This is a genomic window from Micromonospora sp. NPDC050980 (genome assembly GCF_040653835.1).
Classification (GTDB): Bacteria; Actinomycetota; Actinomycetes; order Mycobacteriales; family Micromonosporaceae; genus Micromonospora.
In genome coordinates this window covers 1-56,713 of the sequence record NZ_JBFAGS010000019.1, presented here as the reverse complement: position 1 = coordinate 56,713, position 56,713 = coordinate 1, and the positions used below count along the sequence as shown (strand labels likewise).

The 56,713-nt window shown below is 74.1% G+C and carries 50 protein-coding genes and 1 pseudogene (1 of these 51 cut by a window edge); 24 read left to right on the top strand and 27 right to left on the bottom strand.

Annotated elements, in window-relative coordinates; genetic code table 11:
* Positions 1–847 carry the 3' portion of an ROK family transcriptional regulator gene (locus AB0H28_RS24095; protein WP_358044267.1) on the top strand. It extends 395 nt beyond the left edge of the window, so the window shows 847 of its 1,242 coding nt (coding positions 396–1,242); the start codon falls outside the window, past its left edge; its stop codon occupies positions 845–847.
* A 183-nt stretch (positions 848–1,030) separates the two neighbouring features.
* Here the strand turns inward: AB0H28_RS24095 and AB0H28_RS24090 are convergent, their stop codons facing one another.
* From AB0H28_RS24090 to AB0H28_RS24050, 9 genes are all read right to left on the bottom strand, one after another.
* Positions 1,031–2,440: a GH1 family beta-glucosidase gene (locus AB0H28_RS24090; protein ID WP_358044264.1), complete on the bottom strand. Its 1,410-nt coding sequence runs from the start codon at positions 2,438–2,440 to the stop codon at positions 1,031–1,033.
* 34 nt (positions 2,441–2,474) lie between these two features.
* Positions 2,475–3,482, bottom strand: a complete 1,008-nt coding sequence (locus AB0H28_RS24085; RefSeq protein WP_358044261.1) for an ABC transporter ATP-binding protein — start codon at positions 3,480–3,482, stop codon at positions 2,475–2,477.
* Positions 3,479–4,513: an ABC transporter permease gene (locus AB0H28_RS24080; protein WP_358044258.1), complete on the bottom strand. Its 1,035-nt coding sequence runs from the start codon at positions 4,511–4,513 to the stop codon at positions 3,479–3,481. The genes AB0H28_RS24085 and AB0H28_RS24080 overlap by 4 nt, the downstream gene beginning before the upstream one ends.
* A 3-nt stretch (positions 4,514–4,516) precedes the next feature.
* Complete coding sequence (locus AB0H28_RS24075; protein ID WP_358044256.1) at positions 4,517–5,494, bottom strand: ABC transporter permease; 978 nt, start codon at positions 5,492–5,494, stop codon at positions 4,517–4,519.
* Complete coding sequence (locus tag AB0H28_RS24070; protein WP_358044253.1) at positions 5,491–6,618, bottom strand: ABC transporter ATP-binding protein; 1,128 nt, start codon at positions 6,616–6,618, stop codon at positions 5,491–5,493. Before AB0H28_RS24070 ends, AB0H28_RS24075 begins: the two co-directional genes overlap by 4 nt.
* Positions 6,619–6,705: 87 nt before the next feature.
* A complete protein-coding gene (locus AB0H28_RS24065) occupies positions 6,706–8,385 on the bottom strand; it encodes an ABC transporter substrate-binding protein (protein ID WP_358044250.1) in 1,680 nt (559 codons plus the stop codon).
* Positions 8,386–8,506: 121 nt separating this feature from the next.
* Positions 8,507–9,508 carry a LacI family DNA-binding transcriptional regulator gene (locus tag AB0H28_RS24060; RefSeq protein WP_358044247.1) on the bottom strand — a complete coding sequence of 334 codons (1,002 nt, stop codon included), beginning with the start codon at positions 9,506–9,508 and terminating at the stop codon, positions 8,507–8,509.
* A 222-nt stretch (positions 9,509–9,730) separates the two neighbouring features.
* A complete protein-coding gene (locus tag AB0H28_RS24055) occupies positions 9,731–10,504 on the bottom strand; it encodes an FkbM family methyltransferase (protein WP_358044244.1) in 774 nt (257 codons plus the stop codon).
* A gap of 221 nt (positions 10,505–10,725) precedes the next feature.
* The gene (locus tag AB0H28_RS24050) at positions 10,726–11,106 is read right to left on the bottom strand and encodes a YccF domain-containing protein (protein WP_358044242.1); all 381 of its coding nucleotides are present in this window, start codon (positions 11,104–11,106) and stop codon (positions 10,726–10,728) included.
* A 104-nt stretch (positions 11,107–11,210) separates the two neighbouring features.
* Here AB0H28_RS24050 and AB0H28_RS24045 point away from each other — a divergent pair, with 104 nt between their 5' ends.
* Positions 11,211–11,543, top strand: coding sequence for a cupin domain-containing protein (locus tag AB0H28_RS24045; RefSeq protein ID WP_358044240.1), 333 nt, complete (start codon positions 11,211–11,213; stop codon positions 11,541–11,543).
* On the opposite strand, the gene AB0H28_RS24040 is transcribed toward AB0H28_RS24045, so the two are convergent.
* Genes AB0H28_RS24040 through AB0H28_RS24020 form a run of 5 tightly spaced genes read right to left on the bottom strand, consistent with a single transcriptional unit; the run spans position 11,530 to position 18,701 of the window.
* On the bottom strand, positions 11,530–14,358 hold the full coding sequence (locus AB0H28_RS24040; RefSeq protein ID WP_358044236.1) for a hypothetical protein: 2,829 nt from the start codon (positions 14,356–14,358) through the stop codon (positions 11,530–11,532). The two genes, AB0H28_RS24045 and AB0H28_RS24040, sit on opposite strands and share 14 nt — an antisense overlap.
* Positions 14,355–15,467 (bottom strand): AAA family ATPase, encoded by a 1,113-nt coding sequence (locus AB0H28_RS24035; RefSeq protein WP_358044233.1) that lies wholly within the window; start codon positions 15,465–15,467, stop codon positions 14,355–14,357. The genes AB0H28_RS24040 and AB0H28_RS24035 overlap by 4 nt, the downstream gene beginning before the upstream one ends.
* A 14-nt stretch (positions 15,468–15,481) precedes the next feature.
* Positions 15,482–16,807, bottom strand: coding sequence for a VWA domain-containing protein (locus tag AB0H28_RS24030; protein WP_358044230.1), 1,326 nt, complete (start codon positions 16,805–16,807; stop codon positions 15,482–15,484).
* On the bottom strand, positions 16,804–18,231 hold the full coding sequence (locus tag AB0H28_RS24025; protein WP_358044227.1) for a hypothetical protein: 1,428 nt from the start codon (positions 18,229–18,231) through the stop codon (positions 16,804–16,806). The genes AB0H28_RS24030 and AB0H28_RS24025 overlap by 4 nt, the downstream gene beginning before the upstream one ends.
* The gene (locus tag AB0H28_RS24020) at positions 18,231–18,701 is read right to left on the bottom strand and encodes a hypothetical protein (protein ID WP_358044401.1); all 471 of its coding nucleotides are present in this window, start codon (positions 18,699–18,701) and stop codon (positions 18,231–18,233) included. Before AB0H28_RS24020 ends, AB0H28_RS24025 begins: the two co-directional genes overlap by 1 nt.
* Positions 18,702–18,951: 250 nt before the next feature.
* Between AB0H28_RS24020 and AB0H28_RS24015 the strand changes: the two genes are divergently transcribed.
* From AB0H28_RS24015 to AB0H28_RS24005, 3 genes are read left to right on the top strand one after another with little or no spacing between them, the layout of a single operon-like run.
* Entirely contained in the window at positions 18,952–20,094 is a 1,143-nt protein-coding gene (locus AB0H28_RS24015; RefSeq protein WP_358044225.1) for an acyl-CoA dehydrogenase family protein, read from the top strand.
* A gap of 9 nt (positions 20,095–20,103) precedes the next feature.
* On the top strand, positions 20,104–20,319 hold the full coding sequence (locus AB0H28_RS24010; RefSeq protein WP_358044222.1) for a DUF433 domain-containing protein: 216 nt from the start codon (positions 20,104–20,106) through the stop codon (positions 20,317–20,319).
* 59 nt (positions 20,320–20,378) lie between these two features.
* Positions 20,379–20,885, top strand: coding sequence for an Lrp/AsnC family transcriptional regulator (locus AB0H28_RS24005; RefSeq protein ID WP_358044219.1), 507 nt, complete (start codon positions 20,379–20,381; stop codon positions 20,883–20,885).
* On the opposite strand, the gene AB0H28_RS24000 is transcribed toward AB0H28_RS24005, so the two are convergent.
* Positions 20,815–21,426 (bottom strand): histidine phosphatase family protein, encoded by a 612-nt coding sequence (locus AB0H28_RS24000; RefSeq protein ID WP_358044212.1) that lies wholly within the window; start codon positions 21,424–21,426, stop codon positions 20,815–20,817. The two genes, AB0H28_RS24005 and AB0H28_RS24000, sit on opposite strands and share 71 nt — an antisense overlap.
* 169 nt (positions 21,427–21,595) lie before the next feature.
* Here AB0H28_RS24000 and AB0H28_RS23995 point away from each other — a divergent pair, with 169 nt between their 5' ends.
* The gene (locus AB0H28_RS23995) at positions 21,596–21,790 is read left to right on the top strand and encodes a CsbD family protein (RefSeq protein WP_358044209.1); all 195 of its coding nucleotides are present in this window, start codon (positions 21,596–21,598) and stop codon (positions 21,788–21,790) included.
* Between the two features lie 123 nt (positions 21,791–21,913).
* Here the strand turns inward: AB0H28_RS23995 and AB0H28_RS23990 are convergent, their stop codons facing one another.
* Positions 21,914–23,320, bottom strand: coding sequence for a lysine 2,3-aminomutase (locus AB0H28_RS23990; RefSeq protein WP_358044206.1), 1,407 nt, complete (start codon positions 23,318–23,320; stop codon positions 21,914–21,916).
* 154 nt (positions 23,321–23,474) lie between these two features.
* On the opposite strand from AB0H28_RS23990, the gene AB0H28_RS23985 reads away from it, so the two are divergent.
* The 9 genes from AB0H28_RS23985 to AB0H28_RS23945 all read left to right on the top strand — a co-directional run bounded on the left by AB0H28_RS23985 (position 23,475) and on the right by AB0H28_RS23945 (position 33,877).
* Positions 23,475–24,524 (top strand): zinc-binding alcohol dehydrogenase, encoded by a 1,050-nt coding sequence (locus tag AB0H28_RS23985; protein ID WP_358044398.1) that lies wholly within the window; start codon positions 23,475–23,477, stop codon positions 24,522–24,524.
* A 4-nt stretch (positions 24,525–24,528) separates the two neighbouring features.
* Entirely contained in the window at positions 24,529–26,109 is a 1,581-nt protein-coding gene (locus tag AB0H28_RS23980; RefSeq protein WP_358044203.1) for an amidohydrolase family protein, read from the top strand.
* A complete protein-coding gene (locus tag AB0H28_RS23975; RefSeq protein WP_358044200.1) occupies positions 26,106–27,668 on the top strand; it encodes a lysine 5,6-aminomutase subunit alpha in 1,563 nt (520 codons plus the stop codon). Before AB0H28_RS23980 ends, AB0H28_RS23975 begins: the two co-directional genes overlap by 4 nt.
* Entirely contained in the window at positions 27,665–28,423 is a 759-nt protein-coding gene (locus AB0H28_RS23970) for an OAM dimerization domain-containing protein (RefSeq protein ID WP_358044197.1), read from the top strand. Before AB0H28_RS23975 ends, AB0H28_RS23970 begins: the two co-directional genes overlap by 4 nt.
* A complete protein-coding gene (locus AB0H28_RS23965) occupies positions 28,420–28,818 on the top strand; it encodes a hotdog domain-containing protein (protein ID WP_358044193.1) in 399 nt (132 codons plus the stop codon). The genes AB0H28_RS23970 and AB0H28_RS23965 overlap by 4 nt, the downstream gene beginning before the upstream one ends.
* A 178-nt stretch (positions 28,819–28,996) precedes the next feature.
* Entirely contained in the window at positions 28,997–30,331 is a 1,335-nt protein-coding gene (locus AB0H28_RS23960; RefSeq protein ID WP_358044190.1) for a glutamate mutase L, read from the top strand.
* 632 nt (positions 30,332–30,963) lie between these two features.
* Entirely contained in the window at positions 30,964–32,499 is a 1,536-nt protein-coding gene (gene lnt, locus AB0H28_RS23955) for an apolipoprotein N-acyltransferase (RefSeq protein WP_358044396.1), read from the top strand.
* 24 nt (positions 32,500–32,523) lie between these two features.
* A complete protein-coding gene (locus AB0H28_RS23950) occupies positions 32,524–33,303 on the top strand; it encodes a polyprenol monophosphomannose synthase (protein WP_358044187.1) in 780 nt (259 codons plus the stop codon).
* A 55-nt stretch (positions 33,304–33,358) separates the two neighbouring features.
* Positions 33,359–33,877 carry an FxsA family protein gene (locus tag AB0H28_RS23945; protein WP_358044184.1) on the top strand — a complete coding sequence of 173 codons (519 nt, stop codon included), beginning with the start codon at positions 33,359–33,361 and terminating at the stop codon, positions 33,875–33,877.
* 76 nt (positions 33,878–33,953) lie between these two features.
* Here AB0H28_RS23945 and AB0H28_RS23940 read toward each other — a convergent pair whose 3' ends face one another.
* On the bottom strand, positions 33,954–34,295 hold the full coding sequence (locus AB0H28_RS23940) for an RNA polymerase-binding protein RbpA (protein ID WP_046564157.1): 342 nt from the start codon (positions 34,293–34,295) through the stop codon (positions 33,954–33,956).
* A 197-nt stretch (positions 34,296–34,492) separates the two neighbouring features.
* Here AB0H28_RS23940 and AB0H28_RS23935 point away from each other — a divergent pair, with 197 nt between their 5' ends.
* On the top strand, positions 34,493–35,974 hold the full coding sequence (locus AB0H28_RS23935) for a peptide MFS transporter (protein WP_358044181.1): 1,482 nt from the start codon (positions 34,493–34,495) through the stop codon (positions 35,972–35,974).
* A 7-nt stretch (positions 35,975–35,981) separates the two neighbouring features.
* On the opposite strand, the gene AB0H28_RS23930 is transcribed toward AB0H28_RS23935, so the two are convergent.
* The 3 genes from AB0H28_RS23930 to AB0H28_RS23920 form a co-directional block, all read right to left on the bottom strand.
* Positions 35,982–36,569, bottom strand: a complete 588-nt coding sequence (locus AB0H28_RS23930) for a pyridoxamine 5'-phosphate oxidase family protein (protein WP_358044178.1) — start codon at positions 36,567–36,569, stop codon at positions 35,982–35,984.
* Positions 36,570–36,706: 137 nt separating this feature from the next.
* Positions 36,707–37,846, bottom strand: a complete 1,140-nt coding sequence (locus AB0H28_RS23925) for a hypothetical protein (protein ID WP_358044175.1) — start codon at positions 37,844–37,846, stop codon at positions 36,707–36,709.
* Between the two features lie 12 nt (positions 37,847–37,858).
* Positions 37,859–39,202: an MFS transporter gene (locus AB0H28_RS23920; protein ID WP_358044172.1), complete on the bottom strand. Its 1,344-nt coding sequence runs from the start codon at positions 39,200–39,202 to the stop codon at positions 37,859–37,861.
* A gap of 72 nt (positions 39,203–39,274) precedes the next feature.
* Between AB0H28_RS23920 and AB0H28_RS23915 the strand changes: the two genes are divergently transcribed.
* The 3 genes from AB0H28_RS23915 to AB0H28_RS23905 are packed head-to-tail and all read left to right on the top strand — an operon-like array spanning position 39,275 to position 42,112.
* Positions 39,275–39,925 carry a TetR/AcrR family transcriptional regulator gene (locus AB0H28_RS23915; RefSeq protein WP_358044169.1) on the top strand — a complete coding sequence of 217 codons (651 nt, stop codon included), beginning with the start codon at positions 39,275–39,277 and terminating at the stop codon, positions 39,923–39,925.
* 55 nt (positions 39,926–39,980) lie between these two features.
* Positions 39,981–41,291, top strand: a complete 1,311-nt coding sequence (locus tag AB0H28_RS23910; RefSeq protein ID WP_358044166.1) for an NAD(P)-binding domain-containing protein — start codon at positions 39,981–39,983, stop codon at positions 41,289–41,291.
* Positions 41,288–42,112 carry an SDR family oxidoreductase gene (locus tag AB0H28_RS23905; RefSeq protein ID WP_358044163.1) on the top strand — a complete coding sequence of 275 codons (825 nt, stop codon included), beginning with the start codon at positions 41,288–41,290 and terminating at the stop codon, positions 42,110–42,112. The genes AB0H28_RS23910 and AB0H28_RS23905 overlap by 4 nt, the downstream gene beginning before the upstream one ends.
* 13 nt (positions 42,113–42,125) lie before the next feature.
* On the opposite strand, the gene AB0H28_RS23900 is transcribed toward AB0H28_RS23905, so the two are convergent.
* The 5 genes from AB0H28_RS23900 to AB0H28_RS23880 form a co-directional block, all read right to left on the bottom strand.
* The gene (locus AB0H28_RS23900) at positions 42,126–44,306 is read right to left on the bottom strand and encodes a glycoside hydrolase family 95 protein (RefSeq protein WP_358044160.1); all 2,181 of its coding nucleotides are present in this window, start codon (positions 44,304–44,306) and stop codon (positions 42,126–42,128) included.
* Positions 44,303–45,328 carry a LacI family DNA-binding transcriptional regulator gene (locus AB0H28_RS23895; protein ID WP_358044158.1) on the bottom strand — a complete coding sequence of 342 codons (1,026 nt, stop codon included), beginning with the start codon at positions 45,326–45,328 and terminating at the stop codon, positions 44,303–44,305. Before AB0H28_RS23895 ends, AB0H28_RS23900 begins: the two co-directional genes overlap by 4 nt.
* Positions 45,325–47,694 carry a glycoside hydrolase family 3 C-terminal domain-containing protein gene (locus tag AB0H28_RS23890; protein WP_358044155.1) on the bottom strand — a complete coding sequence of 790 codons (2,370 nt, stop codon included), beginning with the start codon at positions 47,692–47,694 and terminating at the stop codon, positions 45,325–45,327. Before AB0H28_RS23890 ends, AB0H28_RS23895 begins: the two co-directional genes overlap by 4 nt.
* Before the next feature lie 285 nt (positions 47,695–47,979).
* Positions 47,980–49,218: an ROK family transcriptional regulator gene (locus tag AB0H28_RS23885; RefSeq protein WP_358044152.1), complete on the bottom strand. Its 1,239-nt coding sequence runs from the start codon at positions 49,216–49,218 to the stop codon at positions 47,980–47,982.
* Between the two features lie 45 nt (positions 49,219–49,263).
* Entirely contained in the window at positions 49,264–51,633 is a 2,370-nt protein-coding gene (locus tag AB0H28_RS23880; RefSeq protein WP_358044150.1) for a TIM-barrel domain-containing protein, read from the bottom strand.
* 117 nt (positions 51,634–51,750) lie between these two features.
* On the opposite strand from AB0H28_RS23880, the gene AB0H28_RS23875 reads away from it, so the two are divergent.
* Positions 51,751–53,742: a beta-galactosidase gene (locus AB0H28_RS23875; protein ID WP_358044147.1), complete on the top strand. Its 1,992-nt coding sequence runs from the start codon at positions 51,751–51,753 to the stop codon at positions 53,740–53,742.
* A gap of 13 nt (positions 53,743–53,755) precedes the next feature.
* Here AB0H28_RS23875 and AB0H28_RS23870 read toward each other — a convergent pair whose 3' ends face one another.
* The gene (locus AB0H28_RS23870) at positions 53,756–54,406 is read right to left on the bottom strand and encodes a LysE family translocator (protein WP_269691872.1); all 651 of its coding nucleotides are present in this window, start codon (positions 54,404–54,406) and stop codon (positions 53,756–53,758) included.
* 93 nt (positions 54,407–54,499) lie between these two features.
* Between AB0H28_RS23870 and AB0H28_RS23865 the strand changes: the two genes are divergently transcribed.
* Positions 54,500–55,048, top strand: coding sequence for a GNAT family N-acetyltransferase (locus AB0H28_RS23865; RefSeq protein WP_358044144.1), 549 nt, complete (start codon positions 54,500–54,502; stop codon positions 55,046–55,048).
* A gap of 4 nt (positions 55,049–55,052) precedes the next feature.
* On the opposite strand, the gene AB0H28_RS23860 is transcribed toward AB0H28_RS23865, so the two are convergent.
* Complete coding sequence (locus tag AB0H28_RS23860; protein WP_358044141.1) at positions 55,053–55,442, bottom strand: DUF1232 domain-containing protein; 390 nt, start codon at positions 55,440–55,442, stop codon at positions 55,053–55,055.
* Positions 55,443–55,543: 101 nt separating this feature from the next.
* Here AB0H28_RS23860 and AB0H28_RS23855 point away from each other — a divergent pair, with 101 nt between their 5' ends.
* The 3 genes and pseudogenes from AB0H28_RS23855 to AB0H28_RS23845 all read left to right on the top strand — a co-directional run.
* Positions 55,544–56,020 (top strand): DUF1992 domain-containing protein, encoded by a 477-nt coding sequence (locus tag AB0H28_RS23855; protein ID WP_358044138.1) that lies wholly within the window; start codon positions 55,544–55,546, stop codon positions 56,018–56,020.
* 36 nt (positions 56,021–56,056) lie between these two features.
* Entirely contained in the window at positions 56,057–56,413 is a 357-nt protein-coding gene (locus AB0H28_RS23850; protein WP_358044135.1) for a hypothetical protein, read from the top strand.
* Positions 56,413–56,613 (top strand): annotated as a pseudogene (locus tag AB0H28_RS23845) (nucleotidyl transferase AbiEii/AbiGii toxin family protein); the annotation flags it as partial. The gene AB0H28_RS23850 and the pseudogene AB0H28_RS23845, both read left to right, overlap by 1 nt.
* Positions 56,614–56,713: the final 100 nt, after the last annotated feature.

Sequence of the window (56,713 nt, the reverse complement as noted above, 5' to 3'; positions counted from 1 at the left end):
CGCGGTGACCGAGCAGGCCGGCGTCGACCCGGCCGCGGTGCTCGGCTTCGGCGTCGCCGTCTCCGGCACGGTCGAGCACACCGCCGACGCGGTGGTGCACGCCCAGACCCTCGGCTGGGACGGCGTGCCGCTCGGCGCGATGCTGCGCGCCGGCACCGACGTCCCGGTGCACGTCGACAACGGCGCCAAGACGCTCGGGCAGGCCGAGATGTGGTTCGGCGCGGGTCGCGGCGTGCGGCACGCGGTGGTCGCCCTGGTCGGCTCCGGCGTGGGCGCCTGCGTGGTCGCCGGCGGCGTCGGCTACCGCGGCGCGCACAGCAGCGCCGGCGAGTGGGGCCACACCACGATCGTGTACGGCGGCCGGCGCTGCCGTTGCGGCAACCTCGGCTGCCTGGAGGCGTACGTCGGGGCGGAGGGGGTGCTGGACCGGTTCCGGCAGGCCAACCGGGGCCGCCCGGCGGCGGGTAGGGACGAGGAGACCGCGTTCGGCGAGCTGCTGCGCGCGACCGGCCGCACCGCCGCGAAGGTGATCGACGAGACGGTCGGCTACCTGGGCGCCGGGGTGGCGAACCTGGTGAACCTGTTCAACCCGGAGCGGGTGGTGCTCGGCGGCTGGGCCGGGCTGGCCCTGGGCGAGCGGCACCTGCCGGCGATCCGTGAGGCCACCGCGCGGCACGCGCTGCGCCAGCCGTACGCGCAGACCTCGATCGAGCTGTGCCGGCTCGGCCCGGACGCGGTCGCGATGGGCGCGGCCACCCTGCCGATGACCCGGCTGCTGCGCGACGGCGGCGTGCCCCGAGAACCGGCGGTCCGTCCCGCGCCCGCGCGCCGGCCGCGTGGTCGTTGACCAAGGGAACCGGCGGTCCGTCCCGCGCCCGCGCGTCGGCCGCGTGGTCGTTGACCAAGGGAACCGGCGGTCGTCCGCGCCCGCCGACGCGGATGAGCGGGATGTTTTTCCGCTCTTGTGTCAAGACCTGAAAAAACAGGGTGGCCGCCCGGGACGAGTCCCGCGCGGCCAACCCCGGTCGGCTCAGCGCTGCCCGCGTACCCGACGCACCGTGTCGCGATACCACAACGCGCTGCGCTTCGGGGTGCGGCGCTGCGAGTCGTAGTCCACCCGGACGATGCCGAACCGCTTGTCGTAGCCGTACGCCCACTCGAAGTTGTCCAGCAGCGACCACGCGAAGTAGCCGCGCACGTCCGCGCCGGCCGCCCGGGCCCGGGCCACCGCCCGCAGGTGCTCGGTCAGGTAGGCCACCCGGTCGTCGTCGGCCACGAACCCGTCGGCGTCCGGCCGGTCGTCGAACGCCGCGCCGTTCTCGGTGATCACCATGGGCACGCCCGGGTAGTCGCGGTGCAGCCGCACCAGCAGGTCGGTGAAGGACTCCGGCACGATCTCCCAGTCCATCGCGGTGCGCGGCAGGTCCCGGCGGACCACCCGGCGCACCGGCCGGCCGTCGTCGTCGCGCTCGCGGCCCTGCTCGTCCACCCCGGAGTGCACCTGCCCGAAGTAGTAGTTCACCCCGAGCACGTCGATCGGGGTGGCGATCACCTCCAGGTCACCGTCCTCGACCGGGATCCGCACCCCCTCGGCGGCCAGGTCCGCCACCACGTCCTGCGGGTACGCGCCGCGCAGCACCGGGTCCAGGTAGAGCCGGTTGCCCAGCCCGTCCGCGGCCCGCGCCGCGTCCCGGTCCGCCGCGCTGTCCGTGGCCGGGTCGGCGGTGGACAGGTTCACGGTCAGGCCCAGCTCGATCGGCGACCGCGCCGCCGCCCGCAGTCGCTGGGTGGCCAGGCCGTGTCCGAGCAGCAGGTGGTGCGCGGCGGCAATGCCGTCGCCTAGGTCGCGCCGGCCCGGGGCGTGGTCGCCGTAGGCGTAGCCGAGCATCGCCGAGCACCACGGCTCGTTGAGCGTGGTCCAGGTGCGCACCCGGTCGCCGAGCGCGGCGAAGACCAGCTCCGCGTAGTCGGCGAAGCGGTACGCGGTGTCCCGGTTCGGCCAGCCGCCCGCGTCCTCCAGCTCCTGCGGCAGGTCCCAGTGGTAGAGCGTCACCCACGGGTCGACGCCGCGGCCCAGCAGCTCGTCCACCAGCCGGTCGTAGAAGGCCAGCCCGGCGGCGTTGGCCGGACCGCGCCCGCCCGGCTGCACCCGCGGCCACGCCACCGAGAACCGGTAGGTGTCCAACCCCAGGTCGGCGATGAGCGCCACGTCCTGCGGCATCCGGTGGTAGTGGTCGCAGGCCACGTCGCCGTGGTCGCCGTTCGCCACCGCCCCCGGGACCCGGCAGAAGGTGTCCCAGATGGACGGGGTGCGGCCGTCGGCAGCCACCGCGCCCTCGATCTGGTACGACGACGTCGCCACCCCCCACCGGAAGCTCGGCGGCAGCGTGTCGATCGGGTCGGCCTGATCGACGCCGGGGCGGTTGAGGTCGGTGTCCATGGTTCTCCTCGCGGTAGCGGTGGGCTCGGACTTCTCAGCGGGGCAGGGGCGTGACGGCCGGGTGCAGCCAGCACGCCACGGCCCGCGTCGGATCGTCGACGCCGGGCGGACCCAGCACCGGCACCCGCTCGTCGCACGGCTCGAACGCCTTCGGGCAGCGCGGGTGGAACGCGCAGCCGGCCGGCATGGCGCGCAGGTCCGGCGGCGAGCCGGGAATACCGGCCAGCTCGCGGCGCGGCCCGTGCAGCGCCGGGAACGAGTGCAGCAACCCCTCGGTGTACGGGTGCAGCGGCTCGGCGTACAGCCGGGCGGCGGGGGCCTCCTCGACGATCCGGCCGCCGTACATGATGGCGATCCGGTCGGAGAACTCCACCAGCAGCGACAGGTCGTGAGTGATGAACAGCACCGCGAAGCCCAGCCGTTCGCGCAGCTCGGCGAGCTGGCCGAGGAACTGCCGCTGCATCACCACGTCGAGTGCGGTGGTCGGCTCGTCCATGATGACCACCTGCGGCTCCAGCGCCAGCGCCATGGCGATCATGACCCGTTGCCGCATGCCGCCGGAGAGCTGGTGCGGATAGCTGTCCAACCGGTCGGCGGCGATGCCGACCAGCCGCAGCAGGTCCTTCGCGCGTGCCAGCCGGCCGGCCGCCGTGCTGCTCGGCTCGTGCGCTCGGATCACGTCGAGGAGCTGGGTGGACACCTTGTGCACCGGGTTGAGCGAGTTCATCGCCCCCTGGAACACGATCGACGTCTGCGCCCAGCGGAACTCGCGCAGCCGGGCCGGGCTGAGCGTCAGCACGTCCACCGGCGGGCCGTCGGCCGGGTGGTAGATCACCTGGCCGCCGCTGACCACGCCCGGCGGCGGCAGCAGCCGGGTCAGCCCGTACGCCAGGGTGGACTTGCCGCTGCCGCTCTCCCCGGCCAGTCCGAGCACCTCGCCGCGGTGCAGCGTCAGGTCGACGTCGCGGACCGCGCGCACCGCGTCCGCGCCGATGCCGTAGTCGACGCACAGCCCACGGACCTCCAGCACCTTGCCGTTCATGGGGTGACGTCCTTCCGGGTGTCCTGCATCTCGACGGGGGCCGCCTTCGGGGCCAGCACCGGGGTGAAACCGACCCGCATCCGGACCGTGCGGCCGTCGGCGGTGCGGATCCGGGTCCGGCCACCGGTGCGCAGGCGCGGACTGACGAACTCGTCGATGCCGAAGTTGATCAGCGCGAGCGCGGTGCCGAGCAGCGCGATGGCCAGCCCGGCCGGCACGAACCACCACCACGCGCCCTGGGCGAGCGCCTGCTGGCCCTGCGCCCAGAACAGGATGGTGCCCCAGTTCCAGGAGCTGACCGAGGAGATGCCGATGAACGCCAGGGTGATCTCCGACATCACCGCGAAGATCACCGTGCCGACGAAGCCGGACGCGATGATCGCGGTCAGGTTCGGCAGGATCTCGAACCCGATGACCCGCCAGGTCCGCTCGCCGGTGGCCCGGGCCGCCTCGACGTAGTCGCGGCGGCGCAACGACAGCGTCTGGGCGCGCAGCACCCGGGCCCCCCACGCCCACGAGGTGAGCCCGATGATCAACGCGACCAGCAGCTCACCGGCCTGGTCGACGAGCGACGCCACGATGATGATCAACGGCAGGGCGGGGATCACCAGGAACACGTTGGACAGCGCCGACAGGCCCTCGTCGGCCGCGCCACCCAGGTAGCCGGCGGTCACGCCGATCAGGATGGACAGGATGGTGGCCAGCACGCCGGCGATCAGCCCCACCACCATCACGCTGCGCGCGCCGACCAGGATCTGGCTGAAGATGTCCTGCCCGAGGTGGGTGGTGCCGAACCAGTGCCGGGTCGACGGCGCCTGGAGCACGTCGACGCCGCGCGCGTCCGGGTCGTACGGCGCGATCCACGGCCCGATCACCGCCAGCAGCGCGTACCCCCCGAGGATGGTCAGGCCGGTGGCGGCCTTGGCGTTCGCGACGAAGCGGAACCGGCGGCGTCGGGCCCGGACCGACGGTTGGGCCACCGCCCCCTGGCCGGGGGTGACCTGGTCGATGCTGGACGGGGAAAGTGTCATCGCTCAGCTCTTTCGGGTCCGCGGGTCGAGGAGCAGGTAGGCGACGTCGGCCAGCAGGTTCGCCACCAGCACCGAGATCGTGATGATCAGGAAGATGCCCTGCATCAGCGGGTAGTCCTTGTAGCCGACGGCCTGGAAGAGCTGGAATCCCAGGCCCGGGTACGAGAAGACGATCTCCACGAGCAGTGTGCCGCCGACGATGAGGCCCAGCGACAGCGCGAAACCGGAGACGTTGGGCAGCAGCGCGTTGCGGGCGGCGTAACTCAGCGCCACCCGCCGTTCGGAGAGCCCCTTGGCGTGCGCGACGGTGATGTAGTCCTCGCTGGCGACGGTGACCATCATGTTGCGCATGCTGAGGATCCAGCCGCTCATCGAGGAGACCAGGATGGTCGCCGCGGGCAGCAGGCTGTGCTGGATCGCGCTCGGGATGAAATAGGCGTCGAACGCCGGCACCAGCCCCGGCTCGTAGCCGCCGGAGGAGGGGAAGAAGCTGCCCGGGCCGGCGAACAACGCGATCGCCACCAGCCCCAGCCAGAAATAGGGGATCGAGGAGAGGAACGTGGTGGCCGGCAGCAGCCCGTCGATCCACGAGCCACGTCGCCAGCCGGCGCCCACGCCGAGCGCGGTGCCGAGCAGGAAACTGACGATCGTGGTGACACCGACCAGGCCGACGGTCCAGGGCAGGCTGTTCCCGATCACCTCGGAGACCGGCGCCGGGAAGAACGTGAACGACAACCCCAGGTCGCCGTGCAGGAGTTGCCCCCAGTAGGCGACGTACTGCTGCCACAGGTTGCGGTCGGAGTCGAGCCCGAACAGCACCCGAAGCGACGCGATCGAGTCGGCGCTGATCCGGCCCTGGTTGCGGGAGATCAGCGACTGCACCGGGTCGCCCGGCACCATCCGGGGGATGAAGAAGTTGAGGGTGATCGCCGCCCACGCGGTGAACAGGTAGAACGCCACCCGTTGCAGCAGGAACCTCATCGGGTCGCCTCCTGCCCGGCGATGGCGCCGGCCGTCGGGGTCGCCGCGGCGGTTCCGGTCTTCCCGGCCGCGACGGTGGCCGGGTCGTAGAGCCAGCACGCCGCCCAGTGCCCCGGCCGGTCGTCCACCGGGATCGGCGGCGGCAGCTCGCTCGCGCACCGCGCCATGGCGTGCGGGCAGCGCGGGTGGAACCGGCAGCCGGCGGGCGGGTGGATCAGGCTCGGCGGTTCCCCGTGGCCCCGCTCGGCGGTCGCGTCGGTCTCGGCGCCCGCGCCGGTGATCCGTTGCGGGTCCGGCGCCGAGTCGGTCAACAACCGGGTGTACGGGTGGGCCGGCCGCTGGGTGACCGTCTCGCTGTCGCCGCCCTCGACCATCCGTCCCGCGTACATGACGATCGTCTCGTCGGCGAAGTAGCGGGCCGAGGCGATGTCGTGGGTGATGTAGAGGATGGCCAGGTCGAACCGGTCCTTGAGGTCCTGCAGCAGGTTGAGCACGCCGAGGCGGATCGAGACGTCGAGCATCGACACCGGCTCGTCGGCCAGCAGCACCTCGGGGTCGGTGCCGAGCGCCCGCGCGATTGCGACACGCTGTCGTTGGCCGCCGGACAGTTCGTGCGGGAACGCGTCCAGATAGCGCTCCGGCGGCGTGAGGCTGACCCGGGTGAGCAGGTCGGCCAGCGCCTTCTCCAGCCCGTCCGGGCCGGCGGCGGCGGTGCCGTGGATGCGCAACGACCGGGTCAGGTGGTAGCGGACCGTGTGCACCGGGTTCAGCGAGGCGAACGGGTCCTGGAGGATCAGCTGCACCCGACGCACGTACGCCCGGAACCGGCGCCCGCCGCGCACCCGGGTCGAGACGCCGTGCAGCCGGATGTCCCCGCCGGTGCGTGGGTAGAGCTGGGCCAGCAGCCGGGCCACCGTGGACTTGCCGGAGCCGGACTCGCCGACCAGCGCGGTCACCCGGCCTCGGCGCAGCGCGATCGAGACGTCGTCGACGGCGTGCACCACCGCCGGGGTGCGGGAGATGAGGTCGCGCAGCCGCCGGCGGACCGGGAAGTGCTTGGTCAGGCCGACGGCCTCCAGCACCACCTCGTCGGCCGGCGCCGGGGCGCTCTCGGTCGTCGTCATGCCGAATTCCTGTCTGGGGTTGCCGGGTCGGGGTCGGGGACCGCGGCCCCGACCGGCGGGCGGGCCGGTCGGGGCCGCGGCGCCGGGTCAGCCGGCGGTCGGCTTGAGGTGCAGCACCACGTCCAGCGCGTTGGGCTGGGTGGGCTGGAGCGCGCCGTACGGGTTCGAGTCGTCCGGCCAGCCGGTCCAGTTCTTCGCGCTGTACGCGCCGCCGATGTTGTCCGCGCCGACCGGGATCATCGGCGTCTGCTCGACGAAGATCTTTTGCAGCGTGGCCATGGCGGTGGTGCGGGTGGCGTCGTCGGTCGCGTTGGCGTACGAGACCAGGGCGTCGGTCGCCGCCTTGTCCTTGAAGCGGCCGAAGTTGCCGGCCGGCGACGCGGTGCCGATCGGCTTGAGCACCCGACCGTCCATGATCGTCCGGTAGATGTCGTACGGCGTGGCGCCGCTCTCGGTCCAGCGGAACGTCGCCTCGAAGTTGCCCTGCTCCACGTTGCGGAACCAGGCGTCCTGGTTGGCCTTGTCGATGGTCGCCGCGATGCCGATCTTCGACAGGTTGTCCTTCACGATCTCCAGGCTGGTCTGGTAGTCGGACCAGCCGGCCGGGTCGGTCAGCTTGATCGTGACCGGCTTGCCGGTCTTGTCCTTGAGCGTGCTGCCGTCGAGCTGGTAGCCGGCGCCGGTGAGCAGCGCCTTGGCGCCGTCGACGTCGACCTTGTGCTCCTGCCCCTGGTATTCGGGCGCGATGAACGAGTCACCGGCCGGGCTGGGCAGGCCGGTCACGCTCTTGACCTCGGGGTGGAAGTAGCCGGCCTCGGCGGTGGTGAAGATGTCCGCCCGGTCGACGACCATGTTCATCGCCTTGCGCAGCGTCGGGTCGTCGAACGGCTTCTTCGTGGTGTTCAGGTAGAGGCCGTGGATGCCCAGCACCGGCGGGGCCCACACCTTGTGGTTCTTCTGGTCCTTGGCCACGAAGACGGCCTGGTAGTTGGGGATGAAGACGAAGCTCCACTCCGACTCGCCGTTGGCCAGCGCCGTGGTCTGCGCGCTGTTGTCGGTGTACGAGGTGAAGCGCAGCTCCTTGACCTTCGGCGCGTCCTGCCAGTAGCCGCTGTCGCGCACGGTGAGCGTGGTGGTGGCCGGGGTGAACGACTTGAGCGTGTAGGGGCCGCTGCCGACCGGCTGCTTCACCGGGTCGGTGGTCGGGTCGGCGATCTTCTCCCAGAGGTGCTTCGGCACGATCGGCACCCGCCACAGCACCTTCTGCTGGTTGACGAACTGCGGGCTGGACATGGTGATGGTGACGTCGTTGCCGCTCGCGGTCGCGTCGGTGTACGGCACGCCCTGGTCGTTGAGCGCCGGGAACTTCTTCACCAGGTTGTAGGTGAACGCGACGTCCTCGGCGGTGACCTTCTGCCCGTCGGACCAGGTGGCGTTGTCGCGGATGGTCACCTTGACCGACGTGTAGTCCGCCGACCACTCGGCCTTGGTGGCCAGCCAGGGCTTGAACGGCTCGGCCGGCTTGACCGGGTTCCACATCATCAGCGGCTCGTAGATCTGCCACCGGTAGCCCAGCGACGCGGCGGCCGAGGTGGTGAGGAACGGGTTGTTGTTCTCCGCCTGCGGGCCGTTGGGCATGCCGACGTTCAGCACGGTCGCGGCCTGGCCGCTCTTCTTGTTCGCGTTCGGGCTGTCGCCGCAGCCGGCGACCGTGGTGGTGACCATCGCGCCGGCCAGCGCGACGGCGAGCAGGTGCCGTCTTCTCATGGAGGTCTCCCTCGGTGGTCCCGCATGTCCTCGGCGGGATGTGGTGGATGGAGGGTGTGCGGTGGTGCCACCGGTGGGCTGGCTGCCCGCCGGTGTGGTCGCCGGGTGCGGCGGGTGACGCTCAGGTGACGCGGGTGGAGGCGCGGGTGGCGAAGCCGGTCGGGATGACGGTCGGGGTGTCGGTCAGCGGTGTGCCGGTGAGGTGGGCGACGAGAAGCCGGGCCGCCGCCGTGCCCATCTCGCGCAGCGGCTGGCGTACCGAACTCAACGGCGGGTGGGTGTGCCCGGCCAGCGGCAGGTCGTCGAAACCGACCACCGCCACGTCCTGCGGGACGCGCCGGCCGGCGTCGCGCAGCGCCTGCAGCGCGCCGGCGGCGGAGAGGTCGTTGTGTGCGAAGACCGCGTCGAACGCCACGCCCTCGGCGAGCAGCCGGAGCACCGCCGCGCGCCCGCACTCGAAGGTGAAGTCACCCTCCACCACCCGCTGCGCCGCGATGGGTACGCCGGCGGCGGCGTAGCCACCGGCGAAGCCGGCGAGCCGCTCCCGGGTGCAGCCGAACCGGCGCAGGCCGGTGATGACCAGCGGCCGGCGCCGGCCGAGGGACAGCAGGTGCGCGGCGGCGGCCCGCGCGCCGTCCTCGTTCGTGGTCCGCACCGACGGGAAGCCGGGCTGGTGACCGCGATCGTCGATGAGCACGACCGGTAGGCCGCGGCGGTGCAGCCCGGTGATGTAGTCCAGGGTGCCCTCGGGCTCGACGACGAGCAGGCCGTCGAAGGCGTTGGCGGACACCTGGGAGGCGAAGCGCCGCATCGACTCGTCGCCGTGGGTGCAGGTGAACAGCAGCATGCCGTAGCCCTCGGCCTCGACCGCGTCGGCGGCGCCCTGGAGCACCTCGCCCATCCAGGGCCAGGTCAGGGCCGGCACCAGCATGCCGACCACCCGGGTGCGCCCGCGGGCCAGCCCGACCGCGCGGGCGCTCGGCACGTAGCCGAGGTCGCTGATCACCGCGCGGACCCGGTCGGCGGTGCGGATGTGCACCTCGCCCTTGCCGTTGAGTACGCGCGAGACGGTCGTCTTGCTCACCCCGGCCCGGGTGGCGACGTCGGCGATGGTGATCGGCACGTGACGCTCCCGGGTCGCAGGGATGAGGGGGATGTTTCGGAACCGGTTGCGGTAGCGGTTCCGTGGCAGTCAACCGAAGTGGCACCGGTCACGTCAATAACGGGCCGGTAACAAAACACGGCTAATTTCGACGCCTGAAAAAAGCGGCGGGGCAGCGGATGTGCGGATCAAGGGGGTGAGCAGGATCTATGCGATGGTCGGCGGTCAATCCGATGTGGACGGTCAATGGCTCCGCGCGTACACGTCGCCGGCGTTCGTCGCGTGCGGCAGCGCGTCCAGGTACGCCGCCACCTCCGCGGCCGACCGCCAGCCCGGGAGGGCGAACGTCATCTCGTCGCCGAGCGCCACGGTGAACGCGGTGAAGCCGAGCGCGGCCAGCCGGTCCAGGCAGCGTCCGGCCAGGTCCCGGGCGATCGTGGTGAACTCGAACGACAGCGCCGGCAGCGGGCGGCTCAACCCGGCCAGCACCGCGTCCTCGAAACCCTCCACGTCGATCTTCACGAACGCCGGCACGCCGTGCTCGGCGATCAGCCGGTCCAGTGTGGTGCCGGCCACCTCGATCTCGTCGTCCCAGGTCTCCCGCTCCCAGCCGGCCGCGTGCCCGGCGGCCCGGACGAAGCTGCGGGAGGCGGTGGAGACGGTCGGGTTGGCGGAGTTCACGTGCAGCCGGACCGGTCCGGCCGCGCGTCCGCACGCCGCCTGCACCACCGTCACCGCGTCGTCGCCGGCGTGCAGGGCGCGCAACACCCGGACGCAGGGCGGTTGCGGTTCCACCGCCACCACCCGGGCGCCGAGCCGGCGGAAACTGGCCAGCCGGTCGCCCACGTGCGCGCCGACGTCGAGCACCAGGTCGCCGGCGCGGACCAGGGGCGCGTAGAACGCGTCGAGCGCCGCCTCGCGCGCCGGGTCACCGTGGTAGAAGTTCAGCGACCGGCGCAGGCCGGCCAGCGCCGGATCCGCCTTGAGCGCCTCGATCACCCTGTCCCGGCTGCCCACTCCACCGACGGTAGCCATCCTCGGTCGGGCGCGTGCCGCATCCGCGTCTTCCCGGCCAGCTCCCTACCCTCCTAGGATGCTTAAGCGGAAGTGGCCGGGCCGACATATGCGCGAGCAGGAAGGGTCGCCGCCGCGGAACCGGAGTCCGCAGCGGCGACCCTTCCTCGAATGGCTGCGTCAGCTCGACAGGCGTCACGAGAGGGCGCCGCCGGGCGGCGCGATCAGGGGGTCTCGACGACCTGCTGACCCAGCGGCCAGAGCGCGGCCGGGACCAGCTTGAAGTTGGCCACCCCGAACGGGATGCCGATGATCGTCACACACAGGGTGACCCCGGCGAGGATGTGCGAGAGGGCCAGCCACCAGCCGGCCAGCACCACCCAGAGCACGTTCGCCAGCCCGGACGGCACCCCGGCGCCCGGCTTCGGCACCAGCGTGCGGCCGAACGGCCACAGCGCGTACGAGGCGAGGCGCAGCGAGGCGACGCCGAACGGGATGGTGACGACGAGGAGGAAGCAGACCAGGGCGGCCACGCCGTAGCCCAGGGCCAGGACGAGACCACCGCCGAAGACGAGCCACAACACGTTCAGCAGGAAGCGGATCACCACTCCATGGTGCCCGCCGCCGGCAACTGGCCGACCGGCACCGGCGGTCGGGTCTACCGTCGAGGTCACGGCCCGCCTGGCCACGCGGAGAGGAGCATGCCGTCATGGGATCGTCGACCGAGGGCGTCAGCCGCACCGAGTTGCAGCGTGCCCACGCCGAGGTGCCGGGCCGCCTGATCGTGCAGACCCTGTTCCGGATTCCGGTCGGCCACGAGTCGGGACGGCACAGCCACCCCGGTGAGGAGGTCGGCTACCTGATCCAGGGCGACATCGCCATGGAGTTCGACGACCGGCCGGCGCTCGCCGTGGCCGCCGGAGAGCCGTTCCTGATCCCGCCGGGCGTCGTGCACAACGCCCGCAACGTCGGGGACGTCGAGACCCGGATGCTTTCCTCCTACTTCGTGGACGACAGGCTGCCTCTCGTCACCCCGCACTGAGATCGAAGCGGCCCGGCGGTGCCAGCAGGGCGGCCACCGCGTCGGCGGTCTCCGGATGCGCCGCCAGCAGCGGCGAGCCGCCGTCGAGGGCGGATGCGCCCGGCCCGGTGAAGGAGCGCCACGGCGCGTCGCAGCCGAGCAACACCGCCACCGCGTCCACGGCATCCGGGTGCACGGCCAGCAACCCGCCCGCCGCGCCCGTCGGGGCCTGCCCGGCAGGTGGCGGTGTCGGCGCGGCGGCCCACGGGGGTGTCCAGCCGTCCAGCGCGGCAAGGGTGCCCGGGAACGTGCGTTCCGCCTCGCGGATCAGCAGCGGCACCAACTCCGGGCCGTGCTCGCGCAGGGTAGTGACGAGGGTGGGCAGCCAGGGCAGCAGCACCGGGTCGGGCAGCCCGGCGAACGCGGCGGACATGGTCTCGACGACGAACGGGGCGAGCCCCGGCACCGGGTCGAGGGCGTGCACGAACCCGGAGAGGTAGTGCGGGACCGCCGGCACCGCGAGCGGGTTGGCCAGCAGCTCCGCGCAGCGCTCGCGCAGGTGCGCCAGGGGCAGCAGGCCGAGCTGGTGCCGGGCGGCCCAGAGCAGGCCGAGCTTGGCCGGCGCCTCGGGGTGCGCCTGGGCGACGGCCAGTTCGAGCTGGGACCGGTCGCAGCCCAGCGACAACGCCAGGCTCTCCAGGTGGAACAGGAAGCCGAGCATCGCGCCGACCTGGCGGACGCCGGTCGCCTCGTCGACGAACGCGGTGGGCAGCAGGGTGCAGTAGTGGGCGTAGCCGGTGGTGACGAACGCCTGGCACCAGGCGGGCAGCACCGGCGCGGCGGTGCGGTGGTGGGCGAGCAGCCGGCGGATGCGCCGCAGCACCTCCGGCGCGTCGTCGACGGTGCGCTCGGCGGTGAGCAGCTCCACCGCCCGGGCGCCGAGTTCGTCGACCAGGCGCGGGCTGTCGAGCAGCCGGACCGCGTCCTCGACCGCGGCGAGCGCGCGGGCGGCGGTCGCGTCCGGGCCGCGCACCGCGCGGCGCAGCCGTTGCTCCAGCACCTGCTCGACGGTGACGCCCTCGTAGCCCAGCTCGATGAGGGCGCGCTGGCTGCGGCCGAGAGCGAGGTCCCAGCTCTCCTGGATGGAGCGGTGGCCGAGGCGGCGCTCGCCCATGATCGGACGGACCGCGTCGGCGGGTAGCAGGTGCCGCAGCATCCACAGCAGGTCGGAGCAGGGCGCCAGCTCCGGGTCGGCGCGCAGGTCGAGCAGCGCCCGTTGCACGGTGCGCCGTTCGAGGTCGAGGCCGAGCGGGCGGAGCCGGTCGAGGACGTCGCGGGCCAGCGGCGGCAGCGAGTCGTAGCCCACCTGCCCGATCCGGTCGCCGCCGAGCAGGATCTCGCAGAGCCGGCGGACGTCGCGGCGGCCGGGCACCACGTCCTTCTCGATGCAGGTGACCGCGGCGTCGGCGAAGTCGTACGGCGTGGGCCGGGCCCGGTTGCGCAGGCTGGCCAGCAGGATCGAGGTCTCGAACACCGCGATGGCGTCGGCCGTGCTGGCCAGGTAGCCGTTGCGGCGGGCGAGCCGGACGATATCGACGCACCAGCCGCGCAGCTCCGCCTCGTCCAACTCGTCGAGCGCGGGCGGCGCGGCGAGGAAGCCGGTGAGCCGGTCGGTGCCCGCTGCGGGCGCGGTGGACGGGCCGCTCGCGCGGGCCCGCCGCCCCTTCTTCCCGGTGTGCTGCCCGGCCAGCCGGAACGGCGCGAGCCGGGTGCGGCCGATCGCGGTCGTCCAGGTGGCGGCGGCGATGGAGACGCTGCCGGGCGCGAGCCCGAACTGCGCCTCGATGGCGGAGTGGCTGGACGGGATGAGGCCGTAGCGCCAGCGGGTGCCGGTGCGGGGACTGATCGGGAAATCCGGCGCGGTGGAGTCGAGGCCGAACTGCTCGACGCGGCTGGCGGCGTGGAACGCGCCGCAGACGTAGAGGCAGTCGGCCGGGTCGGCGCCGGTGGCGGCGAGGTGCTGGCGCATCCGGGTCCACATGTGGCGCTCCCGGTCCTCGTCCCGATCGTCGCGGGTGGAGCGGCTCGGGCGCAACCGGCGGAACAGGCTGCCGATGAGCACCATGACCTGCCGGTAGGTGTCGTGGTCGGCGTCGGCGAGGGGGCGTTCGACGTACTGGTCCCACCACTCCGACCAGTGCCGCACCTTGCCGTGGTGCAGCAGGTGGGACTCCAGCTCGGCGAAGCGGGGGCGCAGGTCGCCGATCTCCACCCCGACCGCGTCGCCGTGCAGGGCGACCTCCTCCTCGTCGGCGCTCGCCGCCGGGTCGGGGCCGGCCGGCCGGCCGTCGCGTGGGGTCCACTGGTAGACGTGGTCGGTGGAGCGGTCCACCAGCACCAGCTCCACGCCGGGCGTGTCCAGCGCGTACGCGATGGCCTGGTATTCCGCGGAGGTCTCGGTGATCGGTGCGATGACGCTCAGCGGGCTCCACTCGGCGGGGAAGCCGTCGAGTTCGGTGGCGAACGCCTGCACGGCCACCGGCAGTCGGCAGTTGCGCAGCTCGTCGAGGAGGGGACGCAGGTCCTCGCAGAGTTCGAGGTAGATGACCCGGGGTGGGCGGGCGCGCAGCCGCCGCACCATGGCCAGCGCGGAGGCGGGGGAGTGGTGGCAGACCGGGAAGATCTCCAGCCGTTCGCCGAGCGCCCGGTCGACGTCGTCGACCATGCCGGCGAGGATCCCGGCGAGCGCGTCGGGTGAATCGGCGAACGCGGACGCCGCGGCGGTGAGCTGTTCGCGCAGCGCGCCGAAGAGGCCGGTCGGTGCGGGCGCGGTCACGCCAGGGCCGCGATCGCTTGGCGACCGCCGTCGAGGAAGCCGTCCCAGTCGCCGCCGTCGGCCTTGGCGCGGGGCTCGACGACGCCGTGCAGGTATTTGTTGAGGATGGCCAGATCCTCGGGGCTGCGGCGGGCCAGCGACCCGACCAGGGAGCCGGCGAGGGTCGCCGCGCGCAGGGTGCGGTCGCCGAAGAACTGGCTGTGCAGGACGGCGTCCTCCAGCACGCCGATCTGCTCGGCGGTGGACAGCGCCGACTCCAGTTTCTCGTCGTCGCTGGTGGCGGCGGACGCGGCGGCGCGCAGGTCGGCGAAGCTCTGCAGCAGGATGTCGAGCAGGGTGGGAGGCACCTCCAGCTCGATGCGGTGCCGGCGCAGCAGCTCCTCGGTGCGGAAACGGACGATCTCGGCCTCGCTGCGCTTGTTGGTCACCACCGGGATGCGGACGAAGTTGAACCGGCGTTTGAGCGCGGAGGACAGGTCGTTGACGCCCCGATCGCGGCTGTTGGCGGTGGCGATGATCGAGAAACCGGGCTGGGCGAAGACGATGTTGTCGTGGTCCAGCTCCGGGATGGAGACGTATTTCTCGGACAGGATCGAGATGAGCGCGTCCTGCACGTCGCTGGTGGAGCGGGTCAGCTCCTCGAAGCGGCCGATGACGCCCTGTTCCATCGCGGTCATGATCGGCGAGGGGATCATCGACTCGCGGGACTGGCCGCGGGCGATGACCATGGAGACGTTCCAGGAGTATTTGATGTGGTCCTCGGTGGTGCCGGCGGTGCCCTGCACGACGAGGGTGGAGTTGCGGCAGATCGCCGCGGAGAGCAGCTCGGCGAGCCAGCTCTTGCCGGTGCCGGGGTCGCCGATGAGCAGCAGGCCCCGGTCGGAGGCGAGGGTGACGATGCTGCGTTCGACGAAGCTGCGGTCGCCGAACCACTTCTGCGGGATCTCCCGGTCGAGGCCGTCGGCGCGTTCGGAGCCGAGCACGAAAAGCCGGACCATGCGCGGGCTCAGGCGCCAGGAGAACGGCTTCGGCCCGTTGTCGACCGACTCGAGGTAGGCCAGCTCGTCGGCGTACTTGACCTCGGCGGGGGCGCGGAGCATGTCGGACATCAGGGGATGCTCTCCTAGGTGAGGAAGGTCTTCAGCTCGGTGACGAGCTTGCGGATGTGGCCGGAGATGACGGGCGTGCCCAGGTCCTTGAAGCGCTGCCGGAACCAGGGGTTGACGCTCTGGTGGCCGGAGCTGTTGACCGAGCCGACGGGGATGAACCGCACTCCGGAGCGGTGCACGGCCTCGATGCCGTCGAACAGCGGTTGCGAGCGGTCGAACTCGTAGAAGTCGGAGATCCAGACCAGCACGGTGTGGCGCGGTTCGGTGATCTTGGGTCGGGCCAGGGCCATCGCGACCGGGCCGTCGTTGCCGCCGCCGAGGTTGGTGCGCAGCAGCACCTCGAACGGGTCGTGCACCCAGGGGGTGAGGTCCAGCGCCCGGGTGTCGTAGGCGATCAGGTGCACGTCGACCTTGGGCAGCCCGGCGAAGATCGAGGCGAGGATGGTGCAGTTGACCATCGAGTCGACCATCGAGCCGGATTGGTCGACGACCACGATGAGCCGGGACGGTGTGGTGCGGCGGGCGGTCTGTCGATAGTAGAGCCGGTCGACGTAGAGCCGTTCGTCGTCCGGGCTCCAGTTGGTGAGGTTCTGCCAGATGGTGCGGTCCAGGTCGAGGTTGCGGAAGACCCGCTTGGGCGGCACCGACCGGTCGACGGCGCCGACGGTGGCCTGCGCCACCTGGGTGCGCAGCACCTCGGCGACCTGATCGACGTAGCGGCGGATCAGCGACTTGGCGTTGGCCAGCGCCACCCCGGACAGGTTCGCCTTGTCGCGCAGGAGTTGCTCGATCAGGGACATGCTGGGGGTGAGCCGGGCGGCCAGGACCGGGTCGGCGAGCACCTCCCGTAGCCGCATCCGGCGGACCAGGTCGCCTTCCAACCCGGCGAGCGTGGCGCCCAGGCCGGTGCCGTCGCGGCGCAGTTCGCCGGGGGCGACGCCGCACGCCTGCTCGAACCAGCCGGCGTCGGCCTGCCAGCGGGCCAGTTGCCCGGCGCTGACCTCACCGGCGCCGGTGGCGAACACGTTGAGCAGCAGTTTGGACGCCAGCGCGGCGCGGCGTACCTCGGCCTCGTGCGGGCGGAACGGCCCGGCGCCGGCCGGGGTGTCCGGGTCGGCGGCGAGCAGGTCGCGCAGTTCGCCGGCCAGCGCCGGGAACCGTTGGACGACGGTGTCCACGGAGACGGTGGGGTCGAGCAGCGCGGCGGGCAGGCCGAGGTCGTCGACCACGGCGACGCTGGCGGACTCCAGCGCGGGCTGCTCGTCGGGGCTGAACAGGCGGGCGAGCAGTCGCCAGTAGAGCACCTGGCGGCGGTTGGCGTGGGCGCGGTCGTCGGTCATCGGCGCAGCAACCGTCCCGCGCGTTCGCGCAGCACGGCCACGGCGTCGCCCGACCTGGCCTCGGCCTTGGCGACCTTCGCGTCGGTGACGCCGCGCGCCCAGTCGCCGTTGTGCGCCTCGACGCTCTGCCGCTTGACGGTGGCCCGCACGGCGAGCGGTTGCAACCGCCAGCGTCCGTCGTCCCAGCGCAGCAGGCCGAGGCAGGTGGTGGCGGCGGCGAGCAGCGCCGGCGTGAGCGGCCCGGCCGCTGGCAGCCGGTCGGCGGCCAGCGGGATCGTCGGGCCGTCGAGGTCGACCATCAGGCCGCCGTCGTCGTCGCGGACGACCCGGCCCTCCACGAGGACGGGCTCGGCGATCGCGGCCGGGTGGCGCTGCAGCGGCGGCGTCGCGGCGGCGGTCGCGCCGGCGAGCAGCACGCGGGCCGTGGCGAACGGGTCGGCCGGTTCGGCGAGTTCCGCGCCGTCGTCGACCCAGTGCAGGTCGCCGCCGTACGACGGCAGGTCGGTGACGGTCAGGGCGCGCCGCTCGGCCAGCGCCGTGAGCAGCACCGGGTAGGCGTCGAGCAGGCGCCAGCCGGCCGGGCCGACGATGGTGGCCACCTTCGCCGCGCCGACGGTGATCCGGACCAACCGGACGGTGCCGCCGCCGGCCGGTTCGAGCAGGGCGTGCAGCTGCGCCTGGAACGCGGTGTCGTGTTCGTGCACGTCGACGCCGAGCGGTAACAGCCGGCCGGACACCTTCTGCGGTGCGGTGGCCTCGGTGGCGGCACCGGCGGCGAGCAGCACGGCCCGGGCCCAGAGGTCGGCCCACCGGCGGGTGGGCAGCCGGTGCGGGTCGGTGACCGGCAGGCCGGCGCGCAGCTCGGCGGCGAGGCCGTCGAGCAGCACCGCGAGGCGGCGCAGCGCCGGCTCGGCGAGCGCGGCCTCCACCGGCTCGGCGGCGCCGGAAAGCAGCTCGTGGTCGGCGCCGCGCCAGCCGGCGAGCGCCAGCTCGTGCAGCCAGGCTCGGGCGCCGGCGCGGGCGGGCGCGGCGTCCGCCGGCTGGCCCGGGACGGCGCCGGTGGGTGGGCCCGGGGCCGTGGCGGCGGCCCATGGCACGCGGGACCGATGCAGCGCGGTGTCGAGCCGGTCCAGCAGCGCGTCGTGGACGGCGCCGAGCAGTGCGGCGCGGGCGCCGGCGAGCACGGCGAGGTGCGCCTCGGTGAGCGCGCCGGTGGTCGCGGCCCGTGCCGCCTCGCCGGCCCGCTCGGCCAGCGGGGTGCCGCCGACCGCGCCGGCGAGTGCCGTCAGGGCGGTGGCGTCCGGCTCGGCGATGCGGGCCAGCCCGCGGGTGAGCGCGTCGTCGACGCCGTCGACGACGGCGAGCGCCTCGGCCAGCCCGGCCGGCGCGTCCTGGTGGAGCCGGGTGAGGTGCGCGGCGAGCATCAGCGTGCCGCCGCCGTGGCCGGGAACCAGTGCAGCTCGGGCACCGGCGCGGCGCTCGGCGGGACCTCCAGGTAGGCCAGGTGGCGCAGGAAGCGGCTGAAGACCACCGCGGCCGGGCCGGGTTCGTGCCGTGCGTCGGTGCGGGCCAGCAGGTCGGCGCCGCTGTCGGCGCCGTCGCCGGCGTCGATGCGCAGGTAGCGGGCGACCTGCGCGATGCCGTACTGCAGGACGGCCTCGTCGGCCAGCGCGTGCAGGTGCTTGCAGAGCAGGTTGCCGCGCAGGCCGCCGCAGGGCCGGTTGTTGTTGGTGCGGCAGTCGACCGTGTGGCTGCCGGCGGTGACCGAGGAGACGTAGACGCGCTCCACGTCGGACCCGCTGGACACCACGCCCTGGAGCCGCCCGTCGGCCAACTCCACGAAGGGCACCTTGGCCAGCTTGCGGGCCCGCGCGGGGGGCGCGACCCGCAGCACGCTCCGCCGTCGCCGCGAGGCGTCCGTCGGCTCCGTCATCGTTTCGACCTCCCCGCCGGCGACCGGCGCCCGGGCACGCCGGAACGCCGTCGCCGGCCCGTGATCCGTGCCGCTGTGACGACAAGGATCATGGACCACGGGTACGACAGGAGCGCGGACTCCCACCACCGACCAAACGAGCGTTAAGCTGAGGGGGCCCGCACACCACGGATGCCGCACCGGCTCACCCACCCACGGAGCTCATCGCGCAATGGACGTCGACCGGATCCTTCCCACCGACGAGGCCCACGACCTGCTGGAGCTCGCCACCGAGCTCGCCGACCGGGAGTTGGCCCCCCGGGCCGCCGGCTTCGAGGAACGTGCCGAGTTCCCCCGCGACGTGCTGCGGACCCTGGGCCGGGCCGGCCTGCTCGGCCTGCCCTACGCCGAAGCGCACGGTGGCGCCGCCCAGCCCTACGAGGTCTACCTCCAGGTGCTGGAGATCCTCGCGAGCCGGTGGCTGGCGGTGGCCGAGGCGGTGAGCGTGCACACGCTGTCCTGCTACCCGCTGGCGCAGTTCGGCACCGACGAGCAGCGCAAGCTGCTGCCCGACATGATCGGCGGGGAGCTGCTCGGGGCATACTGCCTCTCCGAGCCGCAGGGCGGTTCGGACGCGGCGTCGCTGACCACCCGGGCGGTCCGCGACGGCGACGACTACGTGGTGAGCGGCACCAAGGCGTGGATCACCCACGCCCGGGTCGCCGACTTCTACGACATCTTCTGCCGCACCGGCGGGCCCGGTCCGAAGGGCATCTCCTGCCTGCTGGCCGACCGGGACACGCCGGGCATCCACCCGCAGGCCGCCGAGCGCACCATGGGGCTGCACGCCTCGCCGGTGGCGCAGATCGCCTTCGACGACGCCCGGGTGCCGGCCGAGCGGCTGATCGGCGGCGAGGGCGCCGGCTTCACCATCGCCATGTCCGCGCTGGACTCGGGGCGGCTGGGCATCGCGGCCTGCGCGGTGGGGCTGGCCCAGGCGGCGCTGGACTACGCGGTCGGCTACGCCCGGGAACGCCGGCAGTTCGGCCGGGCGATCATCGACTTCCAGGGGCTCGGGTTCAACCTGGCCGACCACGCCACCGGGATCTCCGCGGCCCGGGCGCTCATGCTGGCCGCCGCCCGGCTGCGCGACGCCGGCCGGCCGTACTCGATCGAGGCGGCAAAGGCGAAGCTGTTCGCCACCGACCTGGCGATGCGGGTGACCACCGACGCGGTGCAGGTGCTCGGCGGCGCCGGTTACGTCGCCGACCACCCGGTCGAGCGGTACATGCGCGAGGCGAAGGTGTTGCAGATCGTCGAGGGCACCAACCAGATCCAGCGCCTGGTCATCTCGCGCGCGCTGGCCAGGGGCTAACCTGTCGCGGTGACCTTCCCCCGGATCACCGCCGACCCCGACGTCATGGGCGGGGCGCCCTGCGTGCGCCAGTCGCGCGTGCCGGTGGCCACGCTGCTGGCCATGATGGCCGAGGGGATGTCCGTCACGGACATCCTCACCGACCTGCCGTTCCTCGACGAGGAGGACATGGCGGAGGTGCTGAACTACGCCGCGGACGCGGTCCGCGACCGCACCGCGCGCTGAGCGTCACCACGGCGGGGCGGGTACGCGATGGGAGCGCTATCTCCGGTAGGTTGCAGCGCGTGGAGGACATCGACCGCGCCATCGTCGCCGCGCTGACCGGCGACGGTCGGCTGTCGTACACGGACCTGGCCGAACGGGTGGGGCTGTCGGTGTCGGCGGTGCACCAACGGGTCCGCCGGCTGGAGCAGCGCGGCGTGATCCGGGGCTATTCCGCACGGGTCTCGTTCGAGGCGTTGGAGCTGCCGCTGACCGCCTTCGTGGCGATCCGGCCGTTCGACCCGTCGCAGCCGGACGACGCCCCGGAGCGGCTGGCCCACCTGCCCGAGATCGACTCCTGCTACTCGGTGGCGGGGGAGGACTTCTATCTCCTGCTGGTGCGGGTGGCCGGGCCGGCCGACCTGGAGCGGCTGCTGCAGGAGATCCGCACGTCCGCCAACGTCACCACCCGCACCACAGTGGTGCTCTCCACGCCCTATGAGCACCGGCCGCCGAGGATCAGTGCCGAGCTGCCTGGTCGGGGCCGTCCCCGCCCGGCGTCGGAGCCGGCAGGTTCCACCGCCGGATGACCCGCCGGTCGTGTTCGTGACCGAGCACGCTCAGCGTGGCGGTGTCCAGGCGCAGCAAGCCGCCGGCCGACGGCGGCAGCCCGATCCAGCGCGCCCCGAGCACCCGCAGGCTGTGCCCGTGCCCGACCAGCGCGACGCTGCCGCGCTCCAGCAGCGGGGCGATCCGGTCCAGGACGCGGTCGAGGCGGGCGGCCACCTCGTCCGGTGACTCGCCGCCGGGGCCGCCGTCGGACCAGATGGTCCAGCCCGGCCGCTCCTCGGTGATCGCCGCGGTGGTGCGACCTTCGTACTCGCCGTAGTTCCATTCGGCCAGGTCGGGGTCGGTGGCGTCGACGACGAGCCCGGCCAGGTGCGCGGTGCGGGTGGCGCGCCGCCGTGGGCTGGACAGCACCCGCACGAAGCGGCGGCCGGCGAGCAGGGGAGCGAGCGCCCGGGCCTGCCGCTCGCCGTCGGCGGTCAGCTCCAGATCGGTGTACGAGGTGTGCCGGTGGCTGGCGCTCCAGGTGGTTTCGCCGTGTCGGACCAGCAGGATCTCGTTCACCGGACCAGTCAACCACGCCGCCGACGGTGCCGCCGTTCGTGCGCCGCGGATCACGAGGACACCCTATTGTCCTAGGATGCCTTACGGGGTGTGCCGGCCACCATGTGTTTGACCCGCCGCACGACGGGCACGCGACAGGAGTAACGCGCAGCCGGACGAGGAGGGCGACATGAGCTTCACCGACAAGGCGAAGAACAAGGCCCAGGAGATGAGCGGCATGGCGAAGGAGCGGATCGGTGACGTGACCGACAACGAGCGGTTGCGGGCCGAGGGCGCCGGGGAGCAGAGCACGGCGCGCGCCAAGCAGGCCGGGGAGAACGCGAAGCAGGCCGGCCGCGACGTCAAGGACGCGTTCGAGAAGTGACGGTAGGCACCCGCCGGGCCACTGGGAGTTGTGGTGGTCCGGCCGGTGCGTGTCCGGCGGTGGGACGCCGTCGCCCCCGGCACCGGGGGCGGTGCCGGGGGCGACGGGCGGCGCGCGGGGCGGTCAGTCGTCGCGGTGGGTGTGCCACCAGTCCTGACCGGCCTCGGGCAGGGTGTCGATCGGATCGTAGTAGGCGTAGCGCTTGTCGAGCGCCTCCAGGTCGGCGGACTCGATCGAGGTGCGGTAGTTCTTGGTCCAGTAGGAGATGCCGCGCTCGCGGTCGTAGTCGGTGAGCATGTGCACCCAACGCTTGCCGACGAACGGGACGTCGCAGACGATGCGCGGGGTGGCGTAGCCGGGCAGGTAGCCCATGATGTCGTGCTGGAGCTGCTGGGCGTGCCAGACCGGCACGCGCCAGTGCTCGGCGTTGGGGATCATGTCGCACATGTAGAAGTAGTACGGCAGGATGCCCGCCTCGCCCTGCAGCGCGAAGCAGAGGTCGAGCAGGTCGGGGGCGGTGGCGTTGACGCCGCGCATGAGCACGCCCTGGTTGCGGACGTCGCGGACGCCGACGTCGAGGGCGGTCTGGGCGGCCTTGGCGACCAGGGGGGTCAGCGACTGGGCGTGGTTGACGTGGGTGTGGATGGCCAGGTTGACGCCGCGGCGGGCGGCGGTGCGGGCGACCCGTTCCAGGCCCTCGACCACGTCGGGCTGCAGCCAGTGCTGGGGCAGGCCCATGAGCGCCTTGGTGGCGAGTCGGATGTCGCGGATGGTTTCGATCTCCAGCAGGCGCATCAGGTAGGACTCGAGGTTGCGCCAGGGCACGTTGGCGACGTCGCCGCCGGAGACCACCACGTCGCGGACGCCGGGGTGGGCCTTGAGGTAGGTGATGTGGGCGTCGTAACGGTCGACCGGCTTGAGGGTGAGCTTGAGTTTGTCGACGGCGGGGGTGGAGTTGCCGACGAGGTCCATGCGGGTGCAGTGCCCGCAGTACTGGGGGCAGGTGGAGAGCAGTTCGGCGAGGACCTTGGTGGGGTAGCGGTGGGTGAGGCCCTCGGCGACCCACATGTCGTGCTCGTGGAGGCTGTCGCGGCTGGCGTAGGGGTGCGACGGCCAGTCGGTGCGCCGGTCGGAGGCGACCGGGATCATGTAGCGGCGGATCGGGTCGGCGAGCAGTGCCTCGGTGGTCATCGGCGCGAACGGCACCATGGTGTTGATCATCTGGGGCGGCACCAGCATGGACATGGTGGCCAGGGCGTTCTGGTCGGCCTCGAGGTCGGCGTAGAAGGTCTTGTCGACCTCGTCGCCGAGCACGGCGCGGAGCTGCTTGATGTTCTTGACGCAGTTGACCCGCTGCCACTGGGCGCTCTCCCACTGTTCCCGGGTGACGTGGCGCCAGCCGGGGAAGCGGGTCCAGTCGGGTTCGACCAGGGGGGCGCGTCGGTATTCGTAGGGCTGTCCGGTGGTGGGGACGGCGACCGGCGTGGAGCGGGGCGTCGGGATGGTTTCCACCGGTTGGGTCTGGGTCACGGCCCCTCCTCGTCAGCGGTGCGGTTGATCAACCTTGCGAAGGCTACTGGAAAATCTGCGGTGAAGAAATTAGTCTGCCGTAAGTTTTCCCGCGAGGCGAACCCTGGCCGGGGGTTCGGGCGGCTGGACATAGGGGGTCGGCGTGACGTCACCGGTGGGTCTGCACCGAGTCGTGGAACCGGCGGGGGTGCTGCCGCAGGCGGCCTGGCGCTTGGACGCCGACCCGCGGATCGCGGCGAACGAGGTACGGATCCGGGTGGAGCGGCTGAACCTGGACGCGGCGAGCTTCCGGCAGTTGGCGCAGAAGCACGGCGGGGACGGCGAGAAGATCCGGGCCGAGGTGCTGGAGATCATCGCGACCCGGGGCAAGATGCAGAACCCGGTGACCGGTTCCGGCGGCATGCTGATCGGCACGGTGGAGGAGACCGGACGCCGGTCCCCACTGGGATTGCGGCCGGGGGACCGGGTGGCGACGTTGGTGTCGTTGACGCTGACACCGCTGACCGTCACCGACGGGCTGGCCCGCTGGGACGGGCGCAGCGAGCAGGTGCCGTGCGACGGGTACGCGATCCTGTTCGCCCGGTCGATCGCCGCGGTGCTGCCGGCGGACGTGCACCCGGAGCTGTCCCTCGCCGTGCTGGACGTGTGCGGGGCGCCGGCGTTGACCGCGCGGGTGGTGGCCGAGCAGGTGGCGCGGCGGGCTCGCGAGGGTGACCCCCGCCCGGTGTCGGTGGCCGTGATCGGCGGGGCGGGCAAGAGCGGGTCGTTGTCCCTCGCGGCGGCGCGGCGGGCGGGCGCGGGTCGTACGGTCGGGGTGGTGCCGGTGGCGGCGGAGCGTGACGCGCTGGTGGCGGCCGGATTGGCCGACGCGGTGGCGTTGGCGGACGCCCGGGATCCGGTGGGCCTGTCCACGGCGGTGACCACGGCGTTGAGCGCGCCGGCGGACGTGACGGTGGTGTGCGTGGACGTGCCGGGGTGCGAGCACGGGGCGGTGCTGGCCACGGCGGACGGCGGTACGGTGATCTTCTTCTCGATGGCGACGAGTTTCGCGGCGGCGGCGTTGGGTGCGGAGGGCCTGGCGGCGGACGTGACGATGCTGGTGGGCAACGGGTTCGTGCCGGGGCACGCGGAGCTGGCGTTGGAGTTGTTGCGCGGCGAGCCGGGGGTGCGTGGTCTGTTCGAGGCGCGGCTTTCGGCAGACTGAGACCATGACGAACCCCTCGAACCCCTCGACGTTGTATCGCGGCGCGGTGCTGCACTGTCCGGCCGAGCCGAGCGCGACGGCGCTGTTGGTGCGCGACGGGCGGATCGCCTGGTTGGGCGTGGACGCGGACGCGCCGGTGGCCGACCGGGTGGTTGATCTGGGCGGTGCGCTGGTGACGCCGGCGTTCGTGGACGCGCACGTGCACGCGACGGACACCGGGCTGGCGTTGTCGGGGTTGGATCTGTCGGCGGTGCGCTCGGCGGGTGAGTTGCTGGCGGCGGTGTCGGCGTTCGCGGGTGGTTTGCCGGGGGACGCGGTGGTCCTGGGGCACGGTTGGGACGAGTCGTCCTGGTCGGATGGGGTGTTGCCGGACGCGGCGGCGTTGGATCGGGCGGCGGGGGGCCGCCGGGTGTATCTGTCGCAGGCGTCGATCCATTCGGCGTTGGTGTCGGCGGCGTTGCTGGCGGCGTGCCCGGAGGTGGCGGGGGCGGCGGGGTTCGACCGGTCGGGGTGGTTGCGTCGGGACGCGCACCATGTGGTGCGGGCGGCGGCGTTCGGGTCGGTGACGCGGGCGCAGCGGGTGGCGGCGCAGCGGCGGGCGTTGGGGCACGCGGCGTCGTTGGGCGTCGCGGCGGTGCACGAGTGCGGTGGTCCGGACATCTCCGACGAGGAGGATTTCACCGGGTTGCTGGCGGTGTCGGGCGACGGGGTGCCGGAGGTGTACGGGTACTGGGGTGAGTTGCTGGGTGCGGCGCGGGCCCGGGACCTGGGTGCGGTGGGTGCCGGTGGTGACCTGTTCGCGGACGGGGCGTTGGGGTCGCGGACGGCGCACGTGTCGGCGGCGTACCTGGATGGTGAGCCGGGGGCGTGTGGGCACGGGTACGTGTCGGCGGAGCAGGTTCGTGATCATTTGTTGGACTGTGCGGCGCACGGGATGCAGGGCGGGTTCCACGCGATCGGGGACGCGGCGATCGGCACGGTGTTGGCGGGGTTCGCGGAGGCGGCGCGGACGTTGGGCACGGAGCGGTTGCGGGCGGCGCGGCACCGGGTGGAGCACGCGGAGATCATGAGCAAGCGGTTGATCGCGGGGTTCGTGGAGTACGGGATCGTGGCGTCGATGCAGCCGGCGTTCGACCGGTTGTGGGGTGGTTCGGGGCGGATGTACGAGTCGCGGTTGGGGTTGGCGCGGTCGTTGGAATCGAATCCGATGGGTGCGATGCACGGGGTGGGGGTGGCGTTGGCGTTCGGGTCGGATTCGCCGGTGACGCCGTTGGATCCGTGGGGGTCGGTGCGGGCGGCGGCGGCGCATCACAACCCGTCGCAGCGGATGAGTGTGCGGGCGGCGTTCGCGGCGCACACGCGGGGTGGGTGGCGGGCGGTGCATCTGGACAACGAGGGGGTGCTGGCGTTGGGGGCGCCGGCGACGTTCGCGGTGTGGCGGTGCCCGGCGGGGGTGGAGCGGGGTCTGCCGGTGGTGCAGGCGGAGGATCCGGAGGTGCAGGGGCCGGGTGATCCGACTCCGCTGCCGGTGTGCCGGGCGACGGTGTTGCGCGGTGACGTGATCTATCAGGAAGGTTCTTCGTGACGGGCAAGCTGGGGTTGGATCCGGCGTTGGTGGCGCGGGCGCGCGAGTTGGCGCGTCGGGCGGGGCAGCCGGTGGTGGATCTGGCGCGTAGCCACACGACGGTGTCGGTGGAGCGGGCGGTGTTGCGGCTGGCCGGGGTGTCGGGCGCGGACCCGGACGGGATTCCGTGGGTGAACCGGTTGGTGGACGCGGTGGTGGCCGATGTGGGTCTGGGGCGCGGGGTGGCGTTGCCGGTGTTCGACGCGTTGGCGCGCGAGGGCATCGCGGATGTGACGTTGCTGGCGCAGAAGGCGGCGGCCGGGTCGGTGCGGTTCGAGGTGCCGACGGCGAAGGCCGCGACGGCGGCGCGGCGGGCGTCGGGTCGGGCGGTGGCGGCGGGGATCCGGCGGATCGACCGGCGGCGCGCGGAGCGGGACCGGTTGGTGCGGCGGTTCGGGGATCCGAGGCAGCGGCCGTGGATTTATCTGATCGTGGCGACGGGGGACATCTACGAGGACATTCCGCAGGCGCAGGCGGCGGCGCGGGCGGGCGCGGACGTGATCGCGGTGATCCGGTCGACGGGGCAGTCGTTGTTGGACTACGTGCCGGAGGGCGCGACCCGGGAGGGTTTCGCCGGCACGTACGCGACGCAGGAGAACTTCCGGTTGATGCGGGCGGCGCTCGACGAGTCGTCGAAGGAGTTGGGCCGGTACGTGCGGTTGACGAACTACGCGTCGGGTCTGTGCATGCCGGAGATGGCGACGTTGGCCGGCCTGGAGCGGCTGGACATGATGCTCAACGACTCGATGTACGGGATCCTGTTCCGGGACATCAACCCGATCCGCACGTTCGTGGATCAGCGGTTCTCCCGGCAGGTGCACGCGCGGGCGGGGATCATCATCAACACCGGTGAGGACAACTACCTGACCACCGCGGACGCGGTGGACGAGGCGCACACGGTGACGGTGTCGCAGTTGTTGAACGAGTTCTTCGCGCACGAGGCGGGGTTGGCCGACCGGTTGTTGGGGTTGGGGCACGCGTTCGAGATCAATCCGGATGTGCCGGAGTCGTTCCGGTTGGAGTTGGCGCACGCGTTGTTGGCGCGGGAGTTGTTCCCGGACGCGCCGTTGAAGTGGATGCCGCCGACGAAGCACATGACCGGTGACGTGTTCCGGGGGAACCTGCTGGACGGGTTCTTCAACCTGGTGGGGACCATGACCGGGCAGGGGATCCTGCTGGTGGGGATGATGACCGAGGCGGTGGTGACGCCGTGGTTGTCGGACCGGGACATCGCGTTGCAGAACGTGCGGTACGTGTTGGGTGCGGCGGGTGGCCTGCACGAGGATTTCGTGCCGGCGCCGGGCGGGTTCATCCAGCAGCGGGCGCACCGGGTGCTGGGTGAGGCGGTGGACCTGTTGGAGCGGATCGGGCAGCAGTCGTTGTTGACGGCGATCGCCGAGGGCACCTTCGGGATCATGAAGCGGCCGGCGGACCGGGGTAAGGGCCTCGACGGTGTCGCGAAGCACGAGGACGACTACTTCAATCCGGCGACGGAGATCCTGGAGCAGCAGCCGTCATGAGTGAGCGCGGGAAGACGGTCGTGCGGCCGTACGGGGACACCACCGGTGACGGCATGGTGCAGGTGTCGTTCACGTTGCCGGTGCCGCACGACAAGCGGGCCGAGGGCGCGGCGGTGCAGTTGGCCAACCGGATGGGCATGGATCCGGCGATGTTGGTGCACGCCAAGGCGATCGGCGCCGGGTTCACGTTCTTCGTGGTGTACGGGCGGGTGAACCACCTGGTGGATCTCGACCAGGTGCAGGTGGTGGAGCGGGACTTTCCGCTGCTGTCTGCCAAGGAGGTCAACGCGGTGGTGAAGCAGCGGATGCGCCGCAAGTTGTCGGTGGTGGGGGCGTGCATCGGCACGGACGCACACACGGTGGGCATCGACGCGATCCTCAACGTCAAGGGCATCGCGGGGGAGAAGGGCCTGGAGTACTACCGGGAGTTGAAGGTGAGCAACCTGGGTGCGCAGGTGAGCGTGCCGGAGTTGGTCGAGGCGGCGCGGCAGGAGAAGGCCGACGCGGTGCTGGTGTCGCAGGTGGTGACGCAGCGCGACGCGCATCTGCACAACACGCGGGAGATGTCGGCGGCGTTCCGGGAGGCGATGCCGGCGGGCAGGCGGCCGTTGCTGATCGTGGGTGGGCCGCGGTTCGACGAGACGATGACCGGTGAGCTGGGTGTGGATCGGATCTTCGGTCGGGGCACCACTCCGGGTGAGGTCGCCAGTTATCTCGTGCACACGCTGATCACGTCGAGGAGGGCGGGTAGTTGAGCGAGCAGGATCCCCGGCTGGGGTTGACCGTCACGCACCGCCGCTATGTGCCGTACTCCCACGCGCACTACGCGGGGAACCTCGTGGACGGGGCGTACGCGGTGGGGTTGTTCGGTGACGTGGCCACGGAGGTGTGCATCCGCACCGACGGCGACGAGGGCCTGTTCGCGTCCTACTCGGACGTGCAGTTCCGGGCGCCGATGAAGGCCGGTGACGTGCTGGAGGTGACCGCGACGGTGACGCGGGTGGGTACCCGCAGCCGGACGATCGACTTCGAGGCGCGGGTGGTGTGCAGGGGCTGCCCGGAGCGGGGTGAGTCGGCCGCGGAGGTGCTCGACGTGCCGGTCGTGGCGGTCACCGCGACCGGCACGGTGGTCGTGCCGCCACCCGCGTGAGCGCGAGGAGTGAGCCGGTTCTGCGAGCCCCGCAGCGCGAACGAAAGACACGCTCCGTGAGCGCGAGGAGTGAGCCGGTTCTGCGAGCCCCGCAGCGCGAACGAAGAACACGCTCCGTGAGCGCGAGGAGTGAGCCGGTTCTGCGAGCCCCGCAGCGGCGAACGGAGGGCGGCGACCGGTGAGGGCGGCGGTCTGCGCCGACGTCGGGTCGACGTACACGAAGGCGGCGGTGGTCGACCTCGACGGCGGCCGGCTGGTCGGCGTGGCGTCCGCGCCGACGACGGTGGGCACGGATGTGCTGCACGGCCTGGACGCCGCTGTCGCTTCGGCGACCGCGGTGGCTGGTGTCGGTGATGTGCCGTGGTACGTGTGCTCGTCGGCCGGGGGTGGGTTGCGCCTGGCGGTGATCGGCTACGAGCCTCTGGTCACCGCGCAGGCGGGCCGGCGGGTCGGCCTGTCGGCGGGGGCGAACGTGGTGCACGTGGCCGCCGGGCGGCTGGGCGCGGCGGACCTGGCGGCGTTGCGGGCGGCCCGCCCGGACGTGGTGCTGCTGGCCGGTGGCACCGATGGCGGTGACGCCGACACGTTGACGCACAACGCGACCCGGTTGGCGAGGGCGCGGTGGCGGGTGCCGGTGGTGCTGGCGGGCAACGTGGATGCCCGCGACGGGTTGTGCGCGCTGTTGGCCGGGGCGGGGGTGCCGGTGACCGTGGCGGACAACGTGCTGCCGCGGATCGGGGTCCTGGCGCCGGCGTCGGCGCGCGCGGCGATCCGGGAGGTGTTCCTGCGGCACGTCATCGGCGGCAAGCGGCTGTCGCGCGGGGCCCGGTTCGCGCGGCTGGTCCGCGCGGCCACCCCCGACGCGGTGCTCACCGGTGTGGAGGTGCTGGCCGACAGTGTGGGCGGTGACCTGGCGGTGGTCGACGTCGGCGGCGCCACCACGGACGTGTACTCGGTGTTGACCCCCGACGAGCGGGACAGCGGCCCGGGTCGGGAGGTCACCGGCACGTTGTGGCGGGCCCGCACCGTCGAGGGGGACCTGGGCGTGCGGTGGTCGGCGCCGGGGGTGGTGCGGGCGGCGGCCGAGGAGCGGTTGCTCGACGTGGGGGAGGAGCCGGTGCTCGCGGCTGCGGCGGCGGCGCGGGCCGCCGATCCGGGGTTCCTGCCCGGTGGGGACGCCGAGCGGGTGGTGGATCGGCGGATCGCGGCGCTGGCGGCGACCGTGGCGTTGCGCCGGCACGCCCGGGGCGCGGCGACCGGGGAGCGCGCCGGACGGGATCTGCGGGAGGTGCGGCTGCTGGTCGGCTCCGGCGGGGTGTTGCGGCACGCCGACCCGTTGGACGCGGCGGCGGTGCTCGGCGCGGTGCTCGGCGATCACGCCGGGGGGTGGGCGCTGCCGCGCGCGGCCCGCCCGGTCGTCGACGTGGACTATGTGTTGGCGGCGGCCGGGCTGCTCGCCGTCGAGCATCCGCGGTCGGCGGTGGCGGTGCTGCGTCACCACCTGGGCGGCTGAGGGTCCACCCATCGAGACGCGCCGACCCGACACGCCGTGTCTCAACACACGACAGGCCGGGGTGGGTTGACAGCGGCGGGGGTGCACGCCGTACCGTCTTTGAGTCCTACCACGGGAAGCGGCTGATGTTCGTTTCGTCCTCTCGTCCGCTGGCCGAGTGACCGGAAGGTTGCGGCGGCCAGGTCCAGCGGGCGGGGGTCGGCGGGGCGGCGCGAACGGGTCGCGGTTACCGGTGTCCGGGCAGGGTGAGAGGAACGGCCAGTAGACAACGGCCAGGCGGGGGCAGCCAGTCCCACGTCCGGTCGGTCCGAAGGTCGGCGCCGATCGTCCTCGCCCCACCGGCCGGGGAGGGCCTGGGAGCATCGGGGCGCGGCATATGCCGCGCCCCGATTTTCGTGTCCCCCGGCGCCGCCCAGCGGCCACCCGTACTGCTGCGTCCCGGCTCCGGCCCACCCAACCACCAGGTTCCACCCGCCGGGGTTGCGCAACCCTCGCTCGCGGGGCGTGGGCCGATGGGCGGCCCGGCCGGGTAGCCTTCGGCCCGTGATCGTGGTGAGGCGCCGGTGACGACGCTCGAGAAGGAACAGCCGGGTGCCACCGGCGGGGCGCGCGCGTACGCCGGTGGGCGTCCGCTGCCCCTGACGCTGGCCGTGCCGGCCGCCGTGCTGGCCGGGTTGGCGCTGCTGGTGGCGTTTCCCCCGTACGGGCTGTGGCCGCTGGCGCCGGTGGGGGTGGCGCTGCTGGGCGCCGCGGCGCACCGGCGGCGGCTGCGCGCGGGCGCGGGGTTGGGCTTCCTGACCGGGGTGACGCTGTTCGCGCCGCTGCTGGAGTGGACCAGCCTGCACACCGGCTGGCTGCCGTGGGCGCTGCTGTGCCTGCTGCAGGCTGCCTTCGTGGCGCTGCTGGGCGCCGGCGCGACCTGGGTGTCGCCGCTGGCCGACCGGCACCGGTCGGCGTGGCCGGTGTTGACCGGCGTGTTGTGGGTGGGGCAGGAGGCGCTGCGCGACCGGATCCCGTTCGGCGGGTTCCCGTGGGGGCGGCTGGCGTTCAGCCAGGATACGTCGCCGCTGCTGCGGCTGGCCGCGCTCGGCGGCGCCCCGCTGGTCACGTTCGCCGTCGCGCTCGCCGGGGGGATCCTGCTCACCGTCGCCTGGCGGGACTGGCGCCGCCAGGCCGGGCTGTGGCGGCCGGTGGCCGGGCTCACCGCCGCCGCAGCGGCGCTGCTCGCCGCCGGCCCGGCCGTGCCGGCGGGGGTACGCGGGGCCGGCGACACGGTCACCGTCGCCATCGTGCAGGGCAACGTGCCCCGCCTCGGTCTGGACTTCAACGCCCAGCGGCAGGCGGTGCTCAACAACCACGTCGACGCCACCCTGAAACTCGCCGAACGGGTCGCCGAGGGCGCCCAGGAGCGCCCCGACCTGGTGGTGTGGCCGGAGAACTCCAGCGACATCGACCCGCTGCGCAACCCGGGCGCCGGCTACCGCATCTCCCAGGCCGCCGACGCGGTCGGCGCGCCGATCCTGGTCGGGGCGGTGCTGCTCGGCCCCGGGCCGGGGCAGGTCCGCAACGCCGGGCTGCTGTGGCGTCCCGGCAGCGGCGCCGATGTGGGCCAGGTCTACACGAAGCGGCATCCGGTGCCGTTCGCCGAGTACGTGCCGTTGCGTTCCATCGCCCGCCGGGTCAGCGCCGAGGTGGACCGGGTCCGTTCCGACTTCGTCCCCGGCGACCGCCCGGGGGTGCTGGACGCGGGCGCGGCCACCCTCGGCGACGTGATCTGTTTCGAGGTCGCCTACGACGGCATCGTCCGCGACACCGTCACCGGCGGCGCGCAGCTGCTGGTGGTGCAGACCAACAACGCCACGTTCGACGTGGCCGAGGCCCGCCAGCAGTTGGCCATGGTGCGGCTGCGCGCCGTCGAGCACGGCCGGTACGCGTTGATGGCCTCCACGGTCGGGGTGTCCGGGTTCGTGACCCCGCACGGGCGGGTAGACGGTGCCACCGGGTTCAACACCGCCGAGGTGGTGGTGCGGCAGATGCGGCTCGGGGACGGGCGTACCCCGGCGACGGTGGCCGGGGTGTGGCCGGAGGCGGCGCTCGCGGCGCTGGCGGTGGCGGCTCTGGCCGGCGCGGCCGTGGCGCGTCGCCACCGGGAGGTCACGCCCGGCTGATCCGACGAGAGGGGCGGTGCGACGGTGGGTGCGGCAGCAGCCGGCCATCCGGGGGTGGGGCGGGTCCTCGTGGTCATTCCCACCTACAACGAGGCGGACAATGTGCGCCGGATCGTGGCCCGGGTCCGCGCGGCGGCGCCCGCGGTGGACGTGCTCGTGGCCGACGACAACAGCCCCGACGGCACCGGCGGCATCGCCGACGCGCTGGCCGGTGTCGACCCGCGGGTGCACGTGTTGCACCGTCCGGGCAAGGACGGCCTCGGCGCGGCCTACCTGGCCGGTTTCGGGTGGGCGCGCGAGCGCGGCTACGACGCGGTGGTGGAGATGGACGCGGACGGCTCGCACGCCCCGGAGGACCTGCCGGCGTTGCTGCACGCCGCCCGCGACGCCGACGTGGTGATCGGCTCGCGGTGGGCGCGCGGCGCGCGGGTGCTGAACTGGCCGTGGCGGCGGCTGCTGCTGTCGCGGGTGGGCAACCTGTACGCGCGGCTGGCGTTGGGCATGCCGGTCAGCGACGCCACCGGCGGCTACCGGGTGTACCGGTCGACGGCGTTGGACGCCATCGACCTGGCGTCGGTGCGCTCGCAGGGGTACGCGTTCCAGGTGGAGTTGTCCCGGCTGGCGCACCGGGCCGGGGTGCGCATCGTCGAGGTGCCGATCACGTTCGCCGAGCGGGAGCACGGTGACAGCAAGATGAGTCCGCTGATCGTGGCGGAGGCGCTGTGGCGGGTCACCCGGTGGGGGGTGCGGGACCGGCGCGCGGCGGTGCGCGGCCGACCGCGGGCGTTGGCCCGGTGGCCGTGAGCGCGGGCGTGTCATGCTTGGGGGGTGTGACGACACACCGGGCGGATGGGGTGAGATGCGCCGAGGACTCAGATTTCTACCGCCGGCTCTGCTGCTGCTGACACTGCTGGAGCTGGCCGTTTTCGTGCTGGTCGGGCGGGCCGTCGGGTTCGGCGCGGCGCTGCTGCTGGTGTTCGCCGCGTCGCTGCTGGGCCTGGTGCTGCTGCGCCGCGAGGGCATGCGGGCGTGGCGGGGGTTCCGGGCTGCCGCGCAGGCCGGCCAGCCGCCGGGGCAGCAGGTCACCGACGGGCTGGTGGGGTTGGCCGGCGCGCTGCTGCTGGCGCTGCCCGGCCTGGTCAGCGGCGTGGTGGGGCTGCTGCTGCTGGGGCCGCCGCTGCGCCGCCTCGCCGCCGGCGGGGTGCGCCGCTCCACCGAGCGGCGGGTGTCGTCGATGGTCGCCGGTGACCTGTTCGGCCCGCGTCGGGTGCGGGTCTATCCGGGTGCGCCGCAGCCGCCGCCGGCGAGCCCCGCGCAGCCGCCGGCGGGGCCGCCGCAGCCGGGCCCGGCGATCGAGGGTGAGATCGTGGACCGCTGACGCGCCGGAACCGGTCAGACGTGTCGAAGCGCCCCCGGGGGGAACTCCCCCGGGGGCGCTTCGACGTTCAGGTGTCTCAGGCGCGACCGCGTCGGGTGCGGACCTCCTGCAGCCGCTCGGCGAGGATGTCCTCCAGCTCGGCGATCGAGCGCCGCTCCAGCAGCATGTCCCAGTGGGTGCGCGGCGGCTTGGCCTTCTTCTGCTCCGGCTCGCTGCCGTCGACCAGCCGGGCGACGCTGCCGTCGAACTTGCACTCCCAGGTCGTGGGGACCTCGGCGTCGACGGCGAACGGCACCTCGAACTGGTGGCCCTTGGCGCACAGGTACTCGCGGGTCTGACGCGGCGCGAGCTCCGTGTTGCGGTCGGATTCGTAGCTGACCGCGCCCAGCCGGCTACCGCGCAGCATACGCTCGCCCATGATCGACTTCCCCTCGTTCGTGGTGCTGGTCCTCAGGCGTAACGGCCGGTCACCGCCCGCCCATTCCCCACCCACGCCGGCCGGGCCGGGTGCGGGTCGGGACGCTCAAGGGTAACCGGCCGCGACAGCCGACCGAATCGGTGGAGTGTTTCGCCCGTCACCGGGGATGTTACCCACCATGCGTGACGGAGGTGACGATGAGCAGTGACGCGCCGGTCGGGGCCCGACCGCCCGCCGGGAAGACGTTCTTCGGCCACCCGCGGGCGCTGTCCACCCTCTTCCTCACCGAGATGTGGGAGCGGTTCAGCTTCTACGGCATGCGGGCCATCCTGGTGCTGTACCTGACCGCGGCGGTCGCCGACGGCGGCCTCGGCATCGGCGAGTCCACCGCCAACGCCGTCTACGGCACCTACAACGCCATGGTCTACCTGATGGCGCTGCCCGGCGGGTGGGTCGCCGACCGGCTGATCGGGGCGCGGCGCAGCGTGCTGTGGGGCGGCGTGGTGATCGCCGCCGGGCACTACGTGATGGCGATCCCCACCGGGTGGAGCGTGTTCGCCGGCATGACGCTGATCGTGCTCGGCACCGGCCTGCTCAAACCCAACATCTCCACCATGGTCGGCGACCTGTACGAGCGGGACTCGCCGCGCCGCGACGCCGGCTTCTCCATCTTCTACATGGGCATCAACCTGGGCGCGTTCATCGCCCCGCTGATCACCGGGTTCCTCGGCGAGCGGATCAACTGGCACCTGGGGTTCGGGGCGGCCGCGGTCGGCATGACCTTCGGGGTGGCGCAGTACGTGGCGGGCCGGCGCAACCTCGGCGACGCCGGGGCCCGCCCGGCCGACCCGCTGCTCGGCGCGGACCGGCGTCGGGCGTTGACCCGCGCCGGCGTGGTCGTCGGCGCGCTGCTGCTGGTGCTGCTGGTGCTGCTGCTGGCCGGCTGGTTCACCGTCGACACGGTGGTCAACCTGCTCGCCGTGGTCACCGTGCTGGTGACCGTCGGATACTTCACCCGGATCCTCACCGACCGGGAGATCAGCGACACCGAACGTTCCCGGATGCGGGCCTACGTGTGGCTGTTCGTCTTCGCCGCCGCGTTCTGGCTGATCTACGACCAGGCCGGGTCGGTGCTGAACATCTTCGCCGCGGACCGCACCGACCGGAACGTGGGGGGTTTCACCTTCCCGGCGTCCTGGCTCCAGTCGGTCAACCCGATCCTGATCATCATCGGCGCGCCGCTGGCCGCCTGGCTGTGGCTCAAGCTGGGCCACCGGGTGTCCACGCCGACGAAGTTCGCCGTCGGCCTGGTGCTCAACGGCCTGTCGTTCGTGCTGATGGCCGCCGCCGCGCGCGCCGCCGTCGGCGGTGACCTGGTCTCACCGTGGTGGCTGGTCGCGGTCTACGCCATCCAGGTCGCCGGCGAGCTGTCGCTGAGCCCGGTGGGCCTGTCCGCCACCACGAAGCTCGCCCCGGTGAAGTACGCCAGTCAGATGCTCGGCCTGTGGTTCCTCGCCACCGCCGTCGGCGACGCCCTCGGCGGCCAGGTGGCCCGGCTGGCGGACAGGTGGTCGCAGTCGACCTACTTCCTCACCTTCGGCCTGGCCTCGGTGGTGCTGGGGCTGGCCGCGGTGATGTTCACCCGCCAGATCCGGGGCCTGATGGCCGGCATCCACTGACCTCCGCTCAGCGCGCCGGCGTGGGCGGCAACGGCAACGGCAGACCGGGCAGCCCGTCGATGCTGCTCGCGATGTGTTCCTTGCCGGCGAAGTAGGTCGACAGCGACGCGTCGTCCTCCCGGGCGAAACGCCGCTCGTGCAGGTCACGGTCGGTGTCGTAGCTCATCAGCGGCACCGCGTAGCCGCAGGTGTCGCGGATCAGCGCGGCGTGCACCACGATCACCGCCCGCAGCCCGTGCGGGGTGGGGTCGATGTCGAAGTGCCGCAGCAGGCCGGGCCAGCGGCTGTCGTCGCGGAACACCGGCTCGCCGCGCCCGTGCACCCGCACGATGGTCGGCGGACCGTCGAACGCGCACCACATCAGCGTGACCCGGCCGTTCTCCCGCAGGTGGGCGATGGTCTCGGCGTTGCTGCCGGCGAAGTCGAGGTAGGCCACGGTGTGCGCGTCGAGCACCGCCAGCGTGCCCCGCAGACCCTTGGGGGACAGGTTGACCGTCCCGTCGCCGGACAGCGGCGCGGTGGCCACGAAGAACATCGGCTGCGTCTCGATGAACTTCCGCAACCGGCCGTCGATGCGTTCGTAGGTCTTTCCCATGCCGTCGATCCTCGCCCGGCGGGCCGGCGTCGCGCTGCCCCGTCCCGGTCCGTGGCCGGGCTCCACGCGGTGCGTGATCGAGATGCTGCCACCTCGCCGGCGCCCGCGGCCGTCGAGCCGCCGCGCCGACGGTCGGGTCAGCCGGTCCGCGAACCGAGCGCGGCCAGCGCTCCGGCCAGGTCGCTGACCTGGTCGGCGAGCTGCCCGGTGCGACGTTCGGCGGCGTCCCGGTCGGCCTCGGCCGCGGCCAGCCGGGCCGCCGACTCGGCCGAGCGGGCCTGCGCTTCGGCTATCGCCCGCCGGGCCTCGGCCAGTTCCGCGCCGAGCGCGTCCCGGTCGGCGGCCCGTGCCACCACCTTTGCGCGGGCCGCGTCCGCCGCCGCGACCGCCTCGGCGTGGGCAGCCGCCGCCCGGTCCCGCTCGGTGCGGGCCGCCCGCGCGGCGCCCGCCTCGGCGTCGGCCCGCTCGCTCGCCGCCTGCGCCGCGCGGCGTTCCTCGGCGGCCTGCGCCCGGGCGGCCTGCGCGTCGGCGTGGGCCGCGTCGGCCTCGGCGCGCCGGCGGTGCGCCCGCTCCAGGGACTCGGCGGCGGAGCGGGTGGCCCGTTCGGCGTCGGCGCGGGCGGCGTCCCGTTCGGCGGTCAGCTCGGCGACCCGCCGCCGCTCGTCGTCGCGTTCGGCCCGCACGGTCCGCAGTTCCACGCGCGCGGCGTCGCGGTCCCGTTCGGCCTGCGCCCGAAGCGCCTGCGCCGCGCCCGCCTCGGCGCGCGCGGCGTCGCGGGCGGTCTCGGCGGCGGCGGCCCGCTCGTCCGACGCGGCGGACGCGGCGTCCGCCGCGTCGGCGCGCTGGGCGGCGGTGTCGCGGTCGGCCAGCGCGGCCCGGGCCGCCTGCCGGTCGCGGGCCGCCGCCGCGGCGGCGTCCTCGGCCTCGCGGCGGGCCTCGTCACGTTCGGCGTGCGCGGCGGCGACCTGCGCGGACGTCTGCGCGCGCAGCTCGGCGAGCTGCCGCTCCACCCCGACCGGGGACAGTTCGGCGTGCAGCGCCTCGGTGAGCGTCTCCACCACCTGGTCGAGCCGGTCCACCGCCTCCCAGGTCCGCGCCACCTGACCGGGCAGGCCGGGGGAGTTGCGGTGACGCATCCGCGAGTTGCGGGCGGCCCGCTGGCAGGCGCCGTCGTTGTCCCGGCAGTAGCGGAACGGTCGGCCGGCGCCGGCGCGCTGCGGCACCTCGCGACCACAGTGGGCGCAGGGGCGGGTCTCGGTGGCGGGCTCGGCGTCCATCGGGGGCGAAGTCTAGTGCTCGGCGCGGGCGGAGCCGTCCAGGGTGTAGCGGCGCTGCACCAGCACCGCGAGCACCATCACGGCGGCGGGCAGCAGACCGAAGCCGTAGCGCAGCGCCGCGAGGGCGCCGGGCGACTGGACCACGCTCTGCCCGGCGGTCGACGCGACGAAGCCGCCGGCGGCCAGGCACAACGCGTACGCGTAGGGGCCGAGCGCCGCGCCGGTGGCCTCGGTGGCGGTCCACACCCCGGTGTAGGTGCCGGCCCGCTCGGCGCCGGCGGCGCGGATCACGTCGGGCAGCATCGAGAACGGCAGCAGCTGCATGCCGGCGAACGCCACCCCGAGCACCGCCACGGCGGCGACCAGCACCGGCAGCCCGGCCGGCCGGCCGACCGCGAGCACCAGCGCGCCGGCGGCGAACGCGACCTGCGCGCCGAGCAGGGCGCGCTGCTTGCCGACGCGCCGGGCCAGCGCCAGCCACGCCGGGGTGACCAGCAGCGCCGGTGCGACGAACGCGGCGACCAGCACCGTGGTGAGCCGGGCGCGACCCAGCTCGTACTCGGCGTAGTAGGGCACCCCGGCCAGGACCAGGTGGGTGGTGGTCGACATGGCCAGGTATGCGCCGGCCAGCCGGCGGAACTGCCGGTCGCGCAGTGCCGAGGTCAACGCCCGCCACCCGCCGGCGCCGGGCCCGACCGTCGGGGCGGGTGCCGCGCGGCGCAGCCGGGCGATCCCGGCCACCCCCACCGCCATCGCGGCGAGCATGCCGGCGGCCAGCACCACGGCCATCCGCAGGTAGCCGGCGCGGGTGGCGTCGTCGCCGCCGGCCAGCAGCGGCGCCAGCAGCCCGGAGAGCAGGATGCCGAGCGTCAGCACCACCATCCGGAAGGCCATCAGCCGGGTCCGCTCGTGGTAGCCGATCCGCAGGTCCGCCGGCGTCGCCAGGTAGGGCACCTGGTAGGCGGCGAACAGCAGGTTGCCGGCCACGAAGAACACCGCCACCCAGGCGGCCGCGCTCGCGCCGGTGAGTCCGCCGGGCACCGCGAACACCGCGGCGAACGCCGCCGGCAACGCGCAACCGGCTAGCAGCAGCCGCCGGCGGTGACCGCGGCGGGCCCGCTCGACGTCGCAGCGGTGCCCGACCCACGGGTGCAGCAGCACGTCGGCGACCTTCGGCAGCAGCAGGGCCAGCCCGGCCAGCCACGGCGCGACCGCGAGGACGTCGGTGAGGAAGTAGAGCAGCAGCAGGCCGGGCACGGTGACCCAGACGCCCATGCCCAGCGAGCCGGCGGCGAAGCCGACCAGCGGGCCGCGTGGCAGGGCGACGGCCTCGCGTCGCTGCTCCAGCCCGGTCATCGCCGCCTCCTGCCTCGGGGCGCGCCGCCCCCAATCCAACGGATGCTGGATTGTAGGGGGAACAATGGCCGGATGACCATGCCCCGCCGCCGGCCGGGCCGGCCCCGCCGCGACGACCAGCGACCCACCCGCGACCTCGTGCTCGCCGCCGCCACCGCGCTGTTCGCCGAGCGGGGCTTCGACGCGGTGAGCGTGCGGGACGTCGCGGCGGCGGCCGGCGTCGACGTGGCGACCGTCGCCCACCACACCGGCACCAAGGCGCAGCTCTACGACGCCTGTTTCGCCCGGGTGTTCAGCGCCGAGCGACAGGCCCTGGAGGCGGCCGCCGAACGCGCGCGCGCCGCCCTGGCCGCCGGGCCGGCCGACGCGGTACGCGCCCTGCACGACCTGGTCGACGTGTTCGTCGACTTCCTTCAGGACCGGCCGGAGACGACCGCGCTGTGGCTGCGCCGCTGGCTGGAGCCGCAGCGGCACGCCGAGTTGGACCAGCGCTACGCCGCGCCGCTGTACGGGCAGGTCGAGCGGTTGCTCGCCGCCGCGGCCGAGGCCGGGGCGCTGGTCGAGCCGGCCCCGCACGTCACGGTGCGCAGCCTGGTCTGGGCGGTGCACGGGCACGTGGTGGCGCTGGCCGCCGGCAGCGGTTCCGCGGCCCGGGAGCGGCGCGAGTTCCGGGCGTTCGTGCACCGGTTCCTCGACGGGCTCTATCCGCCCGGCACCCCTTGACCCGGGCCCCGCCCGCCGGGGATTATCCAGCGGTCGTTGGATTAAGGGGGCGGGTATGACGGCACCACCCAGGGTCGCGGTCGTCGGCGCCGGCGCGGCCGGACTGGCCACGCTCAAGGCACTCGCCGACGCCGGCGTGCCGGCGGTGGCCTTCGAGTCCGCCGACACCCTCGGCGGACTCTGGGTCTACGGCGCGCCCGGCTCACCGGCCTACCGGACGCTGCACCTCAACACCAGCAAGGGACGCACCCAGTTCGCCGACCACCCGATGCCGGCCGACTGGCCCGACTACCCCGACCACACCCGCGTCGCCGGCTACCTCGCCGACTACGCCGACCGCTTCGCCCTGCGCGGGGCGGTGCGGCTGCGGCACACCGTCGACCGGGTCACCCGCGTCGGCGACCGGTGGCGGGTGCACGCCACCGGCCCCGACGCCCCGGTCGAGGTCGACGTCGAGGCCGTGGTGGTCGCCAACGGCCACAACCGGGTGCCGAACCTGCCCGAGCCCTACCCGGGTGAGTGCGCCGCCGAGCAGATGCACAGCCACGACTACCGCGGGCCGCACCAACTCGCCGGTCGCCGGGTGCTGGTCGTGGGCGGCGGCAACTCGGCCATGGACATCGCCGTCGACGCCTCGCACACCGCCCAGGAGACCCTGCTGTCGCTGCGCCGCGGCGTCTGGGTGGTGCCCAAATATCTGCTCGGCCGCCCCTCGGACACCCTCAACGGGGCACTGGCCCGACGGTTGCCCTGGCGGCTGCGCCAGCGGATCAGCCAGCGCATGCTCGCCGTCACCGTCGGCCCGCCCACCCGCTACGGGCTGCCGGCGCCCGCGCACGGCTTCCTCCAGGACCACCCCACGCTCTCCGACGCCCTGCTGTCCCGGCTCACCCACGGCGACATCCACCCCTGCCCCGGCATCGCCCGCTTCGCCGGGCACCGGGTCGAGTTCACCGACGGCCGCGCCGACGCCGTCGACCTGGTGATCTGGTGCACCGGCTACCGGGTGCGGGTGCCGTTTCTCGACCCGGAGCTGCTCGGCGCCGGCGCCGAGCAGCTGCCGCTGTACCGGCACGTGTTCCACCTGGCCGCCCCCGGGCTGGCGTTCGTCGGGCTGATGCAGTCCACCGGGGCGGCGTTCCCGCTGCTGGAGGCGCAGGCCCGGCTGGTCGCCGCGCGCCTGGCCGGCACCTGGGCGCCACCGGAGCCGGCCCGGCAGGCCGCCGCCTGCCGCGAGGAGTTGCGCGCCGCCACCGCCCGGTGGGGGCAGCGCCGCCCGCACATGCGCGTCGACTTCGACGCCTACCTGGCCGAGCTGCGCCGGGAGTTGGCCACCGGCCGGCGGCGCGCCGGAGCGGCGCGGTGAGCGCGCTGGCCGGCCGGCGGGTGCTGGTCACCGGCGCGTGCGGCACGTTCGGCCGGCGCCTCGGCGCCGCGTTCACCGCCGCCGGCGCGCACGTGGTCGGGCTGGACCTGCACGCCGACGCCGACGCCACCCCGCCGGTGCTCGGGGCGGACCTGACCGACCCGGCGGCCACCGCGCCGGCCGTGGCCGCCGCCGTCGACCGGCTCGGCGGGCTGGACCTGCTGGTCAACAACGCCGGCGTCGGCGGGCCCGCGCCGGCCGAGCTGCCTCCCGACGAGGTGGTGCGCCGGCAGTTGGAGGTGAACCTGCTCGCCGCCTGGCGGACCACGGCCGCGGCGCTGCCCGCCCTGGAAGCCGCCCGCGGCCGGGTGATCTTCGTGGCCAGCCGGATGGCCGTGCTGCCGCTGCCGCTGGCCGCCGCGTACGGGGTGAGCAAGCGCGCCCTGGTCGCGTACGCCGACGCGCTGCGCCACGAGGTCGGCACCCACGTCGGGGTCAGCGTCGTCTACCCCAGCATGGTCGCCTCACCGATCCACGACAGCACCGAGGCGGCCGGGCTGTCGCTGAGCGGGGTGTCCCGGCCGGAGCCCGTCGACGGGGTGGTCGCGGCGATCCTGCGCGCCGCCGCCGCCCGGCGCGCGCCCCGCGACGTCGCCACCACCCGGCGCGGGCGCGTCGAGCTGGCCCTGGCCCGGCACGCGCCGGCGCTGGCCGACCGGCTGGTGCGGCGCACCGTCGCCGGGCGCATCGCCGCCGGCGACCTGGACCACGCGGCGCTGGCCGCCGGGATGCGGCGGCGGCACCGCGACGGCGGGCGGTAGCCGGCCCGACCGGTCAGCACCGCACCTCGCACGGCTGGCCGGGCGTCACCGTGACCGACAGCTCGCCACCCGGTCCGCGTACCAGCAGTCGCTGCGCCACCGGTGAGGCCAACCGGGCGTGCACCCCGCCTGGGCCCCAGGTCAACTCCTCCACGGTGATCCGCCCCCGGCAGGTCACCCCGCGCAGCGTCCCCGCGGGCAGGCCCGGCAGCGGCGCGGGCAGCAACCGCAACGCGCCGGGACGTGACTGCACCAGCGACTCGATCAGCACCGCCGGCAACGCGTGCGCGGCGTCGGCGTTCCAGGTCACCCGGCCCGGGTTGTGCGCGCTCATCAACGACCGGAAGAACATGTCCGCGCCGACGACCTTGAGCAGGTTCGCCGCGACCAGTGGGCCGTCGCGCAGCCGGGCGGCGGCCAGGGCCCGGTGCAGGCTGCCGTGCGCGGAGCCGTCCTCGTCGCCGCGCAGCGTCAGCGCCCGGTGCGCGGCGGCGGCCAGGCCCGGGGTGCGATCCGGGTCGATCTCGTCCAGCGGCCACACCGGGTAGAGGTGGCTGACGTGCCGGTGGTCGTCGTCGCCGGCGCTGCCCGGCCACGCCCACTCGGCCAGCGCGCCGCGCCCGTCCACCCGGTAGTCCGGCAACCGGAGCCCGGCCCACCGGTCGGCGCCGGTGACCTCGGCGGCGACGCGCACCGCGTGGCGGGCCGCGGCGACGTCCATGGTGGCGTTCACCGCCACCGGCGCGATCCGTCTGGTGTCGTCGTAGGGGCCGGTCTCCGGCGAGTACGACGGCACCAGCGCCGGCCGGCCGTCCACCTCGGTCAGCACGTCGGCGAAGAAGTCCGCCACCTCCGCCAGCCAGCCGGCCACCGCACCGAGCGGCTCACCGGTGACCAGGTGGTGTTCGTGCAGCGGATGCAGCAGCCAGTCGGCGCCGGCCAGCCACGCGGTGAACGGCCAGTCCGGGTGCAGGTGGAACAGGTGCCCGTGCTCGCCGTCGGTGCGGCTGGGCGCCAGCAGCCCACGCGCGCCGTACACCGCGCGGGCGTTGTCGCGCCAGTGGTCGACCTGGCCGGCGACCAGCCGGGCGTGCGCGGCGGTCACCTCCGGCAGCGCGCCGGTGTTCGCGCCGGCCAGTTGCAGGTTGAGGTTGGCGTCGGTGGTCCAGTCGCCGGCCCACGCGGCGTCCCAGGCACCCAGCCACAGCCCGGTCAACCGGGGCGGAAGCACACCGCTGGCGCTGAACAGCAGGTAGCGGCCGGCGTGGAACAGCCGCTCCAGCAGCGCCGGGTCCAGCCGGCGCGGCGTGGCGGCCTGCCGGGCCAGCAGCTCACCGACCGGCGCCCGGCGGTCGGCGTCCGGCACGCCGAGGTCCAGCGCCACCCGGCGGTACGGGCCGGCGTGCCGGGGCTTGTGCCGGGCCAGCAACTCGTCGTAGTCCCCGGTGATCGCGGCCAGCCGCCGTTCGGCGGCGGCGGTGCGCCACGGCGGGGCCTCCGGGCGGTCGACGAGCGTGCTGAGCAGCGCCGGGCCGCGCACCCGCACCCGGTCGCCGTCGACCGTGACGTCGCCGCGCAGCAGCGTCACCCCCTCGAAGCCGTACGCGCCACCGGCGTCGGGGTAGCGGGCGCGCACCCGCAGGAACACCAGCTCACCCCGGCGGTACGCGGTCGACTCGTAGCGCACGGCGGCGGGCCGGCCGGGCAGGTCGCCGGTGGCGGTGAGCAGGCAGTCGCCCTGGTCGAGGTGGAGCACCGCGACGTCGTCGGCGCGGGAGACGAAGCAGCGCCGCCGTCCGCCCGACCACTCGACGGTCACCTCGCCGGTGGTGAACTCGGTGCTGCGCCGGTAGCCCCGGACCGGGCCGGGCGGGGCGTCGACGGTGAGCGCGAAACCGGGGTGGAACGGCTGGGTCCAGGTCAGCTCCCGGCCGCCGGTGAGCAGCCGGGCGGCCTCGGCCCGCCGGCCGGCGAGCACCAGCGCCCGGATGTGCGGCATCCGGTCGGCCAGTTCCGGCGCCCGGGCCGACCGGCTGCCGTTGGGCAGCACCAGTCGGTGGTGGTTGACGACGATCCGCTCGGCGTACGGCTGCCCGGGCACCATCAGCCCCAGCTCACCGTTGCCGGTGAGAAACGCGTCGGTCCAGTCGGCGGCCGGCGCGGTGTCGTGGATCCGGTGCGCGGCCGGCGTCACCGGCCGGTCCCGGCGCTGGTGTCGCGCACGGTCAGCCGGGGCTCCAGCAGTGTCACCTCCGGCACCGGCTCGTCGCGCAGCCGGCGCATCAGCAGCGTCACCGCCTGCCGGCCCACCTCCTCGGCGGGCACCGGCACGCAGGTCAACCCGGACGGTTCGGCCAACTCGTCGGGGCAGACCGCGACCACCGAGACGTCCTGCGGCACCCGGCGGCCCAGCAGCGGCAACGTGGACAGCACCGGCCCGACCGCCGCCTCGTTCTGCACCACCAGCCCGGTGACGTCGGGATGCTCGGCCAGCAGCGCCGCCAGGTCGCGCCGCACCGCCGCCGGGCCCTCCTCGCAGGGCCGGGTCACCGCCTCGACGCCGAGCCGGTCGGCCGCGGCCACCACGCCGCGGCGGGTGCGGTGGGCGAAGCCGGTGCCCCGGTCGTAGACGGCGGCCGGGGCACCGAGCAGCGCGATCCGCCGGTGCCCGGCACCGGCCAGGTGCTCCACGCACAGCTCCCCGGCGCGCCGGAAGTCGAGGTCCACGCAGGCCAGCCCGGTGCTGTCGGCCGGATGCCCGATCAGCACCCCGGGCAGCGCCAGCTCCCGCAGCAGCGGCACCCGGGAGTCCTCGAGCTCCACGTCCATCAGCAGCACGCCGTCGACGAGCGCGCTGCCGGCGATGCGGTGCAGCCCGGCCGGCCCTTCGTCGGCGGTGACCAGCAGCACGTCGTGGTCGTAGCCGCGGGCGGTGGTGACCACCGCGGTGGCGAAGCGCATCACCACCGGCACCTGCATGCCGGTGCGCAGCGGCAGCACCAGCGCGATCACGTTGGCCTTGCGGCTGGCCAACGCGCGCGCGCCGGCGTTCGGGTGGTAGCCCAGGGTGCGCACGCTGGCCAGCACCCGGGTGCGGGTGTCGGCGGAGATGGCGCGCTTGCCGCTGAGCACGTACGACACGGTGCTCGCCGCCACCCCGGCGTGCCGGGCCACGTCCGCGATGGTGACCTGCTCACCGGCGGCCCGGCCGTTCACCGGGCGGCTCCGGAGCGCCGCGCCGCGGGGCTGGTCGCCGCGCCGCCGCCGCTCACGGTGAGCGCGCCGACCAGCCGGACATCGCGGGCGGAGCGGCCGACGAGCACCGAATGGGTGGCGTCCTCCACCACCATTGCCGCGCGGGTGTCGTCCCACCAGGCCAGCTCGGCGGTGCGCAGCCGCACCGTCACCCGGGCCGCGCACCCCGGTTCGAGGGTGACCCGGGTGAAGTCGCGTAGCTGACGCAGTGGCTGCTTGACCCGGGAGCGCCGCTGCCGGGTGTAGAGCTGCACGATCTCGGTGCCCGGGCGGCGGCCCGTGTTGGTGACCTCGACGCTCACCTCCACCTCCTCGCCGGCACGCGCCGTGGCGGTGCTCAACCGGAGGTCAGCGTAGTCGAACTCGGCGTAGCTGAGCCCGTGGCCGAACGGGTACAGCGGCTCGCCCCGGTGGTAGAGGTAGGTGGCGTCGGCGCCGATGACGTCGTAGTCGAGCAGGTCGGGCAGCTCGGCGGTGTCGGCGTACCAGGTCTGGGTGAGCCGGCCGCCCGGATCCTCCGCGCCCACCAGCACGTCGGCCAGCGCGTTGCCGTGCTCCTGCCCGCCGTGGGCGCTCCACAGCACCGCCGGCAGGTGCTCCCGGGCCCACCCGACCGCGTACGGGTAGCTGCTGGTCAGCACCAGCACGGTGCGGGGGTTCGCCGCGTGCACCGCGCGCAGCAGCTCGTCCTGGCCGGTGGGCAGCGCCAGGTCTGCCCGGTCCTCGGTCTCGCGTCCGTTGACCATCGGGTGGTTGCCCAGCACCACCACCGCCACGTCGGCGGCGGCGGCCAGCGCGGCGGCCTCGGCCGCGCCGTCGACGCGCAGCTCCACGGTGAACTCGGCGGGTTCGCCGGTGGCGACGCTGAGCCAACCGTCCGGGCCGACGCCGACGTGCCGGCCGGTGGCGAGGTGGTGCAGCAGCGCCCGCCCGTCGGGCCGGTGGTGCAGCCGGAACGTCTCGCGGACCACCCAGCCGCCCGGGCCGGGACGGTCGACGACAAGCGCGCCGGAGTCGTCCGCGCCGACGTACCGGCCGTGGCGGACCGCGCGTAGCGCCACCACGCCGCCGCCCCAGTCGACCACGTCGAACTCTGCCGGGGTCGCGTCGGCGAGCGTCAGCGGCCCGCCGTCGGCGCAGACCACCGCGCGGTGCCCGACGCGCAGCGTGATCCGGTCCGCGCCGGGGTGCGTGGTGACCTCGCGCAGTCGCCCGAGCAGCCCGTCGTACGCGCTGACCGCATACGGCAGGGTGCCGCTGTACCAGTCGGTGAGCACGGTGTCGGCGAGCGGCCCGAGCACGGCGACCCGCAGGTCGGGTGCGAGCGGCAGCAGGCCGTCGTTGCCCAGCAGCACGATCGACTGGCGGGCCGCCTCGCGGGCGAGTTCCCGGTGGGCGGGGCAGTCGACCACGTCGGCCGGCACGTCGGCGTACGGGTCGTGCCCGGGCGGGTCGAGGTCGCCCAGGCGCAACCGCACCGACAGGATCCGCCGGACCGCCCGGTCCACGTCGGCCTCGTCGATCAGCCCGCGCGCCAGCGCGTCGGTGAGCCGTTCGACGGTGGGACCCGGATCCTCGTCGTCCTCGGTGAAGCTGTCCACCCCGGCGCGCAACGCGGCGGCGAACCCGGTGACGTGGTCGGGCAGGTGCCGTTGCACGCCGGCGATGTTGCCGACCGCGCCGGCGTCGCCGACCACCATGACCTCGTCGTCGGCCCAGCCGCGCAGCTCGCCGTCGATGAGCGGGCTCAGGTGCGCCGGCACCCCGTCGACCAGGTTGTACGACGCCATCACGGCGACCGCCGCGCCGGCGGCCAGCGGCGCGCGGAAGGCCGGCAGCTCGTACTCGTGCAGCACCCGCGGCGGCAGGCTGCTGGAGGTGGTCGCCCGGTCGGTCTCGTTGTTGTAGCCGAGGAAGTGCTTCAGCGTCGGCGCGGTCCGCAGCCGGGTCGGGTGCTCGCCGCGCAGCCCGGACGCGTAGGCGGTGGCCAACCGGCCGGTGAGCCAGGGGTCCTCGGACCAGCCTTCCTCGTTGCGTCCCCACCGGGGGTCGCGCAGCGGGTTGACCACCGGCGCCCACACGTTCAGCCCGACGCGCCGCGGGTCGGCGGTGTGCTTGGCCCGCACCTCGTCGCCGACGGCGGCGCCGACCGCCCGGATCAGCCGCGGGTTCCAGCTCGCCGCGAGGCCGAGCGCCTGCGGGAAGACGGTGGCCTCGCCGAGCCAGGCGACGCCGTGCAGCGCCTCGGTGCCGGTGCGGAACGCCGGCAGCCCGAGCCGCGGCACCGGCGCCTGCCACTGGTGCAGCAGGCCGAGCTTCTCCGCCATGGTGAGGTGGGCCAGCAGGTCGTCGGGCGGTGCGGGGTGCGGTCGGTCATGACGGGCGCCTCCGGTGGGCGTGCGGGTCGCCCGCCGGTTCGTCGAAGCGCTTCGACGAACCGGCCGGTGGACGGCGGCGCGCACGCGGAAAATGGGGTGGTGGTCGGCCGGTGGCGTCGGCCCGGAGCACTGGTGAAGCGCTTCGACGACCGCCGGAGAAGACGCCGCCCGCGGGTTGCCCGGCCCGGTGACGGCGCTACCGAGGTTGGCACCCGGGGCCGGTGCGGTCAAGAGTCAGGCGAGGGGCAGTTGCCCGGTCTCCACGGTGGCCAGTGCGGCGGTGGCGCCGCCCAGCGCGCTGGCCGCCGAGCCCAGCGCGCTGGCCTCGATGCGGACCGTGGCCGGCGGGCCCGACGTGCCGGCGGCGATCTCGGCGCGGGCGGCCGGGAGCAGCCACGGCGCGAGCGCCGCCAGGTGCCCGCCGACCAGGACCACCTCCGGGTCGAGCAGGTCGACCAGGATGGACACCGCGTGCCCGAGCTGCCGGCCGGTCTCGGCGAGCCCGTCGCGCACCGGGACGTCGCCGGCCCGGGCGAGCGCCTGGATCCGCCCGATTTCCGGCAGGTAGTCGGTGACCGGGCCGTCCGAGGCCACGTCGGGCAGCAGGCGGCGCACCACGGCGTCCACGCCGGCCACCGCCGCGAGGCAGCCGCGCCGGCCGCAGTGGCACGCCGGCGTGCCGGGCGGGGGCGTGGCGTGAGCCGCCGGCACGGGCAGGTGGCCGATCCCGCCGGCGAAGCCACGGCCGCCACGCAGCAGCCGGCCGCCGCTGACCAGACCGGCGCCGACCGCCAGCCCACCGGTCAGGTGCACCAGGTCGGCCGTGCCGGCGTACGGGCCGTGGCGCAGCTCGGCCGAGACGGCGAGGTTGGCGTCGCTGTCGACGCCGACGGGAAACCCCGGGTCGCGTAGCGCGCGGCGCAGGTCGGCGGCGAGCGGCACGCCGTGCCAGCCCAGCGCCGGCGCGGCCGGTACCGCGCCGTCGGCGTCGACCGGGCCGGGCACGCCGACGGTGAGGCCGAGCACCGCGCGGCCCGCCCCGGTGACCCGGGTGACCGCCCGGCGGGTGAGCGCGGCGAGCGCCCGTACCGTCTCGTCGGGCCCGGCGGTCGCGGCGGCGAACGCGCGGCGCCAGGTGAGCAGTCGCTCGCCGGCCAGGTCGGCGGCGACCACGACCAACTCGTCGGCGCCGATCTGCAGGCCGAGCCCGACGTGGCGGGAACCGTCGAGGACCAGCATGGTGGCCGGCCGGCCGATCCGGTTCTCGGTCAGCCCGGTCTCGCGCAGCAGGCCGTGTTCGATCAGTTCGCCGACCAGGCTGGATACGGTGGCCTTGTTGAGTCCGGTGCGTGCGGCGACGTCGGCGCGCGAGCAGGGGGCGTGCAACCGGACGTGCCGCAGGACGACGGCCCGGTTGGCCACCCGCACGTCACCCAGGTCGGCCGTCTGGAACGACCGGTCGATGCTGATCACGTGGTGCCCGCCTCCTGCGCCGCGGCCGTCGGATTCGGCTACAGCTTAAACTAAATCGGCAAGGCTACCGCCGGGTGCGTCGCCGCCGCCGAACCAGGGCTCGAACGGGGTCACCGGCGCCGGCTGGCCATCGAGCACCACGCGACGCGGCGGGTCGTCGCCGACCACGCTGACCCGGCGGACGTCGAGCGGGCCGTCCACCCGTACCCGCAGGGTGTCGCCGTCGCGGGTGGCGGTGATCGTGGTGTCGCCGTCGGGGTCGCGCAGCACCGTCACCGCGTCGGCCCCGCCCCAGGCGACGAGCGTGACGTCGCGGAACGGGCCGTCGGCGACGGTCGGCGCGGGCGCCACCACCGGCACCAGCGCCCCGTGCCGCACGTACAGCGGCAGCCGGTCGATCGGCGTGGCCACCCGCAGGTGCCGACCGCCGGCGTGGCGCTGCCCGGTGGCCGCGTCCAGCCAGTCGTCGCCGGTCGGCAGGTAGACCGCGCGTTCCCCGGACCGGTCGAGCACCGGCGCCACCAGCAGGTCGGTGCCGAGGCGGTACTGCAGGTCGGTGGCCCAGGCGGTCGGGTCGGCGGGCGTGTCGAGCAGCAGCGCCCGCATCATCGGGCTGCCGGTGCGGGCCGCGTCCACGGCGGCCGACCAGAGGTACGGCAGCAGCCGGTAGCGCAGCCGCAGCGCGGCCACCGCGTGCCGTTCCGCCTCCGGCGGGAAGTCCCACGGCAGCCGGCTGGTGGTGCCGTGCAGCCGGACCAGCGGCGACAACGCGCCGAACTGCGTCCAGCGCACGTACAGGTCGGGCTCCGGCGTGCCGTGGAAGCCACCGGTGTCGTGACTCCAGAACGGCACCCCGGACAGCCCGTGCGACAACCCGCCGCGCAGCGTGCTGGCCATGCCGGGCCAGGTGGCGTTGACGTCGCCGCTCCACTGCGCGCTGTGCCGCTGCCCGCCCAGGTAGGACGAGCGCGCCCAGACCGTGCGGTGCCCGACCACCTCCTCGGTGACGTCGGCGACCACGTCGTTGAACAGCAACGCGTACACGTTGTGCAGCTCGACGCCGGTCATGCCGTTGTGCGCCACCGCGTCGGCGGGCACGGCCTCGGCGAAGTCGGTCTTGAACACCGCGACACCCTGGGCCAGCAGCGGACGCAGCAGGCCCTGGAACCAGCGCACCGCCGCCGGGTTGGTGAGGTCCACGATGGCGCAGACCGGATAGCTGCCGTGCCAGGTGTCCGCGACGTACGTCCCGCCGTCGGGGCGGCGCAGGAAGTATCCGGCGGCCTCGGCCTCGGCGTAGAGCGGGCTCTCGGTCATCAGGTACGGGTTCATCCACAGGCACACCCGGAAGCCCTGCTCGGTGAGGTCCTTGAGCATCCCGGCCGGGTCGGGGAACGCCTCCTGGTCCCACCGCAGCTCGGACCAGCGGCCGGCGACCTGCCAGTAGCAGTCCAGGTGCAGCACGTCGCAGGGGATGTCCCGCTCCCGGATCAGCCGGGCCCGCTCCCGCACCCGTTGCTCGCTGTCCGGGAAGAAACCGGAGGAGATCCAGGCGCCGAACGCCCACCGCGGCGGCAGGTACGGCCGACCGGTCAGCGCGTCGAGCCGGTCCAGGATCTCCGCCGGGGTGGGGCCGGCCAGCACGTAGTAGTCGAGCAGGTCGTCCGGCACCAGCAGTTGCACGCTGCTGTGGGTGCTGGCGCAGACGTCGAACTGCACCGGCAGGCCGCTGTCGACGAGCACGCCGTAGCCGCGGTCGGAGAGGTAGAACGGCACGTTCTTGTGCGACCGGTCGGACTCGCCGCCGAACGCGTCGTAGTTCCACATCAGCGGTCGCTGGCCGCGCTTGTCCAGCGGGGTGAACTTCTCGCCGAAGCCGACGAAACGCTCGTCGCCGGGCGCGACGAAGCTCTCGTGCCAGGCGACCGGCTCGCCGTCCACCGTGGAGCGGCCGAGCGGCAGCGTGCGCCGCCGGCCGCTGATGTCGCGGGTGCCGCCGTCGGTGGCCACCAGCAGCCGCCCGGCGGGGTCGAGGAACCGCAGCCCCCACGGGTCGAGGCGGATCTCGGCGACCACGCCGCCGGCGTCCACCCGCGCGTACGCGTCGTCCACGGTGACCTCGGCCGGGTGCGGCTCGGGCCGGGTGAGGGTCGTGGCGCGCGCGCAGCGGCTGCGCACGGACAGGTCGTCGGCGAGGCGGACCCGCAGGATGCCGTCGCCGGCGGCCTCGATCCGGGCGAGCAGGTTGCGGCCCGAGGTGCAGGTGGCGGTGAGCGTGACCCCGTGCGGGTCGGTCGCGACCACCTCGGCCCGCAGCACGTCGTCGGCGCCGTGCTCGCCGGGGGAGCGGACCGGCAGGTCGGGCGGGTCGGCCACGAACGTCTCGTACGGGACCAACGGCGGGCGGTACGGCATGGGCGTCTCCTCGCGGCGACCCGGGTTGCGGCACCGCCAGTTTCTTTGGAAGCACAACTAACTGTCAATGATCGTGGTCATTGACTTTCCGCCTCACCTGTTCTTACTTTGGCCGGGATGACAACTAAAGCGTTGTGGTACGGCGGGGACTGGAACCCGGAACAGTGGCCCGCCGAGGTGTGGCACGACGACATCGCGCTGATGCGCGAGGCCGGCGTCAACCTGGTCACCGTCGGCGTGTTCGCCTGGTCCCGCCTGGAACCCGCGCCCGGCCGCCACACCTTCGACTGGCTCGACCGGGTGCTGGATCTGCTGCACGGCGGCGGCATCCGGGCCGCCCTGGCCACCCCCACCGCCTCGCCGCCGCCCTGGTTCACGCACGCCCACCCGGACGCCATGCCGGTCACCGCCGACGACACCCGACTGCACCACGGCAGCCGGGACACCTACTGCGCCGCCGCGCCCGCCTACCGCGCCGCGGCCCGGAGCATCGCCGAGACGCTGGCCACCCGCTACGCCCACCACCCGGCGCTGGCACTGTGGCACGTGCACAACGAGTACGGCACCACCTGTCACTGCCCGCACACCGAGGCGGCGTTCCGCCGCTGGTTGGCCGAGCGCCACGGCGACCTCGACGCGCTCAACGACGCCTGGACGACCAGCTTCTGGGGCCAGCACTACGCCGACTGGGCGCAGGTCGGCGCGCCGCGCGCCACCCAGTACCTGGCCAACCCCGGCCAACTGCTCGACTTCCGCCGCTTCTGGTCGGACACCCTGCTGTCGGCGTACACCGAGCAGCGGGACGTGCTGCGGGCGGCGAACCCGGCGGTGCCGGTCACCACCAACTTCGTGCTCGGCGAGTGGGTGCCGGTCGACCACGCCCGGTGGGCGCGCGAGGTGGATTTGGTGGCCGTCGACCACTACCCGGACCGGGTCGACGCAGGCGCCGAGGAACAGAGCGCGCTCGCCGCCGACCTCGCCCGGGGCTGGGCCCGCCACGGCGCGGGCCGGCCCGCGCCGTGGCTGCTGATGGAGAGCGCACCCAACCAGATCCACACCGCCGGGCGGATGCACACCAAGGAACCGGGACGGATGACCCGGCACAGCCTCGCGCACGTCGCCCGCGGCTCCGCCGGGGTGATGTTCTTCCAGTGGCGCGCCCCGGCCGGCGGCGCGGAACGGTTCCACTCCGCAGTGGTGTCGCACGCCGGCGCGGACACCCGGGTGTTCCGCGAGGCCACCGGCCTCGGCGCCGCCCTGGCCCGCCTCGGCGGGATCGAGGCGGGCCGGGTGCAGGCACGGGTGGCCATCGCGTACGACGCGGCAAGCGGCTGGGCGCTGCGCCACCCCGGGATGCCGCGCGACGGCCTCGACCACCCGGGCGAGGTGGCCGCCGCGCACCGGGCGCTGTGGCACGCCGGCATCACCACCGACCTGGTGACGCCCGGCGACCCGCTCGACGGGCACCGGCTGCTCGTGCTGCCCGCGCTCTACCTGGCCTCCGACGCCACCGCCGACTGGGTACGCCGGCACGTGCACACCGGCGGGCACCTGCTGGTCACCTGGCTCAGCGGGGTCGCCGACGAGCACGCCCGGATCCGCCTCGGTGGCTACCCGGGCGCGTACCGGGACCTGCTCGGGGTGCGGGTCGAGGAGTTCCACCCGCTCGCCGACGACGAACGGGTGCTGCTGACCAGCGGCGGGTTCGGCCGGATCTGGTCGGAGACGGTGCACCTGGCCGGCGCGGAACAGGTCACCGCCTACATCGGCGGGGTGCTCGACGGCCGCCCCGCGGTCACCCGGCGCCGGATCGGCGACGCCCGCGCCTGGTACGTCTCCACCCGGCCCGACGACGCCACCTACCGCCGGCTGCTCACCGACGCGGCCCGGCTCGCCGGCGTCGTCCCGGCCTGCCCGGCGGCGCCGCCCGGCGTCGAGGCGGTACGCCGGCGCGACGGCGACCGGAGCTGGCTGTTCCTGCTCAACCACACCGACCGGCCGCAGCGGGTGCCGGCCGCGGGGCACGAGCTGCTCACCGGCGATCCGGTCGACGACCGGGTCACCGTGCCGCCCGGCGGGGTGGCGGTGCTGTGCGAACCGCCGCGCTGAGGCGCGTACCCGATCAGGGGGTGGCGACGGCGGCGCGGGAGCGGTCCGCGGCGATGCGCACCGCGAGCCCGGCCAGCACGGTGCCCATCACGTAGCGCTGAAGCCGGGCCCAGCCCGGCCGGCGGGTGAGGAACGCCGACACCGCGCCGGCGCTGAGCACGATCATCGCGTTGACGGTCAGCGCGATGCCGATCTGGGTCAGCCCGAGCAGCAGGCTCTGCACCGCCACGTGCCCGCGCGCCGGGTCGACGAACTGCGGCAGCAGCGACACGTAGAGGATGGCGATCTTCGGGTTGAGCAGGTTGGTGACCAGACCCATGGTGAACAGCCGCCGGGGCCGGTCCGGCGGCAGCGGCGCCGGCGTGAACGCCGACCGGCCGCCCGGGCGCAGCGTGCGCCAGGCCAGCCAGAGCAGGTAGGCCGCGCCGGCCAGCTTCACCGCCGTGTAGAGCGGCGGGACCAGCACGAAGACGGTGGCGATGCCGGCCACCGCGGCGGCCAGGTAGACCAGGAAGCCGACCGCCACCCCGAGCAGCGACACCAGCCCGGCGCGGCGCCCCTGGGTGACCGACCGGGACACCAGGTAGACCATGTTCGGCCCGGGCGTGAGCACCAGACCGAGCGCCACCAGGGCGATTCCCACCACCGCGCCGAGCGTGACCATGCCGCCTCCCGCCGTCGACCCTGCCCGGACCCTACGCCGCCGCCCACGGGTGCGGGGTCGCGGCCGGGGCGCGTGACGCGCGACACTGTCGCAATGTCCGTCGTGCTGTCCGCCGCCGCCACTCCCGCCGCGCCCGGCCTGACGCTGCGGCCGTGGTGCGACGGTGACGCCGACGACCTGCTGGAGATCTACCAGGATCCGGTGCTGCGCGCCTGGACCCGCTACCCGGTGACCACCCGGGGCGAGGCGCGGGCGTTCGTGCGCCGCAGCCGGCAGGGCTGGGCGGCCGACCGCCGGTTCAGCTTCGCCGTGCTGGAGGACCTGCCGGCGGGGGAGCGGCTGGTGGCCTGCGTGGTGCTCAAGGAGGTCCGCCCGGGCCACCCGGCCGCCGAGGTCGGCTATTGGACCGCCGCGCCGGCGCGGGGGCGCGGCGTCGCGCCCCGGGCCGTCGACGCGGTCACCGGCTGGGCGTTCGCCCGCTTCGCCGCCGCCGGGCTGACCCGCATGGAACTGTTCCACCAGATCGACAACCCGGCCTCCTGCCGGGTGGCGGAGAAGAGCGGGTACGCGTTCGCCGAGGTGATGCCGGCCCGCCCGCCGTTCCCCCGCGACGGCCACCGGCACGTACGCCTGCGGCACTGAGCCGTCACGGCGCGCCGAGCAGGCGCAGCAGCAGCCGCGGTTCGCCCGGCCACGCGTCCAGCAGCACCTGGCGGGGCACCTGCCGCCCGGCGTAGCGCAACGCGAGCGCGACCACGACGATGTCGTCCAGCGGGCCGATCACCGGCAGGAACTCCGGGATCAGGTCGATCGGGCTGGCCAGCCAGACGCCCGCGACCACGATCGCGATCCGGGCCCGGCGCGGCACCCGGGGATCGCGGCGCAGCCGGCGCACCGTGGTCAGACAATCGGGCAGGAAGGTGGCCAGATCGCGCAGGATCCCCGGCGGCAGTCGCCGGGCCAGCAGCACCAGCAGCGCCCAACTCCCCACCAGGCCGACCACCGCCGCCCCGAGGCCGACCAGCCAGTCCCGCACGCCACTCCCTTTCTCACGGGCGCCCGGGAACACCCCGTCGCCGCCCGGCGCTGACCATAGGCGAAAACCGGCGGATACGGTGGACTCCGGAGGTGACGGGGATGACGTACGGCTGGGAGGCCGCGGTCGAGGCGCAGATCCGCTCCGCCCAGGAGCGCGGCGAGTTCGACAACCTGCCGGGCGCCGGCAAACCGATCCCGGGCCGCAACGAGCCCTACGACGAGGGCTGGTGGATCCGCGGCTTCATGGAACGGGAGCAGATCCCGTCCGACCTGATGCTGCCCACCCCGCTGCAGTTGCGCCGCCGCATCGAGCAGCTCCCCGGCGAGCTGCGTGACCTGCCCACCGAGGAGGCCGTCCGGTCGTACGTGGCGGTACTCAACGCCGAGGTGGTGGCCTGGCTGCGCACCCCGACCGGACCCCGCGTGGTGGTCCGCCCGGTCGACGTCGAGCAGGCGGTGCTGCGGTGGCGCGCCGACCGCCGTCGGGCCGCGACGAGCCCGCCGGCGCCGATGTCACCGCTGCCCGCCGAGCGGCCCGCGCGATCCCGGCGCCGGTGGCGCTGGTGGCGTCGCTGAGCCCGACGGCAGGTCGACCGGGTTATTCTCGATTCCATGGACCCGACCGGCTCCGTCCGAGGTGCGAGTGCACCACACACGGCCCGTCCGAGGCGCCGTGTGGTCGTGGCGGACGATCTCCGCGAGCTGCGCGGTCCCACCACCGGTGTCGTCGAGCTGCCCCACCGGCTGTTCTGGCAGTCCGACCGGCATGTCGATCTCGATCGCCCGGGGCTGTTGCCCTGGATGTACGAGACGGTGCTGACCGAAGCCGTCCGCACCGATGAGCTGCGCACGTGGCTGCACGGACCGACGTTGATCCGACTCTGGTCGACGCTGTATCTGTCTCGCGGCGTCCGCCGCGCCTGGGAGCAGCGCCACCCGATGCTCCGCGTCCAACGCATCGCGGCCTGATGCCGCTGATCCCCGACCCGTTTCAGCACGATGTCGCCCGGGTCGCACTCACCGCGGCCGCCGACCACGGCTTCGCCCTCGCCGGCGGGCAGGCGCTCGTCGTCCACGGCGTCGTCAATCGTCCGACCGAGGACGTCGACCTGTTCACAGACATCGACGGTGGGGTAACTGCGGGCGCCGAGCTGGTCCGCGAGGCACTCCACGAGGGACTGTACAAATAACGGCTGATCGACCGATCAAGGGAGAGACGCCAGATGACGACCGAGACCACCGTGGGACAGCCGGCCGCTGAGCCGTCGG

Bases quoted from the DNA above. Each gene is read 5' to 3' on its own strand.
- AB0H28_RS24065 (WP_358044250.1), bottom strand. From the start codon at position 8,385: ATGAGAAGACGGCACCTGCTCGCCGTCGCGCTGGCCGGCGCGATGGTC.
- AB0H28_RS24075 (WP_358044256.1), bottom strand. From the start codon at position 5,494: ATGAGGTTCCTGCTGCAACGGGTGGCGTTCTACCTGTTCACCGCGTGG.
- AB0H28_RS23850 (WP_358044135.1), top strand. From the start codon at position 56,057: ATGGACCCGACCGGCTCCGTCCGAGGTGCGAGTGCACCACACACGGCC.
- AB0H28_RS23875 (WP_358044147.1), top strand. From the start codon at position 51,751: ATGACAACTAAAGCGTTGTGGTACGGCGGGGACTGGAACCCGGAACAG.
- AB0H28_RS23925 (WP_358044175.1), bottom strand. From the start codon at position 37,846: ATGGACGCCGAGCCCGCCACCGAGACCCGCCCCTGCGCCCACTGTGGT.
- AB0H28_RS23970 (WP_358044197.1), top strand. From the start codon at position 27,665: ATGAGTGAGCGCGGGAAGACGGTCGTGCGGCCGTACGGGGACACCACC.
- AB0H28_RS23910 (WP_358044166.1), top strand. From the start codon at position 39,981: ATGACGGCACCACCCAGGGTCGCGGTCGTCGGCGCCGGCGCGGCCGGA.
- AB0H28_RS24080 (WP_358044258.1), bottom strand. From the start codon at position 4,513: ATGACACTTTCCCCGTCCAGCATCGACCAGGTCACCCCCGGCCAGGGG.
- AB0H28_RS23855 (WP_358044138.1), top strand. From the start codon at position 55,544: ATGACGTACGGCTGGGAGGCCGCGGTCGAGGCGCAGATCCGCTCCGCC.
- AB0H28_RS23920 (WP_358044172.1), bottom strand. From the start codon at position 39,202: ATGACCGGGCTGGAGCAGCGACGCGAGGCCGTCGCCCTGCCACGCGGC.
- AB0H28_RS24030 (WP_358044230.1), bottom strand. From the start codon at position 16,807: ATGACCGACGACCGCGCCCACGCCAACCGCCGCCAGGTGCTCTACTGG.
- AB0H28_RS24035 (WP_358044233.1), bottom strand. From the start codon at position 15,467: ATGTCCGACATGCTCCGCGCCCCCGCCGAGGTCAAGTACGCCGACGAG.
- AB0H28_RS23940 (WP_046564157.1), bottom strand. From the start codon at position 34,295: ATGGGCGAGCGTATGCTGCGCGGTAGCCGGCTGGGCGCGGTCAGCTAC.
- AB0H28_RS23930 (WP_358044178.1), bottom strand. From the start codon at position 36,569: ATGGGAAAGACCTACGAACGCATCGACGGCCGGTTGCGGAAGTTCATC.
- AB0H28_RS23880 (WP_358044150.1), bottom strand. From the start codon at position 51,633: ATGCCGTACCGCCCGCCGTTGGTCCCGTACGAGACGTTCGTGGCCGAC.
- AB0H28_RS23865 (WP_358044144.1), top strand. From the start codon at position 54,500: ATGTCCGTCGTGCTGTCCGCCGCCGCCACTCCCGCCGCGCCCGGCCTG.
- AB0H28_RS23870 (WP_269691872.1), bottom strand. From the start codon at position 54,406: ATGGTCACGCTCGGCGCGGTGGTGGGAATCGCCCTGGTGGCGCTCGGT.
- AB0H28_RS24090 (WP_358044264.1), bottom strand. From the start codon at position 2,440: ATGGACACCGACCTCAACCGCCCCGGCGTCGATCAGGCCGACCCGATC.
- AB0H28_RS23915 (WP_358044169.1), top strand. From the start codon at position 39,275: ATGACCATGCCCCGCCGCCGGCCGGGCCGGCCCCGCCGCGACGACCAG.
- AB0H28_RS24015 (WP_358044225.1), top strand. From the start codon at position 18,952: ATGGACGTCGACCGGATCCTTCCCACCGACGAGGCCCACGACCTGCTG.
- AB0H28_RS24025 (WP_358044227.1), bottom strand. From the start codon at position 18,231: ATGCTCGCCGCGCACCTCACCCGGCTCCACCAGGACGCGCCGGCCGGG.
- AB0H28_RS24070 (WP_358044253.1), bottom strand. From the start codon at position 6,618: ATGACGACGACCGAGAGCGCCCCGGCGCCGGCCGACGAGGTGGTGCTG.
- AB0H28_RS23995 (WP_358044209.1), top strand. From the start codon at position 21,596: ATGAGCTTCACCGACAAGGCGAAGAACAAGGCCCAGGAGATGAGCGGC.
- AB0H28_RS23890 (WP_358044155.1), bottom strand. From the start codon at position 47,694: ATGGCGGAGAAGCTCGGCCTGCTGCACCAGTGGCAGGCGCCGGTGCCG.
- AB0H28_RS23945 (WP_358044184.1), top strand. From the start codon at position 33,359: ATGCGCCGAGGACTCAGATTTCTACCGCCGGCTCTGCTGCTGCTGACA.
- AB0H28_RS24085 (WP_358044261.1), bottom strand. From the start codon at position 3,482: ATGAACGGCAAGGTGCTGGAGGTCCGTGGGCTGTGCGTCGACTACGGC.
- AB0H28_RS23935 (WP_358044181.1), top strand. From the start codon at position 34,493: ATGAGCAGTGACGCGCCGGTCGGGGCCCGACCGCCCGCCGGGAAGACG.
- AB0H28_RS24045 (WP_358044240.1), top strand. From the start codon at position 11,211: ATGGGATCGTCGACCGAGGGCGTCAGCCGCACCGAGTTGCAGCGTGCC.
- AB0H28_RS23980 (WP_358044203.1), top strand. From the start codon at position 24,529: ATGACGAACCCCTCGAACCCCTCGACGTTGTATCGCGGCGCGGTGCTG.